The following is a 56,774-nucleotide window of genomic DNA, read 5'->3' as shown; positions in this document are numbered from 1 at the left end:
CGGCGTACACCGGCACCGTCGGTGTTTCCTCGGTGAACAGAATCCAGTCGCGATCCTTCTTCGGCAGGTCCTTCCACGGTCGGTCAACGTCGTAGCCCATGCTGACCAGGATGTCGCGCAGGTTCTGGCCTTGCCAGGCGGGGGGCCAGGAGGCGATCGCCCGCTCGCGGATGCTCAGGGAGGGATCGGGCACCATGATGGCCTCGGTCACCTCGTACACATGGCCCAGGCCGTGGCAGGTCGGGCACGCTCCCTGCGGCGTGTTGGGCGAAAAATCCTCGGCGTACAGCATCGGCTGGTTGGCTGGGTAGGCGCCGGCGCGCGAATACATCATCCGCACCAGGCTGGACAGGGTGGTCACACTGCCCACGGAGGAACGCGCGTTGCTGGAGCCACGCTGCTGCTGCAGCGCCACCGCCGGCGGGAGGCCGTCGATCGCATCGACGTCGGGCACGCCGGCCTGGTCGATCAATCGCCGCGCATAGGGGGCCACCGACTCGAAGTAACGTCGCTGAGCCTCGGCATAGATGGTGCCGAAGGCCAGCGAGGACTTCCCGGAGCCGGAGACTCCCGAGAACACCACGAGCGCGTTACGCGGGATGGAAACGTCCACCTCTTTGAGGTTGTTCTCGCGCGCCCCGCGCACCTGCACGAGGCCGCTGGCCGCAGCGGTACAAGAGGATTCACCGAAAGAATTGTTTGGCATGTTCTTATCCTGTAGTTCGTCCCGCTCAGGACGGGACTTCCTGAGTTCGTGGGCCGCGGCGACTGGCTTCGAGCGCCGCGGTGACAGTGCGGGCGTCGTAGCTGCCGCGCAGACGACGACCCTCGACGAAGAACGTCGGCGTGGCGTGCGCACCGCTGGCGACCGCACTGGCGAGGTCGCGCTCGACACGCTCGATCACCGCGGTGCTGTCGAGATCCGCGATGAACCGTTCGACGTCGAGCCCAAGCTCGGCGGCGTAGCCGATCAGATGCTCGCGCTCCAGCGCATGCTGACGGGTGAACACGAACTCCAGCCACGGCCAGAACATCCCCTGGTTCGCCGCTGCCTCGGACGCCCGCGCGGCGATCGGCCCGTGCGGGTGGTGCGGCAGATGGCGCACCACATACCGCAGGTCGTCCCCGAAGTGGGCACGCAGATCGTCCCAAGAACCGGTCGCGTGCGCACAGTACGCGCACTCGAAGTCCACGTACTCGACGAGTGTGAGCTGGGCGTCCTCCGGCCCGCGGATGTGATCGATCTCCGGATCGACCGGTGGCTCAAGCACCATCGGCAGGTCAGCGGTCTTCTCACCCCACCGCTTGGCGGCGACCTTGAAGATCAGCCACCCGAGCAACGTGGCGAACACCATCGACACGAGCACGCCGACCGTCGCCTGGCGGCCCAGGTCGGAGGTCGTGCCGAACGCGAGCCCGATGATCAGCAGCGACACGGTGAAGCCGATCCCGGACAGTGCCGCACCACCGAACACGCTCCCCACCCCGACGCCCTCGGGCAGCCGGCCCAGGCCGAGACGGACGGCGACGAGCGTGATGAGCCCGATGCCCACGAGCTTGCCGAGCACGAGCCCTGCGATGACGCCCCACGTGACTGGCGAGCCGAAGGCCTCGGCGAGCAGCCCGCCACGCACGTCCACTCCGGCGTTCGCCAAGGCGAACACCGGCACGATCAGCAGCGCCGTCGGCAGCCGCAGGAACTCGTGCAATCGCTCGTTCACCGAGATACCCCGGGACAGCCCGCAGTCCACCGCGCGGGCCGATGCGGCACTCGGAGACTGCCAGAAGTCGCGGAACAGTTGTTTTGCCGCGACGACCTTGTGACGTTGCGTCGCGTAGGCGGGGATCAGCAGCCCCGCGGCCATCCCGGCGAGAGAGGCATGGATGCCGGAGTACACGGTTGCGAGCCACAGCACGATCACGATCAGCACATACGGCATTGCCCGCCACTGGCGGGTGCGCCCTAGCCACCACAACGCAACGAGACTGGCGAGGGCGATCAACAACGGGACGATCCGAATCTCCTCGCTATAGACGATGCCGATGATGGACACGGCGAGGAAGTCATCGACCACGGTCAGGGTGAGCAGGAACACGCGCAACTGACCGGATAGCCGCGGGCCGACGATCGCCAGGGTGCCCAGCATGAATGCCGTATCGGTGCCGACCACCGCCCCCCACCCGTGCAGGCCTTCACTTCCGGCCAGCCCCACGATCAGGACATACACCAGCGCGGGAAGCACGACACCTGCGACACCCGCGATCAGAGCGAGACGGGCACGGCTGCGGTCCCTGAGCGATCCGTGGGCGAACTCCTGACGCACCTCCAGGCCGATCAGGAAGAAGAAGACCACCATCAGGCCGTCGTTGACCCAGTGATGCAGATCCATGTGCATGCCCAGCGGCCCGAAGTCAAACCCGACGTCCAGGTGCCACAACGCGAAATAGGCATCGGATAGCGGCGAGTTCGCCCACGCCAGCGCCACGACCGTGACGATCACCAGCAGCACCGCAGCACCAGACTCCGTGCGCAGATAGCGGGCAACGCGTCCCCGGCTGATATTCGCCGAGGATGCACCGAAAGAAGTGGCTGACATGTTCTTATCCTGTTCCTGTAGTTCGTGAAGTCGCGATGAGCCGGTTTCGGAGGCGACCGGTCAGGCGTCCGCCTCTGGCAGCGTCCCATCATCCAGCGAGCGCAGCCAAGTAAGCCTTTCTCCCAGCCTGCGCTCAACACCTCTGTCCGTTGGCTGATACCAGCCCGGCCGCGCCACGCCCTCGGGAAAGTAGCTTTGCCCAGCGGCATAGCCGTTGGGCTCGTCATGGGCATAGCGGTAGCCTTCGTGATACCCCATCTGCTGCATCAGCTTCGTCGGCGCATTGCGAAGATGGAGAGGCACAGGCAGGGAGCCGCTGTTCTTGACGAAGGCCTTCGCCTTGTTCCAGGCGGCATAGGCAGCGTTCGACTTGGGGGCGGCAGCAAGGTAGGTCGCCGCGTGGGCAATCGGTATTTCGCCTTCGGGGGAACCCAGCCTCTCATAAGCCAGCGCGGCATTGAGCGCCAGTTGCAGCGCCTGCGGGTCGGCATTGCCGATGTCTTCGCTGGCCACCACGATCATGCGGCGCGTCACCTGGCTGACGTCGCCGCTGCCGTCGAGGATGCGGGCCAGCCAGTACAGGGCCGCGTCGGGGTCGGAGCCCCGCAGCGACTTGTGGAAGGCGGAGAGCTGCCAGTAGAACTCGTCGCCGCCCTTGTCGAACCTGCGCAGTGATGGGCTGGTGGACAGTTTGGCAAACTCGCCATCGACCACGGCCTTGCCCGCGCCCGACGCAGCATTCGTCACCTGCTCAAGCAGATTGAGGAAGCGCCTGCCATCGCCATCGGCAAAGCCCTTGAGCAGATCCAGCGCGTCCGCGTCCAACGTGACGCCCTGGAGATGCGGCAGTGCGCGTTCGTAGAGCTGGTTCAGTTCGTCGCCGGACAGCGGTTCGAGGGTATAGACCTGCGCGCGTGAGAGCAGAGCGGAATTGACCGCCAGCCCCGGATGCTCGGTCGTTCCCCCCACCAGGGTCAGGAGCCCCGACTCGACATGGGGCAGTAGGGCATCCTGCTGCGCCTTGTTGAAGCGATGGATCTCATCGACGAAAAGCACCGTCGATCGACCATGGTTGCCCAGTTCTGCCTGGGCCTCGTCGATGGCTTGCCGGATGTCCTTCACCCCGGCAAGCACGGCCGAGATGGCGATGAATCGGCTGTCGGTCGCACTGGCGGCCAGGCGCCCCAGGGTGGTCTTGCCCACGCCTGGCGGCCCCCAGAGGATGAACGAGTGCAACTTGCCCGCCTCGAACGCGAGACGAAGCGGCTTGCCGGGGCCGAGCAAGTGCCGTTGCCCGACGAATTCATCCAGCGTCTTGGGCCGCAGGAGTTCGGCCAAGGGAGGCTTGGGCTTTGTCGTGAATAGATCGGTCAAGTTCCTCTCCCTGGTATTTCTGATAGTTGACGTTCCGATAAGGTGTGCACCTCAATCCAGAGAGCCGGATTTATCCAACGCCGTGGGCTCTTTGTCGCTAATCGCATGCATGATGATGCGAGAGCCGCGGTAGCCGATGCTATGGTTCCATACCCAGCTCAACGCGACGCTGAGACGATTTCGCGTACCGATCAGAAAGTAGATATGCGCGAGCTTCCAGATCCACCACGCAAAGGCTCCACGCAGCTTAACCCGCCCCATGTCAATTACGGCCAGGCTGCGGCCGATGGTGGCCAGGTTCCCCTGATGCCGGTATTTGAAAGGCCCGTCAGCGGGCTTGCCTTTCAAACGCCGTCCAATGAGGTTGGCGACGTACTTGCCTTGCTGTTTGGCGGCGGGGGCGATGCCCGGTACGGGCTTCCCATCAGCCATGGTGCACGAGGCGGTATCGCCGATGGCGAAGACCTCCGGGCGACCGGCCACCGTCAGGTCGGGACCAACGACCACTCGACCCGCACGATCAGACGCAGCACCCAACCAGCGAGCCGCGGGAGACGCCTGGACGCCGGCGGCCCAAACGATGGTCTTGGCCGAAAGAGGCTTGCCGCCATACACCACGCCGTCGGCCGAGCATTCGGTGACCGGCGTACCCAGCACGACCTCGACCCCGAGCTTTTCGAGTGCCTGGCGCGTATAGGCCGAAAGATCCTCTGGAAAGACGGACAACAGACGCGGGCCCGCCTCGATCAGTACAACCCGGGACGTGCTCGGGTCGATCGAGCGGAAGTCACGCGCCAGCGTGTCTCGTGCAAGCTCGGCGATGGTCCCGGCCAATTCAACCCCGGTGGGACCACCACCGATGATGACGAACGTCTGCAGCGCGGCACGCTGCTGAGGATCGCTCGTGCGCTCGGCCTCCTCGAAAGCCGCGAGGATTCGGCCTCGAATGGTCGTGGCATCTTCCAGCGTCTTCAACCCCGGCGCGAAAGCCCCCCATTCGTCGTGTCCGAAATAGGCATGGGTAGCACCTGTCGCGAGTACGAGCGTGTCGTAGGTTTGGCGCGAGCCATTGTTGAGAATGACCTGACGCGCGTCCTGGTCGATACCTTCCACTTCCGCCATCAAGGTGTTCACTTCCGGGCGATTTCGGAATAGATAGCGAATAGGCCAGGCGATCTCGGATGTCGAGAGAGATGCCCCTGCGACCTGGTAAAGCAGCGGCTGGAACAGGTGATGATTGCGCCGGTCGATGATCGTCACATCGACCTCGGCACCAGCAAGCTGGTTGGCAACCTCGATCCCGCCGAAGCCCGCTCCGATAATGACGACGTGATGTCGGTTTTTGGAGGTCTTTGTCATGACCTGATCTCCTCTCTCTCAGCGTTTCAGCGCCGATGCGTGGTGTGCCATATGCTCGCCAATGAAACTGGCAATGAAGTAGTAGCTGTGGTCGTAGCCTGGGCGCAGATTCAACGTGAGCGGGTGCCCCGTCTCGTCGCAGGCCTTGCGCAGCAGATCGGGCTGAAGCTGACTCTCCAGGAACTCGTCGCCCAAACCCTGATCCACCAGCAGCGGCAGACGCTCCTGCACGGTGCGAATCAGCTCCACGGTGTCGTACTGCTTCCACGCCTCCCGGTCGCTGCCCAGGTACGCCTCGAAGGCCTTGTGTCCCCAGGGAACCTGGGTGGGCGCGACGATGGGCGAGAAGGCCGAGACGCTTCGATAACGGCCCGGGTTGCGCAGGGCGATGACCAGAGCACCGTGTCCCCCCATGGAATGGCCGCTGATGCTCCGCTCCGCTGTCACGGGAAAGTGGGCCTCGATCAGCGCCGGTAGTTCCTGCACCACGTAGTCATACATCCGATGATTCGCAGCCCAGGGTTCCTGCGTGGCGTTGACGTAGAAACCTGCCCCCTGTCCGAGGTCATAGGCGGGATCGTCGGCAACGCCTTCGCCGCGAGCGCTGCTATCGGGCGCGACGACGGCAATGCCATGTTCGGCTGCGTAGCGCTGGACGGCGGACTTGGTGATGAAGTTCTGCTCGGTGCAGGTGAGGCCTGAAAGCCAGTACAGCACCGGCACCTTGCCGTGCTGTGCCTGCGGAGGCAGATAGACGCCGACTTTCATCGTGCAACCGAGCGTCGTGGATTCATGCTGATAAACGTCCTGCCAACCATCAAAGCTGGCGTGATGTTCGATGCGTTCCATGGTGTTCTCCTATGTTCAAAGGAACGGCGCAGCTCTCGCGCGCCAGGACGGCAGCTCGTCAGGAAGATTTCTCTTCCGCTGCCGTGTCGCCGTGGGCGTGTCTGATCCTGCGCACGATCCACCAGATCGTCAGCATCACCGCAGGCACCAGAACCGCCATCACCGGCGCCACGCTGTCGTGAACCATCGGAATGCCCTTGAGCAAATAGCCGAGAAGACTCACGACGTAATAAGAAATTGCCGCGACCGACAGGCCTTCGACGGTTTGCTGAAGGCGCAATTGCATCTTGGCCCGGTTGTTCATCGACGCAAGCAGATCGCGGTTCTGGCGTTCAAGCTCGACGTCGATCCAGGAACGCAGCAACGCGATGGCCCGGGTCAGCTTGTCGGAGAGCTTGGTCTGGCGCTCCTTTACGGATTGGCATGTCCGCATGGCGGGAGCGATGCGACGCTGCAGGAAATCCGCCCAGGTGCAGTACCCGGATACGGCCTCTTCCGAAAGCGCTGCCAGCCTTTCCTCGACGATCTCGTAGTAGGCACGGCTGGCGCCGAAGCGATAGAGATTCGCCGCAACGCCAGCTTCCAGCTCGGCAGCCAGGCCGGTCAATTCGGACAGCAGCACGTCGCTGTCGCGCCGTTCCACCAAGCTCGTACACATCTCGTCGGTGATCGCCGCAAGGCGCGACTCCATGCGTCGCAGTTCCGACGTCATCGATCGTGTCAACGGCAGGGACAGCAACGCCAAGGTGCGGTAAGTCTCGATCTCCAGCAGACGTTGAGCCAGCGCACCCGCCCGCGCCGGGGTCAAATCGCGGGCCAGGACGAGGATCTGCGTCAGGCCATCCTCATCCTGTCGAAAGTCGGTCAGGATGGCGGCAGAGCCGTTCTCCACCAGCGAGTAGCACAGGCTGGCAGGATCGAAGCGATCGACCTCCTTCTCCGTTTCCGGCGTCCACGGAAGAAGTCTCAAACGGATGCCGGATACGACCGGGCCGGGAGGAACAAATCCATGCTTGAACGGATTTTCGCCGCACGGCTCTCCCGTCTCGGAATCCAGCGAAGCGCACCAGAGATACGTCGAGAACTCGGTGTGCTTTTCGCAGTGCAGGTCTCCTTCATCCCATGTCACGCCGTGGAGCGGCGTAGTATGGTCGGGTTCGGCAACGCCGAAGCGATGAGACAACTCGCTCATCGCCATCTGATCCCTGGCCTGGTCGCCTTCGGTCATGAAAGCGAGCTGCAATATGCCGCGGGGGGCCTGAATCAAGAGATGCGGGCGCGCGTGCACTTCACCCACGGCGGCAGCACGATCGGTATAGGCCGGCATGCCGTACACGGTGGCGGTCGGGGTGGGTTGTACGGTCGTCGTATTGATGTTGGCCGGCTCTTTCATAACGACCTCATTTCTTCTTGGTTGAAAAACACGCTTCAAAGCAAATGCCCGCAGCCATGCGTTTCGCACATGGCTGCGGGCCGATCTTCATGAGCGGGCACCGCTCTACACGGTCCGTCTAATAGGCTCGCCGTGTAGAGGCTTGTGCTGGCCCTTTCAGAACGCCCTCAGCTTCCTAGCTTTCAGACGAAGGTGTACGAGCAAACCTTGTTGCCCGCCGGATCACGCAGGTAGGCCGCATAGGCACCCGGCAGGTGGCCACGCGGGCCAGGCTGGCCCTCGTCGGTGCCGCCTGCGGCAAGGCCGGCGGCGTGGAAGGCATCCACTTCGGCGGGAGTGGCGGCCGCAAAGCCGACCGTCACGCCGTTGCTGGAAGGCGCTTCACCATTGCCCGGACGGGCGATGATGAAAGCCGGCTTTTCGCGACCGAAAAGCACCCATCCGTTGCCGAAAGGACCGAGGTTCTTGATGCCGAGAGCACCCAGAGCGGCGTCATAGAACGCGGCCGACTTCTGGACGTCGGCGGCGCCGATGAAGACGTGCGAGAAGATGCCGTCGCCGGAAATGACAGGATTGGACATGGTTAATTTCCTTGGTGGTTGGTGTTGAATGGATAGTGAGTGATCAGTAGTGGATCACCGTGCGAATCGACTTGCCTTCATGCATCAGGTCGAAGGCGTGGTTGATCTCGTCGAGACCCATGGTGTGAGTGACGAACGGGGCGAGATCGATCTCGCCTTTCATTGCGTCTTCCACCATGCCCGGGAGTTGGGTGCGCCCCTTGACCCCGCCGAAAGCCGACCCCTTCCAGGTCCGGCCGGTGACCAACTGGAACGGACGGGTCGAGATTTCCTTGCCGGCCCCGGCGACGCCGATGACGATCGACTGGCCCCAGCCGCGGTGGGCAGCTTCCAGAGCCGAACGCATCACGTTGACGTTGCCGATGCACTCGAAGGTGTGATCGACACCCCAGCCAGTCATCTCGATCAGAACCTCGTGAATCGGCTTGTCGAAGTCCTTCGGGTTGAGACATTCGGTCGCGCCGAAGGTACGAGCCAGTTCGAACTTCGCCGGATTGGTATCGATGGCGATGATGCGGCCCGCTTTGGCCTGGCGTGCACCTTGAATCGCAGCGAGACCGATGCCGCCGAGGCCGAAGATGGCCACCGAGTCGCCGGGCTGTACCTTGGCCGTGTTGTGCACGGCGCCGATGCCGGTGGTCACGCCGCAGCCCAGCAGGCAGACGTGCTCGGGGTTGGCGTCCGGGTTGATCTTGGCCAGCGAGACTTCGGCGACGACCGTGTATTCGCTGAAGGTCGAGCAGCCCATGTAGTGGTAAAGCGGCTGACCGTTGTACGAGAAGCGAGTCGTACCATCGGGCATCAGCCCCTTGCCCTGGGTTGCGCGAACCGCGACACACAGGTTGGTCTTGCCGGACTTGCAGAACAGGCACTCGCCGCATTCGGCGGTGTAGAGCGGAATGACGTGATCGCCAGGCTTCACGCTGGTCACACCTTCACCCACCTCCACGACGATACCCGCACCTTCATGACCCAGCACGACCGGGAAGAGACCTTCGGGGTCGTCGCCCGACAGGGTGAAGGCGTCGGTATGGCAAACGCCGGTATTCGTGATCTTGATGAGCACCTCGCCCTTGCGCGGCGGCTCGACGTCGATCTCGACGATTTCCAGCGGCTTTCCTGGCCCGAAGGCAACTGCTGCACGTGATTTCATGATGTCGCTTCCTTTACTAGCTAACTAAATTTGCCCTCACCGAGGGCACCCTGGTGCCTCTATCGCAGATAGGAGCGGACGATAGAGATGGTCTCGTCAATGGACTTGTTCTGCGAATCGCTCCTGATTTCGCTACTGGGAAATTCTTCCCGCAGATAGCTCTCCAGAACGGTTGCCATCAATCCGTTGACTGCCCCACGAACGGCCGCAAGCTGCTGAAGAATTGCAGGGCATTCCGCACCTGCATCAAGCGTTTGCTCAAGAGTCGCTACCTGACCTTTGATGCGCCGGATGCGCGTCAGTGCTTGCTTCTTTTCTTCCGGACTGTGTGGCATCGAACACCTCTCTACTTGGGTACACCGCCGCATTATACAATACTCCCCCATAGTATATGCGGCCGAACTTTGCCACAAATTCTGTGCTCTTCGAGCACTCTTACAGGCTAGTACAGGTTTGTTCCCAAGAAGCGCAAAACATTCAAATCAATGAATATTTCTTGCATGTATCGACAGCATCGGGGCAAGTTCAAAACTGGTCAAACTGGAAAAATCTATGCGCAGATAGATATGACCTATCTAAGCCGACTCATCGAGTTGAAGCTATCAAGATGAGACCGGCTAGGCGACCTGATGACCCGAGTGTCGAGCTTTCCGCAGTGCAGGCAACATCTGTCCGTCCCAGTCACGATCGACCGCAACCTGGGCCTGTTCTTGGTTTCGTTCGAGTGCTTCAACGTCAAGATCACCGATCGCCCATGTCTGCGTGCCGCAAGTAGTCGCGAGAATGCCATCCTCGGGGAATCCACGATCCATGGGTGCATAGATCGTGGCCTCGCCAGTGTTCGTGTCCAGCGCCGGACTCCAGTCAGCAGCTCCGGTCGTCACGGCCTGTGCGACGAACATCCGGTTCTCCAGTGCCCGCGCCATGCAGCCCACACGAACCCGGGTTGCACCTGCCCTCGTGTCCGTACAGCTCGGGACCAACAGCAGGCGTGCACCCGCCTCTCGCTGGGCTCGCACGGGCAATGGAAACTCACTGTCGTAGCAGACAGCGATGCCGGCACGCACGCCATTCAGGTCGAACACTTTGAGTTCGTCGCCCCCCTCGATGACGCCAGTGTCTTTCTCGAACCCCGTCAACTGCAATTTGTCCTGGTAGTCACGCGTGCCGTCCGGCGCAAACCACCACGCCCGGTTGCGATAGCGATCCGGTCCAACCCGGGTCAAGAACGTACCGGCCTGAATGGTCATGCGCAGCTCGCGCGCCAGGTCGGTGTACAGGGCCAGCCACGCAGGCTGCAAGGCCTGCAGCGCGGCCAGCGAGGCGTTGAAATCCTGGCGGATGCCAGGCTCGAACATCGCAGCCAGTTCGAGGGACAGATATTCTGGCAACACGGCCAGTTCCGCTCCGGCACGGCTCGCCTCCTCCAGAACCCGCCGCTGCCGCGCTGCGAATGCCTCGAAGCCCGTGGGCTGACCCACTGCGTATTTCGCAACTGCTACTTTCATTTCGCGTTCTCCAGGGAGCGCAGCCACATCGTGAGCGTCTGCTCGGTTTCGCTCGGCTCACCCACCTGTTTCCAGGGCAGCGTAACCTTCATGTCCGACTGCCGCACGTAGCCACGACGGATCCAGAAGGGATCATTACTGCGGTAGTTGGAAGGACGCCGGGGATCGTCGTCTGCTCGATCCACCGACGCGAACGATGTCCACTGCATGCCGCCCAACGAACGGGCATGCGCTTCGCGTTCGTCAAAGAAGCGATGGCCCAGGCCAAGGCCCCGGAAGGCCGGGAGCAGGACTGATTCGCCGCAGTAAAACACTGCCTCCATCGGGATTCCTCGATCGGCGAACGGCACCTGGAAGGCCGGCTCCGCATCGCCGAGCGGCAATCCCGTGGACGCACCCACGACCACGTCATCAGCGAGCGCGAGTACCAGCAGGCTGTCTGCCGAACGGGCGTACATAGCGAGGTAGTGCTTCTCGTATTCGGTGTCGCCCTCGTACAGGTAAGGAAAGCTGCGGAAGACGCTCGCCCGCAGGCCTGCCACGGCATCGAACCATTCGGCAATGTCCGGACCACGATGAACCAGCACCTGCACGTCGCTGGTCATTTCAGGCGTCCCCTCCAACCTGTGCGATCCAGTCGCCGAGGTTGTAGTAGTTGGTGACACGAGCGATCTTGCCATCGCGGATCTCGAAGAACGCGCCGCCCGGCAGCACGTAGCGCTGGCCCTGGGCTTCCGGCAGCCCGTCGTCCGTGACCTTGTATTCGCCATGCACCACGTACTCCGCGCCTGCACACAGGCCGTCGGCGCTGACCATCACCACGATCCCGCGCAGTTGCTCGCCATAGCAGCGGTCCATGCGCTGCAGGAAGGCGCGGAAGGCTTCGCGACCGACCTCACGAGCGCCCTGGTTCAAGTCGTGCGCGACGTCATCGGTCAACATTGACAGCATGGCCTCGCGGTCACCGCGGTTGAAGGCGTCGTAGTAGGCAGTGATGAGAGTCGCAGCGTTCATTCGCGTTCCTTATTGGGTTGTTCGGAGCGGAGCATTCCGGGGTGTTGTCAGTCTGGGCAACCGCGCCTCCCTTGTATATGGAATTGTTGCGATTTTATAATTCCACAATCTGGAACAATCAACGAGCAGCGAAATCGGCCATAAGGCGTGCGTCATGAACAAGGAAATGGAACTACTGCGCATCTTTCGGGTGGCGGCCGAAAGCAGCAGTTTTCGCGATGCGGCCGTCCGGCTGGGGACTTCTCCGCAAGGTGTAACCCGTGCCATCCAGCAACTGGAGCAACACTACGGCGAGGTGTTGTTTCATCGAAGCACGCGCCAGGTGCGCATCACCGCCTTCGGCGAAGGGCTGCTAGACCAAGTGCGCCCCGCATTGGAGCGGTTCGAGGATCTGTGGCGAACGCCTGGCTCCGACCAGCAGGCCTCTCTGTCCGGTACGGTTCGCATCACCGCACCGCACAGCTTGGGCACCAGAGCGGTGCTACCGGCACTGGAGCGCGTGGCCGCGCGCCATCCCGGCATCACGCTGGATGTGCGCCTGTCCGATCGCATCAGCAATACGGTTGACGAAGGGATTGACGTCGGGATCAGGGTCGGATTCATGCGCGATAGCCGCTTCGTCGCACGCAAGGCCGCCGACATGAGACTCCCCATCGTTGCCGCTCCGCGCCTGATCAAGAAAGTGGGCGTACCTGCAAACATCGATGCGCTAAGCAGCCTGCCAGTTACCGTGGCCTTGGATATCAATACCGGCCGTCCCTGGCCTTGGCACTTCAAGGCGGGACGCCAGTGGACACCTACCGCACCCACTCTCGTCGCAGACAATGCCGACATGGAAATGGGAGCGGCGCTGGCCGGGATCGCGTTCGCGCAACTGGCGGACTACATGGCCGCCCCCTACATTGCCAGCGGGAAGCTCGTGCGAGTGCTGGAGAACGAAGAACCTCCGGCATGGGGGTTGTACGTCTATCGGCCTCAGCGTGGCCCCATTCCGGGAAGGGTTCGAGCGGTATTTGATGAAATGCTGGTCGCCGTTGGATCGTTGCCAGCTTTGCGCTGACACGTCGCAAGACGCTGTAGGGCACACACCTTGGAAAGCGGGGCACTGAGCCTCGGCGGCTCACCCCTCCGGTTGAATGATGAGCCGACCGTCTGCCCGCTTGCCCCAGGTGCAGATCGGTCGGCCATGCAACTCAATGCCGGCGAACGATTAGATGTAAATGAATTGCCGGTACAACCCATCCAACTGATGACGAATGTCTTCGACGCGCTGCTCGTCACCGGTATCGGTAAATTCGAGTAGCTGCTGTTCCTTGGCAGTGATCTGATCGCAAAGGTCGGACAAGTTCTCGCAGAAAGCCTCGGAATGAACGGTGGGCTCCTCCGTATTCGTCTCTTCCCCTGCTAGTTTTCGCACAGACGAGGCTGGAGAAATCCCATTTTCCTCGTTAAAGGCAATTTGAAGCTGCCTGCGCCTATTGGTCTCATCGATCGCCTGCTTCATCGCCGGCGTCACCGCGTCGGCGTACAAGATCGCCTTGCCGTTTTCATTCCGAGCGACTCGACCGATCATCTGAATGAGCGCATGGGCCGAACGCAAGAACCCTGCACGGTCTGCATCGAGAATGGCAACCAATGATGCCTCTGGAATATCCAGCCCTTCGCGCAAAAGACTAATCCCAATCAAAACATCGAACTCTCCTGCGCGCAGGCCATTGATGATCTCAACACGATCCTCCGCTTTTATGTCCGAATGCATGTAGCGCGCTCGAATCCCGTTGTCCGTCAAGAAATCCGTTAGCTCTTCTGCACTGACCTTCGTCAGCGTAGTCACAAGCACTCGATTCTTTCTCTTCACGCACTTCGATATTTCGGCAAGCAGGTCATCTATGTATCCATCCGCTTTCCGCACTTCAACCTTGGGGTCAAGCAGTCCCGTTGGCCTGATAACCTGTTCGACAACCCTGCCTTTCGACACCCTCAGCTCGTAGTCGCCCGGAGTAGCGGAAACAAAGATGGTCTGAGGCTTGACCTTCTCGAACTCGTCAAAGTTCAATGGCCGGTTGTTCTTCGATGAAGGCAAACGGAACCCGTAATCGATCAGCGTGTCCTTGCGCGCCTGATCCCCCCGGTACATTGCGGATATCTGTGGCACCATGACATGAGATTCATCGACGAACAGCAGCCCGTCTTTCGGCAAATAATCCAGCAACGTGATCGGAGGAGAAGCTGCGTCTCGGTCGCTGAAGTAGCAGGAATAATTCTCCATCCCCGAGCAATAGCCGACCTCGCGCATCATTTCCACGTCATGCGTGATCCGCTCGTACAGTCTGTTTGCCTCGACCAAGCGATTATTCCTGTTCAGCTCGGCAACCCGCTCTTCCATATCAGCGAGTATCTTTTTGGATGCAGAATCTATTTTGTTCGTGGGCGGTGCGAAAAGCGTTTTTGGCGAAACCAAATAATGGTCTATCTCTCCCAACGTCTTGCCAGTAACAGGGTCCATCCATTGGACAGACGCAACAGTGTCATCCAACAGTTCCACCCGAACCGCCCTGTACTCGGAATCAGCGGGGAAAATGTCAATCACATCACCTTGGACGCGGAACGTTGCACGCTTGAGCGTACGCTCCGTGCGATCATATTGCAGCAAAGCCAAGCGACGAATTAGCTCTCTCTGGTTTAGTTTGACCCCAGGGGACAGAGCGATCTGTAGCGCTCGATATGCATCTGGATCACCCAGGCCGTAGATTGAAGACACCGAAGCGACGACGATCACGTCACGACGCTCAATCAAGGATTTGGTCGTGGACAGGCGCAGGCGCTCAAGGTGGTCATTGATGGCCGAGTCCTTCGGTATGAAACGATCGGTGCCCGGCATATAGATCTCGGGCTGAAAATAGTCGTAATACGAAACGAAGTACTCGACCGCATTCTCAGGAAAGAAGTGCTTCATTTCACTATAGAGCTGCGCGGTCAACGTCTTGTTGGGAGCCAAGATCAACGTGGGCCGCTTCAGACGATGAATCACATTGGCCATGGTGAAGGTCTTACCTGAGCCGGTGATACCTTTCAGCGTCTGGTGCGTCGCACCTTCTTCTATGTCCGACAGCAGCCGCGCGATCGCCTCTGGCTGGTCCCCCGCCGGCGTATAGTTGGAGTGCAGAATAAACATACCGGTTGACATTAGATATCTCCTAATTGAGCTACTTCAATTTGTCCTGATGTATCGGCTATTCCAGAAGACCTATAGCAGTACCAAACTGGGGTGTAAATGACGGCGATCCTGCCGCGCCCCACCTGGGCGTAGGCGTCGCCAACATGATAGCCCAACACATGGGCGGGCTTCCCAGTGCATATCCGCCGATCGCCACGACGTCAGCCAGCGGCCCGTCTGCCAATGCACCTGGAGCCACTCGCCTCGTTGAGCGCTGACATCGAGCCGTGGCGGGCGAGGTTGCTCTGTACGCCCAATGTGTGGCGCCGGCTCCCGCCGATACGCGCCTTTGTCTCTCTCAGCCCTCCAGACGAGGCGTTGGAAACGTGGAGCTACGTCGCCCCTCTAAAGATGCACGATCTCAACATTCGGCCATTTGCCTGCAAGGTACTCGGCCACTAGCCTCCGATGGCAGTGATGGGGCTTGTCTTCGCTGCAAAGCAGGCAACTGTTATCAATCTTTTCTTTATCGATTGACTCAATCTTTCGGGACGACATTAAATCCAGAAATTTACTGGCGTAGATATCCCAATCTCCCCCTTTTATTTTATATTCCTCGAACATGTCTTTGGTTGGAGCAAGTGCTGGTAGATGTTCATATTCCATCCCACACAACGCCTCGGAAAAATATCGAAGATCCTCGCGTTTAGCGAACCCGGCCAATTGCGAAACATTATTCAGGCGAACATCGACAAGGCGCTTGGCACCAGAAGCACTTAACTTGGTGAAGAAGGACCGCGCGGAGGTCTTAGTGAATCCAATCGTGAATATCTTCATCTGCCTTATTCCCCTCGTTCCTTCATCCATAAATGGCTGTTATTGAGCTACCGCCAGGCATGCCCGTCAATCGCAGCTAAGGAAACGCTGGGGGCATGGTGTACTAGGGATGGTCTGAAGTAGCCCCTGTTTTCCGGCTACTTCGCCATCGACACTTTCAAAAAACGGTAGCCGCTCAAATCCCGGTCAAACCTGCCGTCTATTTCAGCCTTTTTTGCCGCTGCAAGCACCTCGCAGCAGTCACTTCACTCTTCACGGACGCACCTCTCCTGCATTGGAGAGCAAATGTCGACGCGCCATCCAAATGTTCGACAGGGCGAACAGCGTCACCATCTGAGCAGTGTTTTTCACCAAGCCTCGGAAGCGCACTTTCGTATAACCAAACTGGCGCTTGATCACCCGAAATGGATGCTCAACCTTGGAGCGAACCTGGGCCTTGGCTCTTTCGATCTTACGTATCGCTTTGTATAACGCGCTGCGGTTACCGTGCTTTTTGTAAGTGCTGCGCCGGGCTGCAATCTGCCAGATGACTTGGCGCCCCTCATGCTCTTCACGCTTCTCTACACCGGTATAGCCCGCATCAGCGCAGACCACGTTCTCACCACCGTGCAGCAGTTTGTCGACTTGGGTTACGTCCGCGACGTTGGCCGCAGTGACCACCACGCTGTGCACAAGCCCGGACTCATCGTCGACACCAATGTGAGCTTTGGCACCGAAGTAATACTGGTTGCCCTTCTTGGTCTGATGCATTTCCGGGTCGCGTTTGCCGTCCTTGTTCTTGGTCGAACTGGGCGCATGAATCAGAGTGGCATCGACGATGGTGCCTTGTCGCAGTGACAAGCCACGGTCGCCCAAATAGCCATTGATCACGCCGAGAATACCGGTGGCCAACTCATGCTTTTCCAGCAGGCGACGGAAGTTGAGGATGGTGGTTTCATCCGGGATTCGCTCCAGGCTCAGACCGGAAAACTGGCGCAGGATCGTCGTCTCGTACAGCGCCTCTTCCATCGCCGGATCGCTGTAACCGAACCAGTTCTGCATTAGATGAATCCGCAGCATCGCCATCAGCGGATAGGCTGGACGGCCCCCTTCGCCCTTTGGGTAATGAGGTTTGATCAGAGCAATCAAACCCTCCCAGGGTACGACCCGATCCATCTCTATCAGGAACAGCTCCTTGCGGGTCTGCTTGCGCTTACCGGCGTACTCGGCATCGGCGAAGGTCATTTGTTTCATCATCGAAAAGCTCGGCGATTGGTGTCCGGGGATTTTGCCAAATCAGGAAGTTTTTTTCAGGATTTCCCCAGCTGCGCCACAACGGCCATGGCAGGCTCCATTCTCTCCCCGCTTCAACGGCCACGACCCGAACAGCTCAAGAGCTTAGCACCGCCTTTTGCGGTTGCGTGCCTCACCACTCACGCTTACTCCCTTCCAGAACGCGCCAACTGCTAAGCTACATGAGGACGACTCGCCCACAGCGCAAAGCACCTGTGTTCGCGCTATTGGCTGTCCCGTGCGTTGTGGTGCTGACCGTCGATGACGAGTCGAACCTACTGTATGGGCACTGCGCGCGGCAGCCTTTCATGCGTGCCAGCTACGTGCCCAAGGTTGGACGCGGATCGAAGCGTGCGCAGGGTTTTTCGTGAAAGTATAAAATCTAATCAACTTTATCAGAAGAAAATATATGATCGTAAGAAACTTTGAATACTTGCTTGCTTTGCACCGTGAAGGCCATTTTGGCAACGCGGCCAAAAGCTGCAATGTTTCTCAGCCGACACTCTCCGCGGGCATTAAGCAATTGGAGGAAGACATGGGTGTCGAGATCGTGCGTCATGGCCGACGCTATGACGGCCTCACTTCTGAAGGGATGCGCGTACTGTCTTGGGCTCAGCAGATGTATGACGACTGCAAAGGGCTGGAGCGAGAACTCTCCGCACTACGGCGAGGTATAGAGGGGCAATTCCGGCTAGGGATACTCCCAGGAACTGCCGGTGTAGCGCCCACATTAAGCATCGCCCTTGCTGAAAAAACACCCTTACTTCAACAATCAGTTCTGGTTTCCGGCGCTTCTTCCCTGCTACAGGCGATTCGAGAAAACAATTTGGATATCGCACTCATGCATTTGGAGGATATCCCAGGGGAAGACTTCGATACTCACCTTCTGTACCGTGAACGCATTTTCCTTTTTCACGCCGCGAGAACACAGCAACCCCGAAGCACAACGTGGGACCATGTTCTCAATAGACAACTCTGCGTGCTGAACTCGGCAGTACCTGAACCCATTCAAGATAGGCTGATGCAATGTACCGCGCAGACTATTCGCACTGATTCAATTGACGTGCTATCGGCACACGTGGCGACAGGAAAATATTCGGCAGTTCTTCCGCAATCTCTCGCCGGCCAACTCGCGCACATTCCAAATCTCCACGCAATCGCAATCAATGGACCAATGTCGCACTCAAATGTCGGATTCGTTGCTGGGAAAAATGCGTTCGAGGCACCGTCATCGCGTGCATTGCTCGAAATGGTGCACACCCCCGAACTCGCCGCCACTCTTCAATCCGTTATATCGATCCATCGTCGGTTCCAGCCCAAAGCAGACTCATCTCAAAGCCCCCTGAAATAGCGAGTCTTGAAGAGCAACTCTGTATTGCTTCAACCAGGCGAAGATTGCAGGCATGCCGTGTGCGCCGCTAACAGGCGCCACGTGCTGAGCAACCCATCGAAGGCCACTAGGTCCAGGGGCAACTCGGGGGACAGGAGTACCTGCTGCATGCGGCCTCCTCATGTCTCGCTGGGTCGAGCTGACTGTTCCTAGATCAAGCTAGGAGGCGCGATGTAGCGATGATCGTTGCCCTCTCCCGGCTAGGAGACGAGCACGGCTCGACGATCCCGCGTAGATAGATCGTGCCTATCTGTACATAGATTATTCCAGTTTGACCACTTCTGAGCTTGATCCGATGCTGTCAAGACCGCAGAAGGAGACGCGGCCAACGGCTAGGCAGTACCACGATCGTTCTTCTTGACAGCGGTAAATTTCGTTTCCCACTTCGATTTAGAAGATGGAAACATTAACGCACAGAGGTGACGAAATGACTCCGACCGGTAACCGAATCGTGACTTTCGAGAAGCCCTTGGAAATGAAGGTCAACACCTTCAAATTTCCAGAGCTGATAACCCCTCAAGGGAAAAGCGCACCCCATGGCGCTATCCTCAAAATAGTTACCACAAATATCTGTGGCAGCGACCTTCACATTTATCGCGGTTCGTTTGCTGTTCCCAAGGGAATGACCATGGGCCATGAAATGACCGGCGAAGTGATCGAAGTGGGATCAGACGTCGAAGTCGTGAAGAAGGGCGACATCGTTTCCGTTCCCTTCAATGTGGGGTGTGGGCGTTGCTACAACTGCAAGCATATGCGCTCCGATGTATGCGAGAACACCAACCCCGAAATCGACTGCGGAGCCTACGGGTTCAACCTCGGTGGCTGGACGGGGGGGCAAGGTGATTATCTCTTCGTACCGTATGCGGATTTCAATCTCCTTCGCTTCCCTGACAAGGATGCCGCCATGGAAAAAATCCGCGACCTGACCCTTCTCTCTGACGTATTACCCACAGCTTTCCATGGGTTCGCTGGCCCAGACTGGCCAGCCGCGCCGGCCTACGTCGTCGGCGAAAACATCCTGATCTTCGGTGCCGGGCCGGTCGGCAGAGCGGGTGCCGCCTGCGCCAGACTTCTGGGTGCAGGCGCCATCATCGTTGCCGATTACATTCAAGAGCGGCTGGACCTTCTCAAGCCACACGGCGTGGAAACCATCAACCTTTCCGACGGCGTGCCGATCGAGGAGCATCTCGAACGCATTACCGGGCACAGGGAGGTGGATCGCGTCATCGACTATGTTGGTGTGGACTGCCGCGGGTTTGGCGCGGAGGCTGACAAGATCGTGGAGAGCGCTGTTACCAACGCAATGCTCAAATATGTCCGCTTCGGCGGAATGACCAGTACGGTCGGTGTGTACTGCGCAAACCCGATCTCGAAAGACCCGAAAGCCAAGAAAGGCCATATGGATCTGGAATGGTCCAACGCCTGGATCAAGTCGCCGCGAATGTCGGCTGGTCAATCTCCGACGGCCAACTACAACCACGCGTTAATGCGGGCGATACTGAACGATCGCATGCCTTACCTTTCGCCGATGATGAACACTAAGTTCATCAAGCTCGAAGACGCGCCCGCCGCGTACAAAGAGTTCGACGCGGGTTCTGCATACAAGTACGTCATCGACCCGCATGGTTCAGTGCGGCATTAAGCATCCGGCGCGGGCTAAGCATCAGGATGTCTCACACTTTCTGGTGAGAGGCATTCTGGTCCCGCCAGTCTCCGGGCAGCAACTGGAGCCGGCGAATATTTTCGCCGGCATTTGCCGTCTGCCCCAGGGTACTTGCCTTGGCTCGGACCAGGAGCAGAGCCTCAGCAATCCGCAGGTGATGATCAACCGCAAGCGTGTTCAAGCGCTTGGTTCGCAATCGGCCAAGGGTCAGACGGGGACGATGCACGGCATCCATTGACGTGCGTGGCTGGAGATAGCCTTCGTCTGATCCTTATCACCCCACGGACTTGATCAGGCTCGCCTAGTGTTGTGCCTGCCTCGGGCCATCGCACGGTCAACCCAGCCCTGGCTCATTCAGCCAGAAGTTTCCAATGATGTGGCCGAACTCGCCGCCGCCAGAATGGCAGTCACTTCTATAGGGAGATAGCACAGTGTTGGATAAGTCGGAACGGGAGGGTGGCCTATGGAGCTGCGCCATCTTCGCTGCTTCGTAGTTCTTGCTGAGGAGCTACATTTCACGCGGGCGGCTGAGCGCCTGCATATCGAACAACCACCGCTATCACGAGCCATCAAGGAACTTGAGGACGAGTTGGGCGTAGTGCTCTTCGACCGAAACCGACGAGGAACAGTTCTAACGGCGGCGGGCGCGGTCTTCTTGCAAGATGTTCGCCGTCTATTCACAGTGCTGGAACAGGCTCGTGAAAATGCCAAGGCTGTGGCATCGGGCTTGCGCGGTAGCCTGCGCATCGCTGTATCAGATGGGGCTATCGATCCACGGCTGTCGGCATTTCTGGCTCGTTGCCGCGCCGAGGAGCCGGAGATCGAAATACGCTTGTCAGAAGTGCCTCTGGCAGAGCAAGTGCGTGGCTTGCGTTCGGGCGACTTCATGATCGGGTTCGCGCACACGGGCGATGTCGGCGACGGTATCGCTGCCGAACCAATCTGGCACGACCCGCTGGTGATTGCGGTGCCAGCTCGTCACTCATTGCTCACCTACAAGGAGGTGCCACTTCAAGAACTTCAAGGCCATCCACTTGTCCTGTGCGACCCGCAGGTATGCGAGGGCTATTGCCGCGAACTCAAGCGGCTGCTCAACACGTTGGAGCACAAGCTGAATGTTGTCGAGGAAGTGTCCTCGCTGGACATGATGCTCACGTTGGTCGGCGCCGGCTACGGCATCGGCTTCATGACGGCGACCAAGATTCCCATCTCCCAACGGCCGGATGTGGTGATCCGCCCCTTGGCGATGGATTCTGCCGTGATCACCACCTACCTGCTTCGGCCGGACGGCGGCAATTTATCGGCTTCGGTGGAGCGATTTATCGTTCGCCTTCGCGACTCTTCGGACGGTTGACGGAGCCTGGCAGGCTAGACACTCAGGGATCAGTGTCGGCACGCAGATTGCGTTCGGTCGCCGTCATCAGGTCAGCCGCGCTTATTCCAAGTGCCGTAGAAATTTTCAGTATGAGCGGAAGCGTGGGCACGTGCTCACCACGCTCGATCTTACCCATGTGAGAACGCGAAATGCTTGCCCGAGATGCGAACTCGTCTTGCGCGACTCCTTGAGCGACGCGCGCAGCGCGCACGGCCTGTCCGAAGGCTAACGCCGACTCGGATTCATACGTCGATGTGCCAGAAGGACGGCCTGGCTGAATTGTTGATTTCTGCATTAGCAGAAGCGTCAAACAATCTGCCACAATTAACCACGTTAAAGATAACGACGTTAAACTTCACTCTTTCCTGAAACGCTGGTTTGCCTTTCTGGACAGATCGCTTATTGGGGGCCCTCATGCATGACGCCACCAGCCAGTTTTCCCATTTCAGGCTTGCTATCGCGCCCGGAGTGCCATCCTCTTGCCTCACAACGCTTCTTGCCCTACAGCGCGCGGAGGAACCAGAAGTCACCATCACGTTCTTTGAGACCTCAGCCGATGATCTGTTGACGGGCCTTGAGGAAGGCCGCTACGACGCTGGAATGACGCTTCGGAACGCTGGTGCTCCGGCTGTGAAAAGCCAACCGCTCTGGGTGGAGAACGTGGCTGTTGCAGTGCCGCTGGGGTCCCCCTTAGTTGCCCAGGCGAAGATCACGCTTGCCGAGCTTCTGGACTATCCGGTGTTTCGCTGGCCGGCGGAGGCTTGCCTACTGCTGGATCAGCGACTGTCCTTTCTTCCGTTGAGCCAGCAGAGCATTCAGCACGTGACTTCGTTCGAGATGATGGCGCTTTGGGTGACCGCTGGCTACGGAGTGGGGCTCTCCGCGCAATCGCGCATTGAGCGTGCCCATGCGTGGGGGATCACTATGCGACCGCTTTCAGACGGCCCCTACGAGATCGTGACATACCTGCAGCGACCCCACGGACGAGCCAATGTTGTTTCTGAGCGGTTCGAGCACAGGGCAATGCTGGTTGCCAGGGACAGGGCGGCTTGCTCGAATACCCCATAGCCCGCTCTCGCCGAGGCTGCGTGCGGGTAATTGCAGCGGCACGCGCCTGTTAGCGCGCCAGTGATAGCGCTTCCATCTCTGGCAATATGATGAATTAACATGGTCTTTGGAGGCACGAATGGTTGGAAGTGGTTGGGATCGAGTACCAATTGACTCGCAAAGCATCGATGCGCCGCTGTCGCGCGCGGCGGTGTTTCTCACGTTGACGGTCGCCGAGGGCCACGAGGCCCTTCAGGCGGTCGCCGGCGTCTTGGACGGGCTGGACGACCTGATCAAAACGGTGGGCTTCCGCGATCTCAACGGCCGGCTGTCGTGCATCACTGCACTGGGATCGGCGCTATGGGACCGTTTCCAGACCGGGAAGCGCCCGAAGGAACTACGGCCCTTCGTGCCCATCGAGGGTGCCAAGCACACCGCGCCTGCCACGCCCGGCGACCTGTTCTTTCACATCCGTGCCGAACGCGAGGACCTCTGTTTTGAATTCGAGCGCCTGCTGCTGGACCAACTGGGCAGCAGCGTGACGGTGGCCGACGAGGTGGTCGGTTTTCGCTACTTCGACTCCCGCGACCTGCTTGGCTTTGTCGATGGCACGGCCAACCCGACCGGGCACGACATCGGCGCCTCGACGCTGGTCGGCAGTGAAGATCAGGCGTTCGCCGGCGGCAGCTACTTGGTGGTGCAGAAGTATCTGCACCAAATGCAGCCGTGGGCTCGGCTCGCCAAGGACGAGCAAGAGCGGATCATCGGCCGGGAGATCGTCAGCAATGTCGAATTGCCCGACGCGACGAGCGGCCAGAAATCGCACAAGACCCTCGCCACGATCGTGGACGACGACGGCACCGAGCACGACATCCTGCGCGACAACATGCCCTTCGGCCGCCCCGGCCAGGGCGAATATGGCACCTACTTCATCGGCTACTCCAGGCATCTGTGGGTGACGCAGAAGATGCTGGAGCGCATGTTCCTCGGCGATCCGCCAGGCATGCACGACCGCCTGCTCGATTTCTCGACGGCGCACACCGGCGCCGTGTTCTTCGCTCCCGCACCGCGCACGCTGAGCGAACTCGTGGAGGCGGTGCAAGCGTAATGCAGGGGCCGCAAGGCCCCTGCAAGGTTTGAGAGCCCTATGCTCCGTCTAGAACTACTGCGCTATCCACCAGCCGACGAACGCTTTGCCGCACATCCTCGGGGATGGGGTACGGGGCAATGGCCTCGGGCATATCCGCATAGTGCTGGTAGTCGCCCATGATGACCTGGATGATCGCCGGTACGTTGGTCGGCGTGACCGCATCAATGGCCGCGCGGTCCCCCAGGTCAGGGTGCGGCTGGGTCAGCATGCGGTACAGATCCCACGAATCCGCGTGCGGGCACTGGTTCATGAGCACCTGGGCCAGCTTGTGCTTGAGCGGCACCAGTTGCCAATCGGGAACACGCTGCCCCCGATTGCCCAAACTGATGGACAGCAACTTGCCCGCTTTCAGTTCGCGGTTGATCTGGTCCTTGGACTTTCCGGCCAGCTTGCCGAACAGCGGGACCGGCAAGCTGCTTGGAGACTCGTAGATGGTCAGCATTTCCTCGCGCTCGCGCTGGATCGCGGACACTTCCGGCTCTGGGGCATGCGTCGGAGGCGGCGGTACCTGAGACAGCCGCTGGAACGTGATGCCGCCGCTGCTCGGGGTTACGACAATAGGCGTGGCCACGACGGGCGGGACGCCGGGAGGAGTGGGCTCGGCCATCGCGAGGGTCGCATCCACCGCTTCCTCCACTTCTGCCATCGCCGGCGCCCCGTCGATACGGATGGTCAGATGCGCGCTCGCGGCTTCCACTTCGCCCTGTTCGAGCAGGTCGAGCCGATCGGCCCAGTCCTGCATCATCCGACGGCGCGGCTCAACGTACTTGGCGTGGTTGTAGGACGAACTCACCTTGTTGGGGTCGGAATGGGAAAGCTGCGCGTCCACCCAAATCTTCGGGTAGCCAATCTCGTTGAGCGCCGTCGAGATAGTGCCGCGGATGCCGTGGCCGGTCAGGCGCCCCTCATAGCCCATGAGCTGCACGGCCTTGTTGAGGGTGTTCTCGCTGATGCGCTTCTTGAGTTCGCTGCGGTGTGACAGCAAGTACTTCTGCGCCGGCCGCATCACCCCCAGGAGATAGCGCACGATCTCGATGGCCTGCAGGGATAGCGGCACGATATAGGGGGGCACATCCTGCGGCCGCTTCCCTGCCTTGCGCATTTCATCCTGGAGCTGCTTGACGATCTGCGGTGGGATGATCCACAAGCCCCTGTCGAGGTCGAACTGTTCGGGTTCGGCCAATCGCAGTTCGCCGGTGCGCACCCCGGTCAGGAACAGCAGCCGGACGCCAAGCTGGGTCTGCCAGCCACGGGGGTTGTAGAGCCGGAGCTTCTGGAGGAACTCGGGCATCTCGGGCAGGTGCAGGTAGGGATTGTGGGCTACGGGGGGCTTGGGCTCTGCCACCACGTCCAGGTCGGCGGCCGGGTTGACTTCCAACCCCTCGGCAATGACCAGGGCATAGCGGAACAACTGGTTGAACCAGGTGCGGACCTTCTCGGCGGTGGTGAACGCCTTGCGTTTCTCGATCGCCGCCAAGACGCCCAGGAGTTGGGGGCGGCGAATGTCGTAGATCGACATTCTTCCCAGGGTGGGCAACACGTCCTTGTTGAAGATGCGCAGGATCTGCGACAGCGTGCTTTGACGGCCTTCCTTGAGTTCCTTGCGGCGATGCTCGACCCAGGCATCGAAGACGGTCTTGAAGGTGTATTCGCCCGCCAGCTTGGCCGCGTGCCGTTTCTGGTCGCGCTCGACCTGAGGATCGATCCCCCTGGCGAGCAGGGCCTGGGCCTTGTCTCGCTCGATCCGGGCCTCGCGCAGGCTGAGAGCAGGATAGCCGCCCAGGCACAGGCGCTTTTGCTTGCCCAGCCAGTAGTAGCGGAATTGCCATGACTTGCCGCCTGCGGCTGAGACCATCAGGCCCAGGCAGTCGTTGTCGGAGAGGGTGTAGCGTTTTCCGGTGGTCTTCGCCTGCCGGACGGTCAGATCAGAGAGCGCCATTTCGAGACTCCTAAGTAATGACTTAGGCCCTATGCTCGTCATGGTCCCCGCTCAGCCCCAGCAACTATCCGGTAGCCGACCCACCCGTATTCTTGTGCCTTATTTGGTCACTCAAAAACGGTAGCTGTGGGTGGATTTCCGTGGCACTCGCTGGAATGAAAAAAGGAGCCGAAGCTCCTTTTTTCAATGACCTACAGACCCCAGTAGAAGTCTGTGGATCAAAATTTGGAGCGGGAAACGAGTCTCGAACTCGCGACCTCAACCTTGGCAAGGTTGCGCTCTACCAACTGAGCTACTCCCGCACTATCCTGCGACGCTGATACTGCCAGTTCCCGATGTTTCGTAACGCTGAGCCAATTAGCGCCGATCACACCGTAACCTTAAAAATCTGGAGCGGGAGACGAGTCTCGAACTCGCGACCTCAACCTTGGCAAGGTTGCGCTCTACCAACTGAGCTACTCCCGCAGATTTGCTACCGAACTCTTCTGCTGCTGCTTCGCTTGCTGCGTCGCGCCGTGCATCAGAGAAACGAGATTATGTAGAAGGCAAAGAAGGCTGTCAACAGTTTTGTGAGAGGAATTTTGCGGCGACTTTTGCCGCAGGCGCAGATTCTTACGATGCGCGTGTTCGCACAAACCTCACAGCATGCCGCCACGCTCGCGAATCTGCGGCCACGCGAGCTTCATGTAGTAGAACATCGACCAGACGGTCAGGAACGCCGCGACGTAGATGAGCCACAAGCCCCACACGCGCGTATCGATGACCCATTGCACGCCGGTGATCCTGAGCGGTCCGTAGAACAGCAGCATCGGAATGGCGACCATCTGGCACACGGTCTTGAACTTGCCGAGCTGATTCACCGCGACGCTCTTGGACGCGCCGATCTGCGCCATCCATTCGCGCAGCGCGGAAATCGTGATTTCCCGCCCGACGATGATGAGCGCGATCACCGCGTTCAGGCGTCCCAGTTGCACGAGCACGAGGAGCGCGGCGGTGACCATCAGCTTGTCGGCGACGGGATCGAGGAACGCGCCGAACGCGGACGTCTGATCGAGCTTGCGCGCGAGAAAGCCGTCGAACCAATCGGTGAGCGCGGCGAGCACGAAGATGAGCATGCCGAGCAGATTGCGATGCTCCGGGCTCATCATCATGTCCGGCAAATAGAACACGCCCACGACGAGCGGAATCAGCACGATTCGCAGCCACGTCAGGAAGATCGGTAGATTGAACGGCATGGGCGAAAGCGGTTGAAGGACATGTAAGGGAGCCGCCATTGTGCCGCGTCGATCCGGCGCTCACAAGGCGCGCGGATCGCGCGGCGCGCCAGCCGGCGAGCCGGTCCTGCTCAATGTAACTGACGATAAATCTGCTGCGCGAGCGCAAGCGAAATACCTTCGACGCTCGCCAGATCCTCGACGCTCGCCGCCTGCACGCCGCGCAGCCCGCCGAAACGCGACAGGAGCTTTTGCCTTCGCTTGGCGCCGACGCCCTCCAGTTCCTCCAGCCTCGACGTCTGCCGGGTCTTCGCCCGCTTCGCGCGCATGCCGGTGATGGCGAAGCGGTGCGCCTCGTCGCGGATCTGCGCGACCAGCATCAGCGCCGCGCTTTCCTTGCCGAGCTCCAGCGCGGACCGGCCGTCGGCAAACACGAGCGTTTCGAGCCCGACCTTGCGCCCTTCCCCCTTCGCGACTCCAACCAGCATGCCGTGATCCAGCCCGAGCTCGGAAAATACCTGCCGCGCGATCTCGACCTGACCCTTGCCGCCATCGATCAGCACGATGTTCGGCAGCGTGCCGCCCGCGGCCACGGCCGTCGCGGCGTCGGGCGTGACGTTGGGATCGGCGGCATCGTCGGGTTGCAGCGTCGTGGCTTCGTCGTTCGCGTTCGCGGCGGCCTGCGCGACCATCTTCTCGTAGCGGCGCGTGAGCACCTGGCGCATCGCCGCGTAGTCGTCGCCGGGCGTGATGCCGGTGATGTTGTAGCGCCGGTACTCGCCCGACTGCATCTTGTGATGGTGATACACGACGCACGAGGCCTGAGTCGCTTCGCCCATCGTGTGACTGATGTCGAAGCATTCGATGCGCAATGCCGCGAGGTCGTCCATTTCCATGGAAAGCGTCTCGGCGAGCGAGCGCGTGCGCGCCTGCTGCGAGCCCTGCTCCGACAAAAGACGCGCGAGCGCGAGCTTCGCGTTGTTCTCGGCCATCGACAGCCACGCGCGCTTTTGCCCTTGCGGCTGACGCAGCAGCGTCACCTTGTGCCCCGCCTGCTCGATCAGCAGATCGACGAGCTGGCGGCTCGACGGCGCATGACTCACGACCAGCACCGGCGGCACGCGATTGCCGATGTAATGCTGCGCCATGAACGCTTCGAGCACTTCGGATTCGAGCGCGCCTTCGCGGGGCTCCGCGGAACCGGCTTCGGATTCGGCTTCACCTTCAGCGTCGTCGGCGGCGGACGGCACATCGACGAGCGCGGCCGGCGCCGCTTCGACGATCTCGTCGTCTTCCAGGCCCGCTTCGTCTTCATCGCCGAGCGCCATCGCGCTTTCGACGTGCGCCGGGAAATACGCCTTGTCGCCCAGATGCCGGCCGCCGCGCACCATCGCGAGATTCACGCAGATCTTGCCGCCGAGCGCGACGACCGCGAGGATATCGACGTCGCTCTCGCTGCCCACTTCGATCGCCTGCTGATGCAGCACGGTCGCGAGCGAGCTCATCTGATTGCGCACGGCCGCAGCCTGCTCGAACTTCAGATCGGCCGCGAATGCGTGCATCTTCTGTTCGAGCTCCTTCATCACTTCGCCCTGCCGGCCGAGCAAAAAGCGCGACGCGTTCGACACGTCGCGCGCGTAATCCTCCTCGCTGATGAGCCCCGTGCACGGGGCGGTGCAGCGCCCGATCTGATGCAGGAGACACGGCCGCGTGCGGTTGCTGAACACCGAATCTTCGCAGGTGCGCAACTGGAACACGCGCTGCAAGATCTGAATGCTCTCGCGCACCGCCCACGCGCTCGGAAACGGCCCGAAGTACTGATTCTTCTTGTCGACCGCGCCGCGGTAATACGCCATGCGCGGAAACTTGTGGCCGGTGAGCTTGAGCAGCGGATACGACTTGTCGTCGCGAAAGAGAATGTTGTAGCGCGGCGCGAGCGCCTTGATCAGATTGTTTTCGAGCAGCAGCGCTTCGGCTTCCGAGCGCGTGACGGTCGTCTCGATCTTGCGGATGCGCGTGACCATCATCGCGATGCGCGGCGAATGCAGGGTCTTCGTGAAATAGCTCGACACGCGCTTCTTCAGGTTGCGCGCCTTGCCGACGTAGAGCACGTTGCCCTCGCCGTCGTAATAGCGATAGACGCCGGGCAGATGCGGCAGTTGCGCGAGCGTCTTTTTCGGATCGAAGTCCGCGGGTTCCGGATGGTCCGGCTTGTCCGATTTACGCAGATCGGAAGCGGGTTCGTGTGCGGCGGAATCAGTCATGCAGCGAAGTCGCGAGGATGCGGGGACGGTACGGGCGCACCAGCATGCGCCGCGGACAGTATTCTAGAATCGCCAGTTTAGAACATTACGCCGCGCGCCTTCGTCCTCATGATTTCGCACCCCGACGCCACGACTGCCCCGGACCTTGCGTGCGACATCTTCTGCGCGGTCGTCGACAACTTCGGCGATATCGGCGTGTGCTGGCGTCTCGCGCGGCAATTGCGCGCCGAGCACGGCTGGCGCGTGCGGCTTTTCGTCGACGATCTCGCGGTTTTCCATGCGCTCTGCCCCGAAGTCGATGCGACCCTCGACCGGCAAGAGGCGCAGGGCATCGTCATCGAGCACTGGCGCGAACCGGCGCACGCGGGCGACACGCTTGCCATCGCCGATGTCGTGATTGAAGCGTTCGCGTGCGAGCTGCCGCATGCGTATGTCGCCGCGATGGCGCGCCGCGCGCCGAAGCCCGTCTGGGTCAACCTCGAATATCTGAGCGGCGAGAACTGGGTCGCGGATTTCCACATGCGGCCGTCGCCGCACCCGCGCTATCCGCTCGAGAAGAGTTTTTTCTTTCCCGGACTCGGCACGGGCACGGGCGGCGTGCTGAAAGAACGCGATCTCGACGCCCGGCGCGCGCGCTTCGACGCGCAGGCGTGGTGGCAGGAACGCGTAGGTATCGAACGCCCCGGCACGGACAAGACCGTCGTGTCGCTGTTTGCCTATGAAAACCCTGCCGTCGATGCCCTGCTCGCGCAATGGCGCGACGGCGCCGCGCCGGTCGTGCTGCTGGTTCCGGAAGGCCGCATTTCGGGCGCGCTGGCGCGCTTCTTCGGCGTGCCGGCGTTCACGGCGGGCACGACCGCGCGCGCGGGCGCGCTGCAAGCGCATGCGCTCGGCTTCGTCGAACAACCGCGCTTCGACGAATTGCTCTGGGCCGCCGACATCAATTTCGTGCGCGGCGAGGATTCCTTCGTGCGCGCGCAATGGACGAAGAAACCGTTCGTCTGGCACATCTATCCTCAGTCCGACGACGCGCATCTGCCGAAGCTCGACGCCGCCCTCGCCCACTACACGAGCGCCCTCGATCCCGCCGCCCGCGACGCGGTCACGCGCTTCTGGCACGCGTGGAACGGCGCGGGCGTGCCCGACTGGGCCGATTTCTGGCGGCATCGGGCGGCGCTCGACGCGCGCGCCGCGCAGTGGGCCGACGAGCTGGCCGGCGTCGGCGATCTGGCGGGCAACCTCGTCGCGCACGTGGCCGCGCGCAGGGCCGGATGACGCGCGCGCCGCCGCCTTCCGGTCCGGCCACGCGACTGGCCAAATAAGCAAAAACTCAGTTAAAATAAGCGGTTATCCGAGGAAGCGAGTGCTGCTCACGTCAGCCGGAAGTGACTTCCCGTTAGCCATTCATTCAGGCATTCAGCCAAATCCATTCGTACAGGACCCAGTTTTATGAAGACCGCACAAGAACTCCGCGTCGGCAACGTCGTCATGATCGGCAACGATGCCATGGTCGTGCAGCGCGCCGAGTACAACAAGTCGGGCCGCAACGCCGCGGTCGTGAAGATGAAGTTCAAGAACCTGCTGACGAACGCCGGCATGGAAACGGTGTACAAGGCGGACGACAAGTTCGACGTGGTCGTGCTCGACCGCAAGGAAGTGTCGTACTCGTACTTCGCCGACCCGATGTACGTCTTCATGGACGCCGACTACAACCAGTTCGAAGTGGAAGCGGAAATGATGGGCGACGCCCTCCACTACCTCGAAGACGGCATGTCGTGCGAAGTCGTGTTCTACAACGAGAAGGCCATCTCGGTCGAACTGCCGACCACGCTGGTCCGCGAAATCATCTACACGGAACCCGCGGTGAAGGGCGACACGTCATCGGGCAAGGTGCTCAAGACCGCCAAGCTGAACACCGGTTTCGAACTGCAAGTGCCGCTCTTCTGCAACATCGGCGACAAGATCGAAATCGACACCCGCACGAACGAATATCGCAGCCGCGCGTAAGTCGTACGCGTCAGGCTCGTAAGCCAGGCGGCCATGTAAGCACCGCCGTCTGGTTTCAGGAAAAGCGCCCCTTCGCGGGCGCTTTTTCTTTTGCATGAATTTTTTGACAATTTCAGGCAAACTTTACCGCTTCCACCCTGTTCTCTTTCGATGCCAAACGACCGATGAAACCGCGCCCGGCCCGCGCGGATCGCATCCATCGGAAAAATTAACTGCTTGGCACGATTTCTGCTCGTAATGCGGATCAAGATTTCGGAACCGACATGCGAAACATGCCTTTCATCGTAAGCCGGCTTCTTGGCGTTGCGGCGCTCGCCGCGACCGCCCTCGCGTTCAGCGGATGCAAGTCCGCGCCGGCGACATCGGCGAACACGGGGAGCGAGATCGCCAACGACGACGCCGCGCTTGCCGCTCGCGTGAAAGCCGCGCTCGTCGCGGACCCGGGACTGAAAGCCTTGCCGATGAGCGTCGCGACGTATCGCGGCGCCGTGCAGTTGTCCGGCTATGTGGATTCGGAGGCGCAGATGCAAAAGGCGCTCGCCGTGACACGCGGCGTGCCGGGCGTGCAATCGGTCAGCAACGAACTGCATCTCAGGCAGCAATGACGCGCTTGCAGCGCAGATGACGAACGAGGAGTGACGCAGGACAACAACCGCAGCGGGAATGCAGTCGGGCGCCCATGCCGGAACGTGCGCCTATTCGAAGCATCGGCCCTTCCCGCCCACGAGACGCCGGAGCCTGACGAGCGACGGCGCAATACAGTCCACTTTGATACGTTGGTCCGCCATGCCACACGCACTGATTGTCGAAGACGATCCCAATAGCCTCTCCGGCCTGTCCGCGATCCTCACGGCAGACGGCTTTTCCGTCGATACCGCGACGACGCTCGCCGAGGCGCGCTCCGCACTGACCCGCTTCATCCCCGATGTCGTGCTCATCGACTTGAATCTGCCGGACGGCAGCGGTCTCGATCTGCTGCCGAGCCTGCCGTCGCAACCGCCCGACGGCGCGTTGCCCGTCATCGTGATGACCGGCAACGCGACGGTGGAAAGCGCGATCGAAGGCCTGCGCCACGGCATCTGGGATTATCTGCTGAAGCCGGTGAACATTCCGCGTCTGCGCAGCCTGCTCGCGCGCATTCCCCGGCCCTACGAGCTGACCGAAGAGGTTCAGGCGCTGCGCTCCACGCTGCGCGAACTCGGCCATTTCGGCGACATGATCGGCCGCAGCGCGGCGATGCAGCACGTCTACGATCTGATCGAGCACACTGCGCCGACGGAAGCCGCCGTGCTGATCTGCGGCGATCCGGGCACGGGCAAGAAGATCGCGGCGCGCACGATCCACCAGCTGAGCCGCCGCCGCAAGGGGCCATTCGTCACGTTCGATTGCTCCGCGCACCGCGCGGCCAGCGACGGCTCGCAGCGCACGATGGAAAGCATTCTCTTTGGCCACGAGCGCAACGCGTTCGCGGGCGCGGAGAATCGCGAGCCGGGCCTGCTCGAACAGGCGGGCGGCGGCACGCTGTTTCTCGATCAGATCGATTCGCTGCCCGCCGCGCAGCAGGAGGCGCTCCTGCGCGCGCTCGATTCGCAGACCTTCATGCGCGTGGGCGGCAGCAATCGCATCATGACTGACTTCCGCCTGATCGCCGCGTCGCGCACGCCGATCCGCGAAGCCGTCGCGAGCGGCGCGATGCGCGAGGACCTGTTCCAGCGGCTGTCGGCGTCGTCGATCATGCTGCCGCCGCTTGCCGAGCGCGACGACGACATCGCGCTGATCGCCGAAACGCTCGTCGATGAACTGAATCGCGAGAATCACATCGCGGGCATCACGAGCGGGTCGCCCAAGCGCGTCAGCCCGGCGTTCATCCGCGAATGCATCGCCAACGAATGGCCCGGCAACGTGCGCGAGATGCGCGAGCGCGTGCGGCGCGCCTATCACGCCTCGGGCGAGACGATCGAAACGCTGCGCGTCGACGAGCCGGGCGGACTCGGCGGCCGCGGGCTGAACGGCAGCAGCGTGCAGGTCACGGTCGGCACCGCGCTCGCGGACGTCGAGGACATGCTGATCCGCGCGACGCTCGAAGCGGTGGGCGGCACGCGTCATCGCGCGGCGACGCTGCTCGGCATCAGCCCGAAGACGCTCTATAACAAGCTGCAGCGAATGAAGCTGGAATCGTCGTGATTCTTGCCGCTGCCACAAGCGACAACGCCACGGATTCCGTGGCGTTGTTCGTTTACCGCAACATGTCGTCGATGAGCGCGCGGGCCGCCTGATACTCGGCCTGCGCCTGGAGCTTGCTCCAGCGCAACGCCTTGCCGCGCGGGCGCATCTGCCTCAAGCGCTGCTGCGAGATTTTCGACGGCGTGTAGCGCAACTGCTCCAGCACCTTGCCCGCCTCCTCCGGCTGATTGCAGATCAGCACCATGTCGCAGCCCGCGCTCAGCGCGGCGGTCGCGGCCTCGGTGAGCGTGCCGCCTGCGCGCGCGGCTTCCATCGAGAGATCGTCGCTGAAGATCGCGCCGTCGAAGCCGAGCTTGCCGCGCAGAATGTCCTGCAGCCAGATGCGCGAGAAACCGGCGGGCTTGTCGTCGACCTGCGTGTAGATGACGTGCGCCGGAATCACCGACGCCAGCGACAGGCCGAGCCAGTCGTACGGGCGCACATCGGCGGCGAGGATGTCGTCGAGCGGGCGATCGTCGGTCGGCAGCGCAACGTGCGAATCGGCCTCGGCAAATCCATGACCGGGAAAGTGCTTGCCGCAGTTCGCCATGCCCGCGAGCGCGAGACCGTGGTTCAGGCTCTTCGCGAGCATCGCGACGACGCGCGGATCGCCGTGCAGCGCGCGGTCGCCGATCACCTTCGACTGTCCGTAGTTCAGATCCAGCACCGGCGTGAAGCTCATGTCGATGCCGCACGCGCGCAACTCCGCCGCGAGCACATAGCCGAACGCGGTCGCGGTCTTGGTCGCGGCGAGCACGTCACGGTCCCACAGTTCACCGAGCTTGCCCGGCGCGGGCAGCACCGTGAAGCCATCGGTGCGAAAGCGCTGCACGCGGCCGCCTTCGTGATCGACGGCGATCAGGATGTCGTCGCGCACCGCCCGGATCGCATCGGTCAGCGCGACGAGTTGCGCGCGGTCCTGAAAATGCCGCGCGAAAAGAATGATGCCGCCGGTCATCGGATGCGTGAGGCGCTCGATATCCGCGTCGGAGAGCGTCGTGCCGGCGACGTCGTACATGACGGGGCCGGGAGTGCGTTTCATCGGATTCAATTGAGTTTTCGTTATGTGTTGGAGGTGGATTCAGGCGCTTCGACGATCACGAAGGACACCGCGTAATCGCGTTCGTCTGTGACCGTCACTTTCGACGTCATGTTCCGCGCCTCCAGCCATTCCTTCAGCTCGCCCGATGCCACGCAGATCGGCTTGCCGCTCGGTTCGTTGAGCGTTTGCAGCGCGCGCCAGGTCATTGGCCAGCGCATGCCGAGGCCGATCGCTTTCGAGAACGCTTCCTTGGCCGAAAAGCGCGTCGCGAGAAACGCGAGACCGCGCACTTCGGAACGCGCGTTGCGCGCGTGATAGATGCGCAATTCATCGGGGCCGAGCACCTTTTCGGCGAAGCGGCCCTTGGTGCGCCTCATCACCGCTGCGACGCGGCTCACCTGCACGATGTCCGTACCGATTCCGTAGATGGCCATGGCGCGCGCTTTCAGCGAATGCCGGCGGAAGCGAGGCGCGAGGCGACCATGATCGCCTTCATCTCGCGCACGGCGTTGTCCCAGCCGGCGAAAATCGAATGCGCGACGATCGCATGCCCGATATTCAGCTCGACGATGCCCGGCAACGCGGCGATCGCCTGCACGTTGGTGTAATGCAGGCCGTGGCCCGCGTTGACCTTGAGGCCGAGCGAATTGCCGAAATCGACGCTCGTCGCGACACGTTCGTACTCGCGCTGCTGTTCGGCTTCGTCGTGCGCTTCGGCATAGCGGCCCGTGTGCAGTTCGATCACCGGCGCGCCCGCTTCCTGCGCGGCGCGAATCTGCGTTTCGTCCGCATCGATGAACAGCGACACGCGCGCGCCCGCGTCCGCAAGCTGTCTGCATGCGGCCTTCACCGCCTCGAACTGGCCGGCGACGTCGAGGCCGCCTTCGGTCGTCAGTTCGGCGCGCTTCTCCGGCACGAGACACACATCGTGCGGCTTGATCTCGCACGCGATGTCGAGCATCTCGCGCGTCACCGCGCATTCGAGATTCATGCGCGTCTTGAGGAGCGGGCGCAGCGTGCGCACATCGGCATCGACGATATGACGGCGATCCTCGCGCAAGTGCAGCGTGATGGCGTCGGCGCCGGCTTCTTCGGCAGCGAGCGCCGCGCGGATCGGATCGGGGTAGGACGTGCCGCGCGCATTGCGCAACGTGGCGACGTGATCGATGTTGACACCCAGATCGATCACGCTCGCAGGCGACGAGAGAAAGAAGCTCATAGTTTTTGCAGGTCGATCAGTATCTGACGGGTAGCGAGCGGCGTGCCGCCCAGGTAGTGGTTCAGCAGAAAGCGCATCAGCGTCTTGCTCTGCGCGGCGGTCTGCGGATTCGTGTAATCGTCGCGCTCCATGTCGATGAGCGTCTGTCCCGACATCACGGGCCATTGCACATGAAGATCGTCGGCGGCTTCGCGCACGCCGCGGTCGGGATCGAAGACATAGCGCCCTTCGGGCACGACCGGCTGGCGCGTGACGGTGCGCATGAGATTCATCGCATAGCCGGTTTCGCGCAGCAGCACGCGCTCGAAGGAACGCAGCACCTGCACGGCGGGCTCGTCGTGCGCGAGGCGCGACAGCGTGAGGACGTAGTGATTGAAGAGCGCCGGATGCGCGTCGTCGCGGGCGCAGAACTTGACCAGCAGCTCGTTCACGTAAAAGCCGCAGAGCAGTGCGTCGCCGGCGAGCGGCAGCATGCCGCCGACCCATTCGGCTGTCGTCAGCGTGCGGACTTCGCCCTTGCCGGACCACGAGAGGCCGAGCGGCTGAAACGTCTGCAACACGCCGCGCAGCGCGGAATGCGGCCGCTTCGCGCCCTTCGCGACGAGCGCGACGCGCCCGAAGTCGCGCGAGAACACATCGATGATGAGACTCGTCTCGCGATACGGATAACTGTGCAGCACGAAGCCCGGCTGCTCGGCGATACGAAACTCGGAGCGCGGCCTTCTCGGCGCGCGCTCGCCCTCGGCCGCAACCGGCGAGGACACCGCCCGCGCGCGCTTCTTCGCGGCCCGCGCAACGGGACGCTCGCTCGCGTCGAAATCGTCGTCAGGACGATCGTCGGCGGGAGGCATCATCCGGGCGTCGTTCGGGCCGTCGTCCATGGGTTCGGTCGATGTATTACTCGTAGCCGTATGCGCGCAGGCCCGCCTCGTTGTCCGCCCAGCCGCTCTTCACCTTGACGAAGGTTTCGAGATACACGGGACCGTCGAAGAGCTTCTCCATGTCGAGCCGCGCCTCGGTGCTGATCTGCTTCAGCTTCGCGCCCTTCTGGCCGATGATCATCGCCTTGTGCATGTCGCGGTCGACGAGGATCGTGGCGAACACGCGGCGCAGACGCCCTTCGGTTTCGAACTTGTCGATGAGCACCGTGCTCGTGTACGGCAACTCGTCGCCGGTCCAGCGGAACACCTTCTCGCGCAAGATTTCGGCGGCGAGAAAGCGCTCGCTGCGGTCGGTGAGATCGTCCTCGCCGTAGATCAACTCGCCTTCGGGCAGATACGGCTTCAAGACCGCCATCAGCCGCTTGACGTCGTCGGGATGCTTCGCCGAGAGCGGCACGATCTCGCGGAAATCGCGCAAGCCCGACATCTGCTGCATGAAAGGAAAGAGCGAATCCTTGTCGCCGACGCGATCGAGCTTGTTCGCGATCAAAAGCGTAGGCGTGCCGGCCGGAATCAGGTCGAGCACTTTCTGGTCGTCGGGACCGAAGCGGCCGGCTTCGATCACGAAGAGAATCGCATCGACGGACGTGAGCGTCGACGTCACCGCGCGGTTGAGCGAGCGGTTGAGCGCGCCGCTATGGCGCGTCTGGAAGCCGGGCGTATCGACGAAGATGTACTGCGCGTCGTCCAGCGTGTTGATGCCGGTGATGCGGTGGCGCGTCGTCTGCGCCTTGCGCGACGTGATGCTCACCTTCTGGCCGACGAGCGCATTCATCAGCGTCGACTTGCCGACGTTAGGCCGGCCGACGATCGCGACCATGCCGCAACGGAAACCAGAGGAAGTAGGAGCGTTCATAGATGTGTGCGGCAAGAAATCGTTGGGGCGCGAATGCGCGATGGGCGCGGGGCGCGCGTCAGTGACCCGCGTCGGCGGCGCGCACGATGCGGCCCGCGGGCGCGTCAGGGCTTGCGCCGTTGCGCGTGTCCGTGTCGCTCTCGGCGCCGCGTTCAGCCGATGGGGCGGGCTGTGCCGGCTCGCTCTTCGGCGCTTTCTCCGGCTTGTGGATCACGGCGCGCTCCGGTTTGTCGGCGGCGGCATACGCGCCCACCGAGGGTTCGACGTGCGTCGCGCGGATCACCGCGAGCGGTGCGGTCGCGGGCCGTTCCGGCGTGCCCGGCTGTGCGCCGTGCGGGCCATGATGACGCTCGCGCCGGTCGGGCGAGCGCAGATCGAGCGCGGCCTGAATGCCGGTGACGCCCGGCACGACTTCGAATTCCGAGAGCTTCGCCGCGCGCGCGCCTTTGCGCTTCGGCTTCACGCCGAGCGTCGGGGCTGCCGCCATGACCTCGTCGAGCGCCTTCTTGGCCGCGGCCTGCTCCGCCGCGCGACGGCTTGCGCCGGAGCCGGACACCTTCACGTCGAGCTTCGGCACCGCGCATTCGACTTCGAATTGCTGATTGTGCGCGGCGCCGTGCGTCGCGACGACGGTGTAAGTCGGCAGCGCGATCTTGTGTCCCTGCAGATATTCCTGCAGAAGCGTCTTCGCATCCTTGCCGATGGTGCGCGGATCGATGTGATCCAGAACCGGCGTGTACAGCCGCTTGATGACCGTGAACGCCGCGTCGAAACCGCCGTCGAGGAAGATCGCGCCAAAGATGGCTTCGAGCGTGTCGGCCAGAATGGACGGACGGCGAAAACCGCCGCTACGCAGCTCGCCTTCGCCGAGTCGCAGCCCTTCGGACACGTTCAGCGCCTGCGCAATCTCGTAAAGCGACTGCTGCTTGACCAGATTCGCGCGCACGCGCGACAGGTCGCCTTCGTCGAGTTTTCCGAATCGTTGGAACAAAAGCGCGGCCACCACGCAATTTAGAACGGAATCGCCGAGAAATTCGAGCCGTTCATTGTGCGTGGCGCTGTGACTGCGGTGGGTCATCGCCTGGCGCAGTAATTCCGCATTGCGAAATTCGTACCGCAGCCGGCTTTCCAACGGAGAGGATGGCATGGAGAGAGTATAACGCGGGCGCGAACGCGGACGATTCCACCGGTCGGCGCCGGAAAACGCGTGGCGAGACGGTGTTAGCCGCGCTTCTTCACGCCGTTTCGAAGCTTTGTTTTAATCATGAGCAGCGCCGGCTGTCCTGCTCTAGACGAGCCGGCGATGCATGTCACTCGAACGAGCCGACGCGCTTCAGATTGCTGAAGTTCATCCAGATGAAGAACGCGCGCCCGACGATGTTCTTGTCCGGCACGAAGCCCCAGTAGCGGCTGTCCGCGCTGTTGTCGCGGTTGTCGCCCATCATGAAGTAGTTGCCCGGCGGCACCTTGCACGTTACGCCTTGTGCGTTGTAGTTGCAGTTGTCGCGGAACGGGAAATCGTCGGCGCCCACGATGAACGGCGGCACCTGCGGATTGTTCAGGATGCGATTCTTGCGGCCGTCGAGATCTTCTTCGAACTGCTTCGCATAACCAATGCGCTCGTCGTCGAAATAGTCCGGCAGCGGCGTTTCCGGCACGGGCTTGCCGTTGATCGTGAGTTTCTTGTCTTCGTACGCGACGGTGTCGCCCGGCAGGCCGATCACGCGCTTGATGTAATCGACCGATTCGTCCTTCGGATAGCGGAACACGACCACGTCGCCGCGCTTGAGCGGACTGCCGTTGGTCATCTTGGTGTTGGTGATCGGCAGACGCAGGCCGTACTCGTACTTGTTCACGAGGATGAAGTCGCCGACGAGCAGCGTCGGCACCATCGAGCCGGACGGAATCTTGAACGGCTCGATGATGAACGAGCGCACCACGAACACCGCGAGAATCACCGGAAAGAAGCTCGCCGTGTATTCGAGCCACCACGGCTGGCGCAGTTTGTCATCGCGCAGGCGGGCGCGCGTCTGCGCGGCGTTTTCATCGGCGAAACGCTCGCCTACGCGTTCCTGCTGGCGATCGAACTCGACGACCGCGGCCTCGGCGGCGCGGCGCCGCTGCGGCAGAAACACTAGCTTGTCGAGCACCCATGCAATACCCGTCAAGACGACGAGAATCAAAAGTATCAATGCGAAATTCATCAATCGCTTCCGGTTGTTATCGTTGTTTGCCCGTTGTCTGGCTCAGGGCGCAGGCGTCATTCGTCGACACGAAGGATCGCGAGGAAAGCCTCTTGCGGGATTTCGACCGAGCCGACCTGCTTCATGCGCTTCTTGCCGGCTTTCTGCTTTTCGAGCAGCTTCTTTTTACGCGAGATGTCGCCGCCGTAGCACTTGGCCAGCACGTTCTTGCGCAGCGCCTTGATGTTCTCGCGCGCGATGATGTTCGAGCCGATGGTCGCCTGGATCGCCACATCGTACATCTGGCGCGGAATCAGCTCGCGCATCTTCGCCGCCACTTCGCGGCCGCGATGCTGGCTCTGCGAGCGGTGCACGATGACCGACAGCGCATCGACCTTGTCGCCGTTGATGAGCATATCCACCTTGACCACGTCGGCCGCGCGATATTCCTTGAACTCGTAGTCCATCGACGCATAACCGCGCGACGTGGACTTCAGACGGTCGAAGAAGTCGAGCACGATTTCCGCCATCGGGATTTCGTAGGTCAGTTGCACCTGACGGCCGTGGTACTGCATGTTGATCTGCGAGCCGCGCTTGTTCGTGCACAGCGTGATGACCGAGCCGACATATTCCTGCGGCATGTACAGGTTCACGGTGACGATCGGTTCGCGCACTTCCTCGATCTTCTGCGGCTCCGGCATCTTCGCCGGATTCTCGACCGAGATGGTCGTGCCATCGCGTTGCTGGACTTCGTAGATCACCGTCGGCGCGGTGGTGATGAGGTCCATGTCGAATTCGCGCTCGAGACGCTCCTGCACGATTTCCATGTGCAAAAGGCCGAGGAAGCCGCAGCGGAAACCGAAGCCGAGCGCCTGCGAGACTTCCGGCTCGTATTGCAGCGAGGCGTCGTTGAGCCTCAGCTTTTCGAGCGATTCGCGCAACGCGTCGTACTGGTTCGCTTCTACCGGATACAGACCCGCGAACACCTGCGGCTTCACTTCCTTGAAGCCCGGCAGCGGCTTGGTAGCGGCACGGTTCGCGATCGTGACGGTGTCGCCCACCTTCGCGGCCGTCAGTTCCTTGATGCCCGCGATCACAAAGCCCACCTGTCCCGCCGACAGTTGCGGCAGGCTCGTCGACTTCGGCGCGAACACGCCGAGATTTTCGACCGGGTATTGCGCGTCGGTCGCCATCATCTTGATCTTGTCTTTCGGCTTCAGCGTGCCGTTGACGATGCGCACCAGCATGACGACGCCGACGTAGTTGTCGAACCACGAATCGATGATGAGCGCCTGCAGCGGCGCGTCCGGATCGCCCTTGGGCGGCGGCACTTTCGCGATGAGCGATTCGAGCACGTCCGCGACGCCCAGGCCCGTCTTGGCGCTGCAATGCACGGCGTCGGTCGCGTCGATGCCGATCACGTCCTCGATCTCGGCGATCGCGTTCTCGGGATTTGCCGCGGGCAAGTCGATCTTGTTCAGCACCGGCACGACTTCCACGCCCAGTTCGATCGCCGTGTAGCAGTTCGCGACCGTCTGCGCCTCGACGCCCTGCGAGGCATCGACGACGAGCAGCGCGCCTTCGCACGCCGACAGCGAGCGGCTGACTTCGTAGGAGAAGTCGACGTGCCCGGGGGTGTCGATCAGATTGAGGTTGTAGACCTGGCCGTCGCGCGCCTTATAGGAGAGCGCCGCGGTCTGCGCCTTGATGGTAATGCCGCGTTCGCGTTCGAGGTCCATCGAATCGAGCACCTGCGCTTCCATCTCACGATCGGACAAGCCGCCGCACAACTGGATGATGCGGTCGGCCAGCGTGGATTTGCCGTGGTCGATGTGCGCAATGATCGAAAAGTTACGAATATGATTCATTCAGTGCCGATCAAGCGAAAAAGGCGCGCCCTCACCAACGCGGAGCACGCCTTGAAAATTTGGGGAAAACTTCTGCATTTTAGCCGAAAACGGGGGTGTCCCGGCGGAATTCGGCTCGGACAGCCTCACGACGCGCGCGCAGCCCGCTCGCCCAGCGCCGCATGCACCGCGCGCATGTCGAGCCGGTACTGACACAATTCGACGCCATCGAGCATGAGCACGGGCACGCGCTCGTCGTAGCGCGCCTCCAGCAGCGGATCTTCGTCGATATCGATCCACTCGATGCCAAGGCCATGCCGCGCGGCGATCGGTTCCAGTTCGGCGCGCATGTCTTCGCACAGATGACACCAGGCGCGCCCGTAGAGGATGAAAGCCGCGCCCGGTTGTTTCGACGTCATCGCGCTTACTTCTGCGCCGGCACGCGTGGGCGCAGCGGCACGAACTGCGTGTTGTCGCCACGGCGCACGAGCACCGCGACCATCTTGCTGGCGTCCAGACCTTGCGCGACTTCCTGGAACTGCTTCGCGCTCGTGATATCCGTATCGCCGATGCGCATGATGATATCGCCCTTCTGGAAACCCGCGCGCGCCGCCGGCCCTTCCACGGCATCGACCTGAACGCCGCTCGACAGCTTGAGCGCCTTTTTCTGGTCCGCGGGAATGTCGCTCACCGCGAGGCCGAGCGAATTGCTCGCGCGCTCCTTCGGCTGCGGCGTCTTCTTCTGCTCGGTCTTCGCGACCTTGTCCGGCTGCATTTCTGCAACCGTGATCGACAGATCGCGCGTCTGGCCCTTGCGCCAGATCGTGAGCGTGGTCTTCGTGCCGGGCTTGGTATCGCCGACCATGCGCGGCAGGTCCGTCGCGGTCTCGACGTTCACGCCGTTGAACTTGGTGATGATGTCGCCCGGCTGCACGCCGGCCTTGTCGGCCGGGCCGTTCGGCTCGACGCTCGACACGAGCGCGCCTTGCGCCTTCGGCAGCCCGAGCGAATCCGCGACGTCCTTCGTGACCTCGCCGATCGCCACCGCAATGCGCCCGCGCACAACCTTGCCCGACGCCTTCAACTGATCGGCGACGCGCATCGCTTCATCGATCGGAATCGCGAACGAAATGCCCATGAAGCCGCCCGTGCGGCTATAGATCTGCGAGTTGATGCCGATCACCTCGCCCGCCATGTTGATGAGCGGCCCGCCCGAGTTGCCCGGATTCACGGCGACGTCGGTCTGGATGAACGGCAGGTAATCGCCGGTGTCGCGCCCCTTCGCACTGACGATGCCCGCGGTCACGGTATTGTCGAGGCCGAACGGCGAGCCGATCGCGAGCACCCACTCGCCCACGCGCACCTTGTTCGAATCGCCGATGGTGATGGCCGGCAGATTCGTCGCGCTGATCTTCACGACGGCCACGTCCGTGCGCTCGTCCACGCCGACGAGCCGCGCCTTGAACTCGCGCTTGTCCGTGAGCGTGACGTAGATGGTGTCCGCGTCGTCGACGACGTGCGCGTTGGTCATCACGTAGCCGTCCGTCGACAGGATGAAGCCCGAGCCGACGCCGCTGCTTTGTTCCGAATTGTCCTGGTTGTCGTCAGGCGCGTTGCGGCTGCCGCCCTTGCCCTGATCGCCCTGACTTCCGCCGCCGCCACCGCCACCGCCGCCTCCGCCACGCGGCGGCTGGCCCGGCATCGGAATGCCGAAGAAGCGCCGGAAGAACTCGGACATGTCGCCTTCGTCGAGGCCGGGCGGGAGTCCGCGCAGATCGCTGCCGGAACCGACGCGCGAGGTCGTGCGGATGTTCACGACCGAGGGCCCCACTTTATCGACGAGCGTCGTGAAGTCCGGCAAGTTCACCACGGGCGCCGCCGACGCAGAATGCGATACGAACGGCAGGCACACGGCGAGCGCCGCGGCCGCGATGAACTTGCGCAGCGAGAAGTTGCTCATAGGTTGGGGCCGGGAACGGGATTACTTGGAAGGCTTGTATTCTATGGTAGAAGCAAATTGCTGCAATGTGGCTTGCGGCACTTCGCCAAGCAAGGTGATCCAGAAATCCCCCCGGCGCTTGACCAGCACATGCGTGGCGCCGCTGTTGCCCGCGCCTTCCTTGCGCGTATTTTTCTCAACCGGCTCGACGAAAACCGAGATCGTGGCGAGACCGTCGGAGAACACGGCCTGATCGACCGGGATCGGCGGCTGGCCTTGCTGGCTCGACGCCATCGGACGGCGCAGCTCGCGAATCTTGCGAAAACCGGCGATATTCGGCGCCAGTTGCCAACCCGAGGCTTCCATGTCCACCGACTGCACCGGCGGCCGCACGATGGTCCAGCCCGACGTGCTTCGAATGCCGTTCGCAATGGGCGCCTTGTCGATCGGGCCGCCAATGCGCACCTGCGAGAACGAGAGCTGTTCGAGCACCTGGCCATCCGGACCGAGCGTCTGCGCGCGCATCAGCAAGCCGGTTTTCGCATCGGCCCAGAGCTTGTAGGCGAAACGGTAGGAATCTTTCGGATCGAGCTCCAGCACCTGGCTCTCCACGCCCGCCACGCGGTCGTTGCCCAGAAGCTTCGGTTCGTAGACGGACAGCACCTGATCGCCGCTCGCCGCGAGCAGGGCCGGGAACGAATCGCGGTTTTGCCGATGCTCGACCACGAGCAGATGCCGCTCCGGCACGAACGTGAACATCTCGTCGTCGTGCCGCAGCATCTTGCGCGGCGCGCCGTCGAGGCTTTCGAGCGATTCGTATTCACCGTCGCCGCGCGTGGCGACGTGCGTGATGCGCGACGACTGCACCGTCGCGCCGCGCTGATAGACGAAGGTACCCTCGTAATTCTGCTGCTGGGCCGCCTCGTGGATGCGGTTGAGCAGGCTGGCGGCCGTCTTGCGAACGGCGGCGGGATCGTCGCCCTGAGCGAATGCGCCCGATGCCGCCGTCAACAACGCGGCTGCGCAAAGCATCAACGCCGGCAGCCGCCCCCAATAGTTCGTTTTATTCAACCGCACACTCGGCATCAAATTATTGACCCTGCGATGTAGCCGCCGCGCGAATCAAGGGCATGGAACCAGGCATCATGGGCTGTTGAGAGAACTGCTGGTGCGCTTCGAGGTACTGGTCGAGATTGGCGTCGCGGATGATGTTCGCCTCGACGATCGGCGCGCGCACGGTCGCCGCCGGCACGGATGCCATCGCGACGCGCTGAAGCGGATCCGCCGGCGCCACGGCCACGCTCGCCACCTGCGTGCCGGAACGGCCGTCCACGCCCTGCAGTTGCGGCACGACGATCCACGTCAGCGTCGCGGCGGCCGCGGCCACCGCGAAGGCCGGCATGACGCGACGGCGCAACATGCCGCCGCGCGCCTTGGCCGCCGCGGGCAGCGCCGCCGGCGCGAGCACGTGGGCTTCGGCCTCGAAACGTTCGGAGAATACGGCCATGAACGCGCTGCTGCGCGCCGGGCTGACCGCGAGATCGTCGGAGCGCAGGGCGTCGCCGATCAGATGATAGTGCGACCACGCCGCGCGTTCGTCGCTTTTCAGGTCCGCCAGAAACTGGCTGATGCTGCCAATCTCGTCGAGCGACTCACCGTCGACGAACGCCGACATGCGCTCGCCGCGCGAACCCGCCTGTGTTTGATTCTGCATCGAGACCGACCCCATGATGCGCCCCATCTTTGACCCCACCCCGTAGTGACACCAACTAACCCAGATATCGCGTCCCTGCCCCGTGGATTGCCGCTACCAGCGTTTGCCTTCGGGAGTGTCCAACAACGGACGCAATTTTGCCGCAATGGCTTCACGAGCACGAAAAATTCTCGATCTGACGGTGCCGATGGGGCAATCCATCATTTCGGCGATTTCCTCGTAACTCAGTCCTTCGATTTCCCGGAGCGTGATGGCGGTGCGCAATTCCTCCGGCAGCAACGCCATCGCAGCGTTGACCGTCTGAGCGATCTGCTTGCTCATCAACATCGACTCGGGTGTGTTGATATCCCTTAGTTGGTCCGCGTCGGAGAAAGTTTCCGCTTCTTCCGCATCGGCTTCGGTAGAAGTGGGTGCGCGGCGTCCCTGGGTCGCAAGGTAATTCTTTGCGGTGTTGACCGCAATCCGGTACAGCCATGTGTAGAACGCCGATTCGCCTCGAAACTGGGGCAGCGCGCGATAGGCCTTGATGAAGGCGTCCTGGGCGACGTCCTCGACCTCGGCGGGGTCGCGCACGAGGCGCGAGATCAGTCGAATGATCTTGCGGTGGTATTTGGCGACCAGCAGTTCGAACGCGGCCTTGTCACCCTTCTGGACACGCTCGACCAGCAATTGGTCGATTTCTTTTTCACTCACCTGGGAAATCCGATTAGCTTGGGGAAGTTGCGCGGAGGGCTATTGTAGCGTTACCGCCTGTAAGGCTACCGGAACGCTCATGCGCCGTTACAGTCGTTACAGGTGGGAAGCGGCGGCGCGGCGCGCCTGTACGGCGAGCTGGCGAAAAGTGTCGGTATCGATGGAATCGGCCGGCACGAGCAGCGTTTCGCGGCGATCCCGCGCGCCGCAGAGCGTGAACGCGAGCAGGCGGTCGCTCCATTGTGCGTAGCCCGCGATACGCAGGTGGCGCGTCGCTCCGCCGCGCTCGCGCAGCGTGAGGCCGTCCGAACGCAAACCGAGGGCGACTGGCCGTGCGCGCAGCCATCGGTACGACGCGAGTCCGAGCGCCGCCAGCGTGACCCCGCACGCCACGGCCGCATGCCCGGCGTGTTCCGTGTGCGCGAAGACGCACTGGAAAACCGAGGCGCTCGCCACGGCCGCGAACGCGAGCATCGCGCCGGCCAGGAAACGCGACGGCCGCATGACGACGTTTGCATCGCCATGCGGCCGGTTCACGAACGCGCTCGCCATGTCGTTTCCTCCGATGACGAGCGCGCCGCGCTTACTGATGACGCTTGAAGACGAGCGAGCCGTTCGTGCCGCCGAAGCCGAACGAGTTCTTCACCGCCACGTCGATCTTCATGTCCCGCGCGGTGTTCGCGCAGTAGTCCAGGTCGCACTTCGGGTCCTGGTTGAAGATGTTGATGGTCGGCGGCGACACCTGATTGTGGATCGCCAGCACGGTAAAGACCGACTCCAGGCCGCCCGCACCTCCCAGCAGGTGGCCGGTCATCGACTTGGTGGAGTTGACGACGGCTTTCTTCGCCTGATCGCCGAGCGCACGCGTGATGCCGATCGTCTCCGCGATGTCGCCGAGCGGCGTCGACGTGCCGTGTGCGTTGACGTAGTTCACCTCGTCGGCGTTGATCCGCGCGTTTTTCATTGCGTTGACCATCGCGCGACGGCCGCCGTCGCCGTCTTCCGGCGGTGCGGTCATGTGATACGCGTCGCCGCTCATGCCGTAGCCGAGCACTTCCGCGTAGATCTTCGCGCCGCGCGCCTTCGCATGCTCGTACTCTTCGAGCACCATGACGCCCGCACCTTCGCCGAGCACGAAACCGTCGCGGTCCGTGTCCCACGGACGGCTGGCGGTGGCCGGATCGTCGTTGCGCTGCGACAGCGCGCGCGCCGCCGCGAAGCCGCCGATGCCGAGCGGCGAAACGGTCGCTTCCGCGCCGCCCGCGATCATCACGTCCGCGTCGCCGTATTCGATGAGGCGCGACGCCTCGCCGATGCAGTGCAGGCCGGTGGTGCAGGCCGTGACCATCGAGAGGTTCGGGCCCTTGAAGCCGAAGCGGATCGACAGGTGCCCGGAGATCATGTTGATGATCGAAGCCGGCACGAAGAACGGCGAAATGCGGCGCGGGCCGCGATTGAGCAACTCGGTCTGCGTGACTTCGATCATCGGCAGGCCGCCGATGCCCGAACCCACCACGACGCCCACGCGTTCCGCGTTTTCATCGGTGATTTCGAGGCCGGAGTCCTGCATGGCCTGCACGCCCGCGGCGAAGCCATAATGGATGAAGGTATCCATATGGCGCGCTTCCTTGGCGGGCATGTAGTCTTCGATATTGAAGCCCTTCACCTCGCCGGCGAAACGCGTGGAGAAGTTCGTCGCGTCGAACTTCGTGATATTGGCGATGCCCGACTTGCCCGCGACCAGATTGGCCCAGCCGTCGGCAACAGTATTGCCGACAGGCGACACGAGCCCCAGGCCTGTAACAACAACTCGACGACGGCTCACGGTAACCCCTTATCCATAGAATGACGAAAAACAAAAGCCACAGCGGCCACAGGAAACCACCCTGTGAGCCCTGTGGCTGTCAAATCGGTAGCAGCGACGATGCATCAAGCTGTTTGAGCGATGAGTCGCTGGCGCGTCCGGCCTCAGGCCTTGACGTTCGCGCGAGCGTAGTCGATCGCCTGCTGAACCGTGGTGATCTTTTCCGCCTCTTCATCGGGAATTTCCATGCCGAATTCGTCTTCCAGCGCCATCACGAGTTCGACCGTATCGAGCGAGTCAGCGCCCAGATCGTTCACGAACGAAGCTTCGTTCTTGATTTCGGCTTCCGCCACGCCCAGTTGTTCGGCGACGATCTTCTTCACGCGCTGTTCGATGTTGTCCATGCAGCCCTCCGAGGGGAAAAAAGTTCAAAAATACGAGTGCGCGCATTTTATCAGGTTTGAACCCGCAAAATACGGCGCGTCAGTTCCATGCTCCGCTGTCTGGCGCCCTTCATCAAGAGGTCGCCCGCCGCTTCGCATCGATTCTTCACTGCCGCGCTGGCGCGGTGCGCACGATGCTCTTTCGAGCATTTTGCGCGCCCGTCCCGGCGCGGATATTAAGCGAATTTCGGTGAAATGCCTATTAAGGCCTTACATGTACATGCCGCCGTTCACATGCAGCGTCGTGCCGGTGATGTAGCCGGCGAACGGCGATGCGAGGAACGCCACAGCATGCGCGATATCTTCGGGCGCGCCCAGTCGGCCAAGCGGGATAGACGCGGTGAGCGCGGTGCGCTGCTCTTCCGGCAGAACCTTGGTCATGTCGGTGTCGATGAAGCCCGGCGCGATGCAGTTCACGGTGATACCGCGGCTGCCGATTTCACGCGCGAGCGCCCGCGTCATGCCCGCCACGCCGGCCTTCGCCGCCGCGTAGTTGGCCTGGCCCGGATTGCCCGACGAACCGACCACCGACGTGATGTTGATGATGCGGCCGCCGCGCGCCTTCATCATCGGGCGCAGCACGGCGCGTGACAGACGGAACACCGCGCGCAGGTTCGTGTCGATGACGGCGTCGAATTCGTCGTCCTTCATGCGCATCGCGAGCTGATCTTTCGTGATGCCCGCGTTGTTCACGAGAATGTTCAGGCCGCCGAATTCCTTCACGATGCCGTCGATGAACGCATCGCTCGATGCCGCGTCGGTCACGTCGAGCACCGCGCCGCGGCCCTTTCCGCCTGCCTGCTGCAATGCTTCGCCGATGCCGGCCGCGCCGCTTTCGCTCGTCGCCGTGCCGATGACCGTTGCGCCCTGCTTCGCGAGTTCGAGCGCGATCGCGCGCCCGATGCCGCGCGACGCGCCCGTGACGATTGCCACCTGGTTTTCCAGATTCATGTTGTCAGTCCTTTATCCAGCGATCAGTTTGCGCGTCTCTTCGAGCGATGCCGGATCGAAGATCGAGCCCCCGACGAGATTGCCGTCGATGCGCTTGGTCAGCCCCGCGAGCACCTTGCCCGGACCGCATTCGACGACGTGCGTGACGCCATCTTTCGCCATCGCCTGCACGCATTCGACCCAGCGCACCGGGCCGGCGGCCTGGCGCACGAGCGCGTCCTTGATCGCGGCGGGATCGGAGACCACGGCGACGTCGACGTTATTGATCAGCGGAATACGCGGCGCCTTGATCTCGACCTTCGCGAGATAGTCGCGCAACTGATCCGACGCGGGCTTGAGCAACGACGAATGGAACGGTGCGGAGACCGGCAGCGGCAGCGCTCGCTTTGCGCCCTTGGCCTTCGCGACTTCGCATGCCTTCTCGACGGCGGCCTTGCTGCCCGCGATCACGACCTGCGCGGGCGCATTGAAGTTCACCGCTTCGACCACGCCCGACGACGACGCCTCGGCGCACACGGCTCGCACCGTGTCGTCGTCGAGACCGAGGATCGCGGCCATGCCGCCTTCGCCCACCGGAACGGCGCTTTGCATCGCCTGCGCGCGAAAGCGCACGAGCGGCACCGCGTCGGCGAACGCGAGCGCGCCCGCCGCGACGAGCGCGGTGTATTCGCCGAGGCTGTGACCCGCGACGATGGCGGGCGCGAGACCCGTTTCCTTTTCCCACACGCGATAGATCGCGTAGGCCGCCGTCAGCATGACGGGCTGCGTATTCGTCGTCAGGTTGAGATCTTCAGCGGGGCCTTCCGCGATCAGCTTGCCGAGATCCTGGCCGAGCGCGTCGGAAGCCTGCTGCACAGTCTCGCGCACGATCGCGTGATCGGCGAAGGCGTTGAGCATGCCGATCGACTGCGAGCCTTGTCCGGGGAAAACGAACGCAAATTTCATATCGTCCTCGTTGATTGGAATGATCCGCGATGCCTTCACGGAACCGCGCGGACCGCGCGCCATGCGAGCGCGCGGGGTCGGCGATGAAGGGGAATCAGTTGCGAATGAATAGAGGGAATCGATAAACGATCAGTAGCGGATGACCGACGCGCCCCACGTGAAGCCGCCGCCCACGCCTTCGATCAGCACGTTGTCGCCGCGCTTGATGCGGCCGTCGCGCACCGCGACGTCGAGCGCGAGCGGAATCGAGGCCGCCGACGTATTGCCGTGCTCGCCCACCGTCACGACCATGCGCTCGGCCGGCAGGTGCAGCTTGCGGGCGGTGCTCTGCATGATGCGGATGTTGGCCTGATGCGGAATCAGCCAGTCGATGTCGTCCGGCGTGAGCTTCGCCTTGTCGAGCGCTTCGAGCGCGACTTTTTCGAGCACGTTGACCGCGAGCTTGAACACGGCCTGGCCGTCCATGTGGAGAAACGCGGTGCCTTCGACCACGCCGCCGTTGACGTTACCCGGCGTGCAGAGAATGTCGGAATAGCTGCCGTCCGCATGCAGTGCGCTCGACAGCACGCCCGGCTCTTCCGACGCCTGCAGCACGATCGCGCCCGCGCCGTCGCCGAACAGCACGCAGGTGGTGCGATCGTTGAAATCGAGGATGCGCGAGAAGGTTTCCGCGCCGACGACGAGCGCCGTGCGATTCATGCCGCTGCGAATGAAGCTGTCGGCGGTGGCGACGCCGTATGCGAAGCCGGAGCACACAGCCTGCACGTCGAAGGCCGCGCCGTTGTTCTTGATGCCGAGCTTGTTCTGCAACAGACACGCCGTGCTCGGGAATACGAAGTCCGGCGTCGAAGTCGCGACGATGATCAGATCGATCGACTGCGGATCGATGCCGGCCGCTTCGATCGCCTTCTGCGAAGCGACGAGCGCGAGATCGCTGGTGGTCTGATTCGGCGCCGCGAAGTGACGCGCGTGAATCCCGGTGCGCGCGACGATCCATTCGTCGCTCGTCTCGACGCCCTGCTTCGCGAGACGGTCCGCCAAGTCCTGATTCGTGACGCGCTCGGACGGCAGGTAGCTGCCGGTGCCCAGCACGCGAGAGTAAAGATTGGATTGAGCCATTATGCCTTCGAATGTAGCGCAGTACCGGACGCGTCCGGCGGATTCGGCTGCGAACTGGGTTGCGCAGCGGACGGGGCGGCGGGCTGATGCGCCGCGGCGCCGGGAACGTCGGGCGCGGAGCCATTCGTGCCGGTCTCGCGCGCAGCGGGCGCGTTCTCTTCCATCGCGCGCACGAGGCGCTCCAGCACGCCATTTTTGACGGCATCATACCCGCGTTTGATAGCCCACTCAAACCCGAAGGCTTCGGCCGAGCCGTGACTTTTGATAACGAGCCCGCGCAGGCCGAGCAACGCGGCGCCGTTATATTGCGCGGGATCGACGCGCTTTTTGAAACGCTTGAGAACGGGCAGCGCGACAAGCGCCATCAGCTTGGAGGCGAAGTTGCGGCTGAACTCTTCCTTGATGATGTCGGCGAGCATCTTCGCGAGACCTTCGGAGGTCTTCAGCGCCACGTTGCCGACGAAGCCGTCGCACACGACGACATCCGTCGTGCCTTTATAGATGTCGTTGCCTTCCACGTTGCCGTAGAAGTTCAGCGTGCTCGCGCGCAGCAGCTCGCCCGCGCGCTTGATCGTTTCGTTGCCCTTGATGACTTCTTCGCCGATGTTGAGCAGGCCGATGGTGGGCCGCTCGCGGCCTTCGATCGCCGCCACGAGCGCGTGGCCCATCTCCGCGAACTGCAGCAGATGCTCGGGCTCGCAATCGACATTGGCGCCGAGATCGAGCACCGTGGTGTAGCCCTTCTGGCTGGGCATCGCGAACGCGATCGCGGGGCGTTCGATGCCCGCGAGCGTTTTCAGCACATAGCGCGAAACCGCCATGAGCGCGCCGGTATTGCCCGCGGAAATGCACGTCTGCGCCTCGCCTTCCTTCACGAGGTTGAGCGCGACGCGCATCGACGAATCTTTTTTCTTGCGCAGCGCGACTTCGACCGGATCGTCCATCGCGACGACTTCGCTGGCGGGGATGACGCTCAGGCGAGGCTCGTCGAGCGCTTTCGACTTCTTCAGTTGCGCGCGGATAGGCTGCTCGAGACCGACGAGCATCAGGTGCGCGTCGGGATGCGAGCGCACGAAATTGACGGCAGCGGGAACGGTCACGGCCGGGCCGTGGTCGCCTCCCATGCAGTCGATGGTTATCTTTACAGTCATGGAACGCGACGAATTTCGGGCACAAAAAAGCGGCAGTGAAATGCCGCCTTCTCGTCGTACCGGGAAAGTGTCAAGAGCGAGTAGCGCCCGGGCACCCGCAAAGCGGTACCGGCAGGCGCATCAAGCGCTGCTGAACGCTTAGTCGTTCTTCGTCTTGACGACTTTCTTGCCACGATAGTAGCCGTTCGGGCTCACGTGGTGACGCAGATGCACTTCGCCCGTGCTCGGCTCGACGGCCAGCGGCGCGCCCGTCAGGAAGTCGTGGGAACGGTGCATGCCGCGCTTCGACGGCGACTTCTTGTTTTGCTGAACTGCCATGATTACTCCAGAAAAATTTTGCGAATTCTAACACAGGGAGAGGTCAATCTCCGCGGTCGCGGAGGAACTTCAGGGCCGCACGGCCCACCGCCTGAAGCGGGAGTTCGCGTTCGGCGGATACTTCCCCGCCCTCGCTACATCAATGCTTCTTGCCGTCCGGACCGCTCGACTTGAGCTTCTCCAGCACGGCAAACGGATTCGGCTTTACCACATCTTGCTCGGCTTCTTGCTCGCCGCCTTCCGCCGCCTCGCCCTCGCCGCCGGGGAGCAGACTTTCGTGCACCTCGGGGCAGACGTTGTGCTTCGGCACGAGCGGCAACGACAGCAACAATTCTTCTTCGATCAAGTCGACGAGATTGAACTGGCGCGAGCCTACGATCACTTCCACTTCATCGTCGTCGAGCGGATATTCGTCCGCTTCTTCCTCCGTCGCCACGATCCGATAGGTGGCATCCACATCGAGATGTTGCGAATACGGCTGAAGACAGCGCTGACACATGAGCCACATCGAGCCGTGCACCGCGAGGCGCAGATACGGCTGTGGCGCATCCGTGCCGTCGTCCTGCAATTCCGGCTGGGTCGAGCCTTCGCCTTGCCAGGTGAACACGGTATCGCGCTCTGGCGCTTCCGCGGGCACTTCGGCTAACATGCGCGGCATCTGCGACACACGCAGCGCGCCGGCCGCCTGCCTGCCGCTTTCGGCGAATTCGTAAATGTCGAGCGCGCGCAGATCGGCGGGGCTCACAGGTTTGCCAGGATTCTGAGTCATGTGCGCTCCTGCTTGGGCCTTGCTTGGGTTAGTGCTTCCGGTGAGCGTTCAGTATGCACCGCGACGCCGCATCCAGGCAGGCGTGGCTTGCCCGAATTTGCATTGAGCGGGCATTCGTGCTCTGCCGCGCTGTCTGGCTTCTGCTCTATGCTCCCGCTACTGCCCTGCACCGGTTGATCGGTTCTCGCGCTTTGCAGGCGGACTCTGCGGGCACACGTACCGATGAAAAGCCCAAAATCATATCGGCTTTGTTCTTTCGAGTCAAATACTTAAGAGCCGGCCCACACTCTGTCGTTTTTACCCTATTCCTACTGATTCATTTCATGTCCGACGCCTCAAATACGCCGCCGCGCCTGATTCTCGCGTCCAGCTCGCCCTACCGGCGCGGATTGCTGGAACGCCTGCGCATTCCTTTCGACGTCGTCACGCCCGATATCGATGAAACGCCGCTCGCCGGCGAAACGCCCGAAGCCACCGCCGTCCGGCTCTCGATCGCCAAGGCGCGCGCGGCGGCCGGGCGCATCGGCGACGGCGCGGCGGCCCTCGTGATCGGCTCCGATCAGGTCGCAACCTTCGACGGCGAGCAGATCGGCAAGCCCGGCACGCACGAGAAAGCCTTCGCACAACTTCAGGCGATGCGCGGCCGCAACGTGGAATTCCACAGCGCGCTGTGTCTCTACGACAGCCGCACGGGCGACGCGCAATCCGCCGACATCGTCACGCGCGTGCGTTTTCGCCGCTATTCGGACGCGCAGATCGAAGCCTATCTGCGTGCCGAAACGCCGTATGACTGCGCGGGCAGCGCGAAAGCCGAAGGGCTCGGCATCGCGCTTCTGGAAGCCATCGAATCCGACGATCCCACGGCGCTCATCGGTCTGCCGCTCATCGCGCTGACCGGCATGCTCGCGAACGCCGGCTATCCGGTTCTGGGGGCGGCATGAGCGGCGTTCTGTATCTGATCCCGAACACGCTCGGCGAGGGCGACGCCGCCGCGCTCGCGCACGTCCTGCCCGAGCCGGTGCGCGCGCAAGCCGCCGCGCTTGCGTATTACATCGGCGAGAACGCGAAAACCACGCGCGCTTTCCTCAAGAAAGTGGGCACCGAACGGCCGATTCAGGAAATCGAGGTGCGCGAACTGAACGTGAACACGCCGCCCGCTGAAATCGACAAGCTGCTCGCGCCGATTCTCGCCGGCTCCGACGCCGGGCTTGTTTCCGAAGCCGGCTGCCCCGCTGTCGCCGATCCCGGCGCGCTGCTCGTGCGGCGCGCGCATCAGAAAGGCGTGAAAGTGGTGCCCTTCGTCGGGCCGAGCTCGATTCTGCTCGCGCTGATGGCATCGGGCATGAACGGACAGAGCTTCGCGTTCAACGGCTATCTGCCGGTCGATGCCGCCGAGCGCGGCAAGCGCCTGCGCGAGCTGGAGCAATTGTCGCGCAAGGCCAATCAGACGCAGATTTTCATCGAGACGCCCTATCGCAACAAGGCGATGCTCGACACGCTCATCGCGACTTGCGCGCCGTCCACGCTGATTTGCGTCGCCGTCGATCTGACGCTGCCGGGCGAAACCATCGTCACGCGCACGGCGGCGGACTGGAAAAAGCAGGCCGCGCCGGAACTGCACAAGCGTCCGGCGATTTTCCTGCTGCTGGCGTCGTAGCGATCAGCGCAACTGGAGCTTGCCGCCGAGCGTGAGCGCGCGCACGGCGGCGTCGCCGACCGATGCGCCGAAGCGCCGCACCACGCGCTCGCTGATGCTTTCCTTCTGCGTGTAATCGACGATATCCGGCTGCTTGATGACTTCGCGCGCGACATAGCTGGCGTCGCCGAAGCCATCGGCAAGACCGAGTTCGACGCTTTTCTCGCCGGTCCAGAACATGCCGGAGAAGAGTTCCGGATCATCCTTCAGACGTTTGCCGCGCCCGAGCTTCACCGCGTCGATGAACTGCGTGTGGATCTGATCGAGCATGTCCTGCGCGTGCGCGTTCATCGCGGGCGATTCGGGCGAGAACGGATCGAACGCGCCCTTGTTCGCGCCCGACGTGTGCATGCGGCGCTGGATGCCGAGCTTGTCCATCAGGCCCGTGAAGCCGAAGCCGTCCATCAGCACGCCGATCGAGCCGACGATGCTCGCGCGATCGACGTAAATCTTGTCCGCCGCCGCGGCGACGTAATAGCCGCCCGACGCGCACATGTCGTCGACGACGACGTAGAGCGGCGTTTTCGGATATTTCGCGCGCAGCCGCCGGATTTCCCCGTTGATGATGCCCGCCTGCACCGGACTGCCGCCCGGGCTATTGATGCGCAGGATCACGCCCGCCGTGTTCTCGTCCTCGAACGCGCTCTGCAGCGCGGCGTCGACGTTGTCGGCGCTCGCATCGCTGTTCGCGGCGATCTCGCCTTGCAGATCGATGAGCGCCGTGTGCTTGCCGGCCTTCGCGGCGCGGTCGCCGGTGAAATCGAACACGCCCCATGCAATCAGCGCGATCACCGCGAGAAACACGAAGCGGAAGAAGATGCGCCAGCGCCGCGCGGCGCGCTGCTCGCGGATCGCGGCGAGCGCGATGCGTTCGAGCGCCTCGCGCTCCCAGTTGTCGTTGCCGCTCGGCGGAAAATTGTCGGACATGCGTTGGTCGGTGTGAGGGGAAGGGAATCAGGCGGGTCGCAACGCGTCGTCGGGCAGCCAGAAGACCGCGCGCCCTTCCGGCGTGTCGCGCTCTTCGACCGACACGGCCCGAAGCCGCGCGCCGCGGCATGGGCCGCCGACGCATTTGCCGCTGTCGGGCTCGTAGATCGCCCCGTGCGTAGCGCACATCAAGTATAGGCCCGAGCTTTCGAAGAACTGGCCCTCGTTCCAGTCGAGCTCCATCGGCACGTGCGCGCAGCGGTTCAGATAGCCGTACGGCTTGCCGTCGTAGCGCACGAAAAACACGACGGCCTCGCCGCTCGCCTCCGCCGCCGCGAGACGCACGCCCGCGCCGCCGTCGACGAGTTCGTCCGATGCGCACACGCGCACCGCATTGGCCGCTTCGCTCATGCGTGCTCCCGCAACCAGCCGGCGAGCGAAGCGACGCTGTCCGCGCAGAACTGCGGCCCGAGCGCCGCGAGCGAATCCGCCGGATGCGCGCCGTATCCGACGCCGATGCCCGCCGCGCCGGCGTTGATCGCCATTTGCAGGTCGTGCGTGGTGTCGCCGATCATCACCGTGCGCGCGAGATCCTGTCCGAGCTCGCGCGTCAGTTCCTGGAGCATCGCGGGATGCGGCTTCGAGAAGGTTTCGTCGGCGCAGCGCGTGCTGTCGAAAAGGCTCGTGAGCCGCGATTCGTCGAGCGCGCGATTCAGCCCCACGCGGCTCTTGCCGGTCGCAACCGCGAGAAAATAGCCGAGATCGCGCAGTTCCTGAAGCAGTTCGCGCACGCCGTGGAAAAGCTCGGTTTTCTGGCCGGTGGTCAGAAAATGGAAGCGATAACGCTCGGC

56 protein-coding genes and 2 tRNA genes (2 of these 58 only partly in view) are annotated in these 56,774 nt (G+C 62.3%); 12 read left to right on the top strand and 46 right to left on the bottom strand.

Translation table 11 applies throughout. The features are described 5' to 3' along the window. The 12 genes from LY284_RS01625 to LY284_RS01570 all read right to left on the bottom strand — a co-directional run. Positions 1–706, bottom strand: partial view of an excinuclease ABC subunit UvrA gene (locus LY284_RS01625; RefSeq protein WP_028690950.1) — the 5' end (the start) only. Its footprint begins 1,946 nt before the window's first position; the window shows 706 of its 2,652 coding nt (coding positions 1–706); the start codon lies at positions 704–706; its stop codon lies beyond the left edge, outside the window. Between the two features lie 25 nt (positions 707–731). Further along, complete coding sequence (nhaA, locus tag LY284_RS01620) at positions 732–2,597, bottom strand: Na+/H+ antiporter NhaA (protein WP_153164369.1); 1,866 nt, start codon at positions 2,595–2,597, stop codon at positions 732–734. Positions 2,598–2,657: 60 nt separating this feature from the next. Beyond that, a complete protein-coding gene (locus tag LY284_RS01615; protein ID WP_028690948.1) occupies positions 2,658–3,971 on the bottom strand; it encodes a replication-associated recombination protein A in 1,314 nt (437 codons plus the stop codon). A gap of 51 nt (positions 3,972–4,022) precedes the next feature. Next, positions 4,023–5,330 carry an NAD(P)/FAD-dependent oxidoreductase gene (locus LY284_RS01610; protein ID WP_028690947.1) on the bottom strand — a complete coding sequence of 436 codons (1,308 nt, stop codon included), beginning with the start codon at positions 5,328–5,330 and terminating at the stop codon, positions 4,023–4,025. An 18-nt stretch (positions 5,331–5,348) separates the two neighbouring features. After that, positions 5,349–6,179 carry an S-formylglutathione hydrolase gene (gene fghA, locus LY284_RS01605; RefSeq protein ID WP_023464790.1) on the bottom strand — a complete coding sequence of 277 codons (831 nt, stop codon included), beginning with the start codon at positions 6,177–6,179 and terminating at the stop codon, positions 5,349–5,351. 58 nt (positions 6,180–6,237) lie between these two features. Continuing rightward, positions 6,238–7,572: a DUF3422 family protein gene (locus LY284_RS01600; RefSeq protein ID WP_023464791.1), complete on the bottom strand. Its 1,335-nt coding sequence runs from the start codon at positions 7,570–7,572 to the stop codon at positions 6,238–6,240. Positions 7,573–7,754: 182 nt separating this feature from the next. Continuing rightward, the gene (locus LY284_RS01595) at positions 7,755–8,153 is read right to left on the bottom strand and encodes a VOC family protein (RefSeq protein ID WP_023103885.1); all 399 of its coding nucleotides are present in this window, start codon (positions 8,151–8,153) and stop codon (positions 7,755–7,757) included. Between the two features lie 43 nt (positions 8,154–8,196). Next, positions 8,197–9,306, bottom strand: a complete 1,110-nt coding sequence (locus LY284_RS01590) for an S-(hydroxymethyl)glutathione dehydrogenase/class III alcohol dehydrogenase (RefSeq protein ID WP_011871467.1) — start codon at positions 9,304–9,306, stop codon at positions 8,197–8,199. A 59-nt stretch (positions 9,307–9,365) separates the two neighbouring features. Beyond that, positions 9,366–9,641, bottom strand: coding sequence for a formaldehyde-responsive transcriptional repressor FrmR (gene frmR, locus LY284_RS01585; protein WP_028690946.1), 276 nt, complete (start codon positions 9,639–9,641; stop codon positions 9,366–9,368). 282 nt (positions 9,642–9,923) lie between these two features. Continuing rightward, a complete protein-coding gene (locus LY284_RS01580; RefSeq protein ID WP_028690945.1) occupies positions 9,924–10,814 on the bottom strand; it encodes a carbon-nitrogen hydrolase family protein in 891 nt (296 codons plus the stop codon). After that, entirely contained in the window at positions 10,811–11,419 is a 609-nt protein-coding gene (locus tag LY284_RS01575; protein ID WP_028690944.1) for a GNAT family N-acetyltransferase, read from the bottom strand. Before LY284_RS01575 ends, LY284_RS01580 begins: the two co-directional genes overlap by 4 nt. A gap of 1 nt (position 11,420) precedes the next feature. Beyond that, a complete protein-coding gene (locus LY284_RS01570) occupies positions 11,421–11,828 on the bottom strand; it encodes a ketosteroid isomerase-related protein (protein ID WP_023103882.1) in 408 nt (135 codons plus the stop codon). 154 nt (positions 11,829–11,982) lie between these two features. Here LY284_RS01570 and LY284_RS01565 point away from each other — a divergent pair, with 154 nt between their 5' ends. After that, entirely contained in the window at positions 11,983–12,888 is a 906-nt protein-coding gene (locus tag LY284_RS01565; RefSeq protein ID WP_023103881.1) for a LysR family transcriptional regulator, read from the top strand. Positions 12,889–13,038: 150 nt separating this feature from the next. Here the strand turns inward: LY284_RS01565 and uvrB are convergent, their stop codons facing one another. From uvrB to LY284_RS01550, 3 genes are all read right to left on the bottom strand, one after another. Further along, a complete protein-coding gene (gene uvrB / locus LY284_RS01560; protein WP_028690943.1) occupies positions 13,039–15,015 on the bottom strand; it encodes an excinuclease ABC subunit UvrB in 1,977 nt (658 codons plus the stop codon). 375 nt (positions 15,016–15,390) lie between these two features. Beyond that, a complete protein-coding gene (locus tag LY284_RS01555) occupies positions 15,391–15,822 on the bottom strand; it encodes a DUF488 family protein (protein WP_023835768.1) in 432 nt (143 codons plus the stop codon). 252 nt (positions 15,823–16,074) lie between these two features. Further along, positions 16,075–17,055, bottom strand: coding sequence for an IS5-like element ISPa26 family transposase (locus LY284_RS01550; RefSeq protein ID WP_024086516.1), 981 nt, complete (start codon positions 17,053–17,055; stop codon positions 16,075–16,077). 448 nt (positions 17,056–17,503) lie between these two features. On the opposite strand from LY284_RS01550, the gene LY284_RS01545 reads away from it, so the two are divergent. From LY284_RS01545 to LY284_RS01535, 3 genes are all read left to right on the top strand, one after another. Beyond that, on the top strand, positions 17,504–18,445 hold the full coding sequence (locus LY284_RS01545; protein ID WP_028698648.1) for a LysR family transcriptional regulator: 942 nt from the start codon (positions 17,504–17,506) through the stop codon (positions 18,443–18,445). Positions 18,446–18,959: 514 nt separating this feature from the next. Next, on the top strand, positions 18,960–20,126 hold the full coding sequence (locus LY284_RS01540; protein WP_020924942.1) for a glutathione-independent formaldehyde dehydrogenase: 1,167 nt from the start codon (positions 18,960–18,962) through the stop codon (positions 20,124–20,126). 484 nt (positions 20,127–20,610) lie between these two features. Then, entirely contained in the window at positions 20,611–21,501 is an 891-nt protein-coding gene (locus LY284_RS01535; RefSeq protein WP_023103878.1) for a LysR family transcriptional regulator, read from the top strand. Positions 21,502–21,523: 22 nt separating this feature from the next. Here the strand turns inward: LY284_RS01535 and LY284_RS01530 are convergent, their stop codons facing one another. Further along, positions 21,524–21,817, bottom strand: a complete 294-nt coding sequence (locus LY284_RS01530) for a helix-turn-helix domain-containing protein (RefSeq protein ID WP_009459591.1) — start codon at positions 21,815–21,817, stop codon at positions 21,524–21,526. A gap of 119 nt (positions 21,818–21,936) precedes the next feature. Between LY284_RS01530 and LY284_RS01525 the strand changes: the two genes are divergently transcribed. Together LY284_RS01525 and LY284_RS01520 are read left to right on the top strand one after the other, a co-directional pair. After that, on the top strand, positions 21,937–22,590 hold the full coding sequence (locus tag LY284_RS01525; RefSeq protein WP_023106332.1) for a substrate-binding domain-containing protein: 654 nt from the start codon (positions 21,937–21,939) through the stop codon (positions 22,588–22,590). A gap of 118 nt (positions 22,591–22,708) precedes the next feature. Continuing rightward, positions 22,709–23,677: a Dyp-type peroxidase gene (locus tag LY284_RS01520; RefSeq protein ID WP_020924940.1), complete on the top strand. Its 969-nt coding sequence runs from the start codon at positions 22,709–22,711 to the stop codon at positions 23,675–23,677. A 37-nt stretch (positions 23,678–23,714) separates the two neighbouring features. On the opposite strand, the gene LY284_RS01515 is transcribed toward LY284_RS01520, so the two are convergent. The 5 genes from LY284_RS01515 to uvrC form a co-directional block, all read right to left on the bottom strand. After that, positions 23,715–25,658 (bottom strand): integrase arm-type DNA-binding domain-containing protein, encoded by a 1,944-nt coding sequence (locus LY284_RS01515; protein ID WP_023103875.1) that lies wholly within the window; start codon positions 25,656–25,658, stop codon positions 23,715–23,717. Positions 25,659–25,884: 226 nt separating this feature from the next. Next, a tRNA-Gly gene (locus LY284_RS01510) sits at positions 25,885–25,960 on the bottom strand. Between the two features lie 87 nt (positions 25,961–26,047). After that, positions 26,048–26,123, bottom strand: a tRNA-Gly gene (locus LY284_RS01505). 173 nt (positions 26,124–26,296) lie between these two features. Further along, the gene (gene pgsA, locus LY284_RS01500; protein ID WP_041730547.1) at positions 26,297–26,893 is read right to left on the bottom strand and encodes a CDP-diacylglycerol--glycerol-3-phosphate 3-phosphatidyltransferase; all 597 of its coding nucleotides are present in this window, start codon (positions 26,891–26,893) and stop codon (positions 26,297–26,299) included. Between the two features lie 110 nt (positions 26,894–27,003). Then, positions 27,004–29,136 (bottom strand): excinuclease ABC subunit UvrC, encoded by a 2,133-nt coding sequence (gene uvrC / locus LY284_RS01495; protein ID WP_014191942.1) that lies wholly within the window; start codon positions 29,134–29,136, stop codon positions 27,004–27,006. Between the two features lie 108 nt (positions 29,137–29,244). On the opposite strand from uvrC, the gene earP reads away from it, so the two are divergent. The 4 genes from earP (at position 29,245) to LY284_RS01475 (ending at position 33,327) form a co-directional block, all read left to right on the top strand. After that, on the top strand, positions 29,245–30,411 hold the full coding sequence (earP, locus tag LY284_RS01490) for an elongation factor P maturation arginine rhamnosyltransferase EarP (protein WP_050878298.1): 1,167 nt from the start codon (positions 29,245–29,247) through the stop codon (positions 30,409–30,411). Between the two features lie 174 nt (positions 30,412–30,585). Beyond that, the gene (gene efp / locus LY284_RS01485) at positions 30,586–31,143 is read left to right on the top strand and encodes an elongation factor P (RefSeq protein WP_014191944.1); all 558 of its coding nucleotides are present in this window, start codon (positions 30,586–30,588) and stop codon (positions 31,141–31,143) included. Between the two features lie 263 nt (positions 31,144–31,406). Further along, positions 31,407–31,748: a BON domain-containing protein gene (locus LY284_RS01480; protein WP_014191945.1), complete on the top strand. Its 342-nt coding sequence runs from the start codon at positions 31,407–31,409 to the stop codon at positions 31,746–31,748. A 181-nt stretch (positions 31,749–31,929) separates the two neighbouring features. Beyond that, positions 31,930–33,327: a sigma-54 dependent transcriptional regulator gene (locus LY284_RS01475; protein WP_233384182.1), complete on the top strand. Its 1,398-nt coding sequence runs from the start codon at positions 31,930–31,932 to the stop codon at positions 33,325–33,327. Between the two features lie 52 nt (positions 33,328–33,379). Here LY284_RS01475 and nagZ read toward each other — a convergent pair whose 3' ends face one another. The 22 genes from nagZ to LY284_RS01365 form a co-directional block, all read right to left on the bottom strand. Further along, the gene (nagZ, locus tag LY284_RS01470) at positions 33,380–34,408 is read right to left on the bottom strand and encodes a beta-N-acetylhexosaminidase (RefSeq protein WP_014191947.1); all 1,029 of its coding nucleotides are present in this window, start codon (positions 34,406–34,408) and stop codon (positions 33,380–33,382) included. Positions 34,409–34,428: 20 nt separating this feature from the next. After that, positions 34,429–34,842 carry a holo-ACP synthase gene (gene acpS, locus LY284_RS01465; protein ID WP_014191948.1) on the bottom strand — a complete coding sequence of 138 codons (414 nt, stop codon included), beginning with the start codon at positions 34,840–34,842 and terminating at the stop codon, positions 34,429–34,431. An 11-nt stretch (positions 34,843–34,853) separates the two neighbouring features. Next, the gene (gene pdxJ / locus LY284_RS01460) at positions 34,854–35,627 is read right to left on the bottom strand and encodes a pyridoxine 5'-phosphate synthase (RefSeq protein WP_014191949.1); all 774 of its coding nucleotides are present in this window, start codon (positions 35,625–35,627) and stop codon (positions 34,854–34,856) included. After that, entirely contained in the window at positions 35,624–36,508 is an 885-nt protein-coding gene (gene recO / locus LY284_RS01455) for a DNA repair protein RecO (protein WP_014191950.1), read from the bottom strand. Before recO ends, pdxJ begins: the two co-directional genes overlap by 4 nt. A 16-nt stretch (positions 36,509–36,524) precedes the next feature. Then, positions 36,525–37,424, bottom strand: coding sequence for a GTPase Era (gene era, locus LY284_RS01450; RefSeq protein ID WP_233384180.1), 900 nt, complete (start codon positions 37,422–37,424; stop codon positions 36,525–36,527). A 58-nt stretch (positions 37,425–37,482) separates the two neighbouring features. Next, positions 37,483–38,571: a ribonuclease III gene (gene rnc, locus LY284_RS01445; RefSeq protein ID WP_014191952.1), complete on the bottom strand. Its 1,089-nt coding sequence runs from the start codon at positions 38,569–38,571 to the stop codon at positions 37,483–37,485. A 163-nt stretch (positions 38,572–38,734) separates the two neighbouring features. Further along, positions 38,735–39,628, bottom strand: a complete 894-nt coding sequence (gene lepB / locus LY284_RS01440) for a signal peptidase I (protein ID WP_014191953.1) — start codon at positions 39,626–39,628, stop codon at positions 38,735–38,737. 56 nt (positions 39,629–39,684) lie between these two features. After that, entirely contained in the window at positions 39,685–41,475 is a 1,791-nt protein-coding gene (lepA, locus tag LY284_RS01435; RefSeq protein ID WP_014191954.1) for a translation elongation factor 4, read from the bottom strand. 125 nt (positions 41,476–41,600) lie between these two features. Beyond that, entirely contained in the window at positions 41,601–41,873 is a 273-nt protein-coding gene (locus tag LY284_RS01430) for a glutaredoxin family protein (RefSeq protein WP_014191955.1), read from the bottom strand. Between the two features lie 5 nt (positions 41,874–41,878). After that, on the bottom strand, positions 41,879–43,414 hold the full coding sequence (locus LY284_RS01425; RefSeq protein ID WP_014191956.1) for a DegQ family serine endoprotease: 1,536 nt from the start codon (positions 43,412–43,414) through the stop codon (positions 41,879–41,881). Positions 43,415–43,435: 21 nt separating this feature from the next. After that, positions 43,436–44,479, bottom strand: a complete 1,044-nt coding sequence (locus tag LY284_RS01420; protein WP_014191957.1) for a MucB/RseB C-terminal domain-containing protein — start codon at positions 44,477–44,479, stop codon at positions 43,436–43,438. A gap of 4 nt (positions 44,480–44,483) precedes the next feature. Then, a complete protein-coding gene (locus LY284_RS01415; RefSeq protein WP_041731129.1) occupies positions 44,484–45,122 on the bottom strand; it encodes a sigma-E factor negative regulatory protein in 639 nt (212 codons plus the stop codon). 78 nt (positions 45,123–45,200) lie between these two features. Further along, complete coding sequence (rpoE, locus tag LY284_RS01410; protein ID WP_008342103.1) at positions 45,201–45,800, bottom strand: RNA polymerase sigma factor RpoE; 600 nt, start codon at positions 45,798–45,800, stop codon at positions 45,201–45,203. Between the two features lie 96 nt (positions 45,801–45,896). Continuing rightward, on the bottom strand, positions 45,897–46,352 hold the full coding sequence (locus tag LY284_RS01405; RefSeq protein WP_148276055.1) for a hypothetical protein: 456 nt from the start codon (positions 46,350–46,352) through the stop codon (positions 45,897–45,899). Positions 46,353–46,383: 31 nt separating this feature from the next. Further along, the gene (gene fabF, locus LY284_RS01400; protein ID WP_014191960.1) at positions 46,384–47,625 is read right to left on the bottom strand and encodes a beta-ketoacyl-ACP synthase II; all 1,242 of its coding nucleotides are present in this window, start codon (positions 47,623–47,625) and stop codon (positions 46,384–46,386) included. Between the two features lie 143 nt (positions 47,626–47,768). Then, entirely contained in the window at positions 47,769–48,008 is a 240-nt protein-coding gene (gene acpP / locus LY284_RS01395) for an acyl carrier protein (RefSeq protein WP_004197638.1), read from the bottom strand. Positions 48,009–48,257: 249 nt separating this feature from the next. Next, on the bottom strand, positions 48,258–48,998 hold the full coding sequence (fabG, locus tag LY284_RS01390) for a 3-oxoacyl-ACP reductase FabG (protein WP_014191961.1): 741 nt from the start codon (positions 48,996–48,998) through the stop codon (positions 48,258–48,260). A gap of 12 nt (positions 48,999–49,010) precedes the next feature. Further along, positions 49,011–49,943: an ACP S-malonyltransferase gene (gene fabD, locus LY284_RS01385; RefSeq protein ID WP_041731131.1), complete on the bottom strand. Its 933-nt coding sequence runs from the start codon at positions 49,941–49,943 to the stop codon at positions 49,011–49,013. A gap of 129 nt (positions 49,944–50,072) precedes the next feature. Next, positions 50,073–51,062, bottom strand: a complete 990-nt coding sequence (locus LY284_RS01380) for a beta-ketoacyl-ACP synthase III (protein WP_014191963.1) — start codon at positions 51,060–51,062, stop codon at positions 50,073–50,075. After that, a complete protein-coding gene (plsX, locus tag LY284_RS01375; protein ID WP_014191964.1) occupies positions 51,062–52,213 on the bottom strand; it encodes a phosphate acyltransferase PlsX in 1,152 nt (383 codons plus the stop codon). Before plsX ends, LY284_RS01380 begins: the two co-directional genes overlap by 1 nt. Positions 52,214–52,351: 138 nt before the next feature. Then, positions 52,352–52,531 carry a 50S ribosomal protein L32 gene (gene rpmF / locus LY284_RS01370; protein ID WP_014191965.1) on the bottom strand — a complete coding sequence of 60 codons (180 nt, stop codon included), beginning with the start codon at positions 52,529–52,531 and terminating at the stop codon, positions 52,352–52,354. Positions 52,532–52,670: 139 nt separating this feature from the next. After that, positions 52,671–53,300, bottom strand: coding sequence for a DUF177 domain-containing protein (locus LY284_RS01365; RefSeq protein ID WP_014191966.1), 630 nt, complete (start codon positions 53,298–53,300; stop codon positions 52,671–52,673). Positions 53,301–53,623: 323 nt separating this feature from the next. On the opposite strand from LY284_RS01365, the gene LY284_RS01360 reads away from it, so the two are divergent. Both LY284_RS01360 and LY284_RS01355 read left to right on the top strand, forming a co-directional pair. Next, positions 53,624–54,241: a Maf-like protein gene (locus LY284_RS01360; protein ID WP_014191967.1), complete on the top strand. Its 618-nt coding sequence runs from the start codon at positions 53,624–53,626 to the stop codon at positions 54,239–54,241. Then, a complete protein-coding gene (locus LY284_RS01355; protein ID WP_014191968.1) occupies positions 54,238–54,957 on the top strand; it encodes an SAM-dependent methyltransferase in 720 nt (239 codons plus the stop codon). Before LY284_RS01360 ends, LY284_RS01355 begins: the two co-directional genes overlap by 4 nt. 3 nt (positions 54,958–54,960) lie before the next feature. Here LY284_RS01355 and LY284_RS01350 read toward each other — a convergent pair whose 3' ends face one another. The 3 genes in view from LY284_RS01350 to LY284_RS01340 are tightly spaced (at most 27 nt apart) and all read right to left on the bottom strand, a layout consistent with a single transcriptional unit that may run on beyond the window. Further along, positions 54,961–55,923, bottom strand: coding sequence for a S49 family peptidase (locus LY284_RS01350; protein ID WP_014191969.1), 963 nt, complete (start codon positions 55,921–55,923; stop codon positions 54,961–54,963). A gap of 27 nt (positions 55,924–55,950) precedes the next feature. Beyond that, on the bottom strand, positions 55,951–56,334 hold the full coding sequence (locus LY284_RS01345) for a Rieske 2Fe-2S domain-containing protein (protein ID WP_014191970.1): 384 nt from the start codon (positions 56,332–56,334) through the stop codon (positions 55,951–55,953). Beyond that, positions 56,331–56,774 carry the 3' portion of an HAD-IA family hydrolase gene (locus LY284_RS01340; protein WP_014191971.1) on the bottom strand. 216 nt of this gene lie beyond the right edge of the window, so 444 of the gene's 660 nt are visible here — the last part of the coding sequence; its start codon lies beyond the right edge, outside the window; the stop codon is at positions 56,331–56,333. Before LY284_RS01340 ends, LY284_RS01345 begins: the two co-directional genes overlap by 4 nt.

Source organism: Caballeronia sp. PC1 (assembly GCF_021353155.1).
Taxonomy (GTDB): domain Bacteria; phylum Pseudomonadota; class Gammaproteobacteria; order Burkholderiales; family Burkholderiaceae; genus Caballeronia; species Caballeronia cordobensis.
Note: the sequence above shows the minus strand (reverse complement) of the source record. Positions and strands in the feature narration are given on the sequence as shown.

Coding starts and splice junctions, on each gene's coding strand:
- earP (WP_050878298.1), top strand. CDS start 29,245: ATGATTTCGCACCCCGACGCCACGACTGCCCCGGACCTTGCGTGCGAC.
- plsX (WP_014191964.1), bottom strand. CDS start 52,213: ATGACTGTAAAGATAACCATCGACTGCATGGGAGGCGACCACGGCCCG.
- LY284_RS01430 (WP_014191955.1), bottom strand. CDS start 41,873: ATGACGTCGAAACAACCGGGCGCGGCTTTCATCCTCTACGGGCGCGCC.
- recO (WP_014191950.1), bottom strand. CDS start 36,508: ATGGACGACGGCCCGAACGACGCCCGGATGATGCCTCCCGCCGACGAT.
- lepA (WP_014191954.1), bottom strand. CDS start 41,475: ATGAATCATATTCGTAACTTTTCGATCATTGCGCACATCGACCACGGC.
- fabG (WP_014191961.1), bottom strand. CDS start 48,998: ATGAATCTGGAAAACCAGGTGGCAATCGTCACGGGCGCGTCGCGCGGC.
- LY284_RS01535 (WP_023103878.1), top strand. CDS start 20,611: ATGGAGCTGCGCCATCTTCGCTGCTTCGTAGTTCTTGCTGAGGAGCTA.
- LY284_RS01415 (WP_041731129.1), bottom strand. CDS start 45,122: ATGGGGTCGGTCTCGATGCAGAATCAAACACAGGCGGGTTCGCGCGGC.
- LY284_RS01590 (WP_011871467.1), bottom strand. CDS start 9,306: ATGAAATCACGTGCAGCAGTTGCCTTCGGGCCAGGAAAGCCGCTGGAA.
- LY284_RS01525 (WP_023106332.1), top strand. CDS start 21,937: ATGCATGACGCCACCAGCCAGTTTTCCCATTTCAGGCTTGCTATCGCG.
- acpS (WP_014191948.1), bottom strand. CDS start 34,842: ATGGCCATCTACGGAATCGGTACGGACATCGTGCAGGTGAGCCGCGTC.
- efp (WP_014191944.1), top strand. CDS start 30,586: ATGAAGACCGCACAAGAACTCCGCGTCGGCAACGTCGTCATGATCGGC.
- LY284_RS01365 (WP_014191966.1), bottom strand. CDS start 53,300: ATGACTCAGAATCCTGGCAAACCTGTGAGCCCCGCCGATCTGCGCGCG.
- LY284_RS01380 (WP_014191963.1), bottom strand. CDS start 51,062: ATGGCTCAATCCAATCTTTACTCTCGCGTGCTGGGCACCGGCAGCTAC.
- rnc (WP_014191952.1), bottom strand. CDS start 38,571: ATGCCATCCTCTCCGTTGGAAAGCCGGCTGCGGTACGAATTTCGCAAT.
- LY284_RS01425 (WP_014191956.1), bottom strand. CDS start 43,414: ATGAGCAACTTCTCGCTGCGCAAGTTCATCGCGGCCGCGGCGCTCGCC.
- LY284_RS01545 (WP_028698648.1), top strand. CDS start 17,504: ATGATCGTAAGAAACTTTGAATACTTGCTTGCTTTGCACCGTGAAGGC.
- era (WP_233384180.1), bottom strand. CDS start 37,424: ATGAACGCTCCTACTTCCTCTGGTTTCCGTTGCGGCATGGTCGCGATC.
- LY284_RS01595 (WP_023103885.1), bottom strand. CDS start 8,153: ATGTCCAATCCTGTCATTTCCGGCGACGGCATCTTCTCGCACGTCTTC.
- LY284_RS01575 (WP_028690944.1), bottom strand. CDS start 11,419: ATGACCAGCGACGTGCAGGTGCTGGTTCATCGTGGTCCGGACATTGCC.
- pgsA (WP_041730547.1), bottom strand. CDS start 26,893: ATGCCGTTCAATCTACCGATCTTCCTGACGTGGCTGCGAATCGTGCTG.
- LY284_RS01540 (WP_020924942.1), top strand. CDS start 18,960: ATGAAGGTCAACACCTTCAAATTTCCAGAGCTGATAACCCCTCAAGGG.
- LY284_RS01565 (WP_023103881.1), top strand. CDS start 11,983: ATGAACAAGGAAATGGAACTACTGCGCATCTTTCGGGTGGCGGCCGAA.
- lepB (WP_014191953.1), bottom strand. CDS start 39,628: ATGAATTTCGCATTGATACTTTTGATTCTCGTCGTCTTGACGGGTATT.
- LY284_RS01350 (WP_014191969.1), bottom strand. CDS start 55,923: ATGTCCGACAATTTTCCGCCGAGCGGCAACGACAACTGGGAGCGCGAG.
- acpP (WP_004197638.1), bottom strand. CDS start 48,008: ATGGACAACATCGAACAGCGCGTGAAGAAGATCGTCGCCGAACAACTG.
- nagZ (WP_014191947.1), bottom strand. CDS start 34,408: ATGAAACGCACTCCCGGCCCCGTCATGTACGACGTCGCCGGCACGACG.
- nhaA (WP_153164369.1), bottom strand. CDS start 2,597: ATGTCAGCCACTTCTTTCGGTGCATCCTCGGCGAATATCAGCCGGGGA.
- LY284_RS01480 (WP_014191945.1), top strand. CDS start 31,407: ATGCGAAACATGCCTTTCATCGTAAGCCGGCTTCTTGGCGTTGCGGCG.
- LY284_RS01580 (WP_028690945.1), bottom strand. CDS start 10,814: ATGAAAGTAGCAGTTGCGAAATACGCAGTGGGTCAGCCCACGGGCTTC.
- LY284_RS01600 (WP_023464791.1), bottom strand. CDS start 7,572: ATGAAAGAGCCGGCCAACATCAATACGACGACCGTACAACCCACCCCG.
- fabD (WP_041731131.1), bottom strand. CDS start 49,943: ATGAAATTTGCGTTCGTTTTCCCCGGACAAGGCTCGCAGTCGATCGGC.
- LY284_RS01515 (WP_023103875.1), bottom strand. CDS start 25,658: ATGGCGCTCTCTGATCTGACCGTCCGGCAGGCGAAGACCACCGGAAAA.
- LY284_RS01570 (WP_023103882.1), bottom strand. CDS start 11,828: ATGAACGCTGCGACTCTCATCACTGCCTACTACGACGCCTTCAACCGC.
- LY284_RS01345 (WP_014191970.1), bottom strand. CDS start 56,334: ATGAGCGAAGCGGCCAATGCGGTGCGCGTGTGCGCATCGGACGAACTC.
- uvrB (WP_028690943.1), bottom strand. CDS start 15,015: ATGTCAACCGGTATGTTTATTCTGCACTCCAACTATACGCCGGCGGGG.
- fghA (WP_023464790.1), bottom strand. CDS start 6,179: ATGGAACGCATCGAACATCACGCCAGCTTTGATGGTTGGCAGGACGTT.
- LY284_RS01475 (WP_233384182.1), top strand. CDS start 31,930: ATGCCACACGCACTGATTGTCGAAGACGATCCCAATAGCCTCTCCGGC.
- frmR (WP_028690946.1), bottom strand. CDS start 9,641: ATGCCACACAGTCCGGAAGAAAAGAAGCAAGCACTGACGCGCATCCGG.
- LY284_RS01610 (WP_028690947.1), bottom strand. CDS start 5,330: ATGACAAAGACCTCCAAAAACCGACATCACGTCGTCATTATCGGAGCG.
- LY284_RS01550 (WP_024086516.1), bottom strand. CDS start 17,055: ATGAAACAAATGACCTTCGCCGATGCCGAGTACGCCGGTAAGCGCAAG.
- pdxJ (WP_014191949.1), bottom strand. CDS start 35,627: ATGAGCTTCTTTCTCTCGTCGCCTGCGAGCGTGATCGATCTGGGTGTC.
- uvrC (WP_014191942.1), bottom strand. CDS start 29,136: ATGACTGATTCCGCCGCACACGAACCCGCTTCCGATCTGCGTAAATCG.
- LY284_RS01420 (WP_014191957.1), bottom strand. CDS start 44,479: ATGCCGAGTGTGCGGTTGAATAAAACGAACTATTGGGGGCGGCTGCCG.
- LY284_RS01405 (WP_148276055.1), bottom strand. CDS start 46,352: ATGGCGAGCGCGTTCGTGAACCGGCCGCATGGCGATGCAAACGTCGTC.
- rpmF (WP_014191965.1), bottom strand. CDS start 52,531: ATGGCAGTTCAGCAAAACAAGAAGTCGCCGTCGAAGCGCGGCATGCAC.
- LY284_RS01555 (WP_023835768.1), bottom strand. CDS start 15,822: ATGAAGATATTCACGATTGGATTCACTAAGACCTCCGCGCGGTCCTTC.
- LY284_RS01355 (WP_014191968.1), top strand. CDS start 54,238: ATGAGCGGCGTTCTGTATCTGATCCCGAACACGCTCGGCGAGGGCGAC.
- LY284_RS01360 (WP_014191967.1), top strand. CDS start 53,624: ATGTCCGACGCCTCAAATACGCCGCCGCGCCTGATTCTCGCGTCCAGC.
- LY284_RS01520 (WP_020924940.1), top strand. CDS start 22,709: ATGGTTGGAAGTGGTTGGGATCGAGTACCAATTGACTCGCAAAGCATC.
- LY284_RS01530 (WP_009459591.1), bottom strand. CDS start 21,817: ATGCAGAAATCAACAATTCAGCCAGGCCGTCCTTCTGGCACATCGACG.